Source organism: Agrobacterium tumefaciens, from assembly GCA_025559845.1.
In the GTDB taxonomy this organism is placed as follows: domain Bacteria; phylum Pseudomonadota; class Alphaproteobacteria; order Rhizobiales; family Rhizobiaceae; genus Agrobacterium.
Map to the genome: position 1 here is coordinate 1,823,981 of CP048469.1, position 55,327 is coordinate 1,879,307.

The window sequence follows — 55,327 nt, forward strand, 5'->3', positions numbered from 1 at the left end:
GATGCGGCAGATCTGCTCGACGCTATACTGTCGCGCCTCAAGGAATTGAGCATCCTTGGGGTTGATCGACATCGGATACGGCTTAAAGCCAGCCTCCAACACCGTCACCCCGCCGGCTTTTTCGGAGCCTGCGAATTGCGTCAGCGTCTCGGCGATCTGCTTGCGCTGATCAGCCTTTAGTATCTGGTCAGAGCTTACCAATAGCGACGAAAGCAAGCCGTTCTTGAACATCTTGCCAGCGACTTTCTCGCCAGCTAGGGCATTCCCAACAGTGTTGCGGACAACACCGATAGGCGACATTCCTCGGTCACAGCCAGGCAAGCGAACGCCACGGACGTGGAACATCTTGCCTTCTGGCACTCGGCGCTTCTTGCCGTCTTCCGTCACCTCGTAATAGCGATTGTTCCGACCGTCTTTTGACCGGCACACATCGACACTGAGGGGATGGAGAGGATTTAGCGCGACGAGCCGCTCGCCGTTCATTTTCTTCTCTGCGAAGAAGTTTCCGTCAAGAAGCAAGCACATCGCTGCCATCGACCAGAACTCTGGCGCAGTGTCGTCCATGTTCGGCATGTCGTGCAGAAGCTCGTAAAGCGGAGCATTCTTGTCGACTGTAACGCCGTCCTCGCCATAGACGATGCAAGGTAACGTGCCAGCCGCGTTCTGCACTAGATTGACGCACGCCCATACCGCATCAAGCGAAAGGGCACTCTCAATCGTGACTGTCTCCCCGGACGTGGTGCCGAGGCCGAAGAAGCCTCGCCAAAACTCGCCGTCGGTGAGCTTGATAGGCCTTCCGACCCATCTATCTAAAAAGCCCATCAGGCCTCACCACTAGGTTGCCGTCACCAGGTGACAGAAATGATATTGTTGACGAAGTCGTCTATGTTTCCACTCTCGCCACCCTCGTACGTCCCCGCCATCGCGGTCGCCATAGCAAGGGCAACGGCTCCGTCGATGCGGCGTTCGCGGTTGTGCTTGACCAGCTTTCGGTTGCCGGCAGGATCTGCCTTCACGGTGGCATTCATCATGCACATCGTCAGAACTGGGTGATCACCGTGAGCGAGATTGCCGTTGAGGATGACGCCCTCCAACTCGCGAAGAGCCGGAGACATAGACTGGAAGCCCTGCCCGAAAGGCTGGAATACTGCGTCTTCGCCTTCAAGTTGATCGTCGGTAAAGCCAGCCTTCTGCAGCCAAGGCTTCAGATGCCGAAAATTCCAACGGTCAAACGCGATTTTGCGGATGTCCATGTCTTCGAACTGGTCGCGCAGGTGATTGGCGACGAACTCGTAATCGACTGTTCTACCGGGTGCGGCCTCAAGATGGCCAGCGTCATGCCAGGTATCATAAGGCACGCGGTCGGCCTTGGCTTTCGCGCGTATCCCGTCGCCCGGCAACCAGAACGTCGGCCGCACATGCCAAATGGTCTTACCTTCCTGCTCTTTTGGCGCCATCAGCACCAGAGCAGTCAAGTCGCTCACCTCAGAAAGATCGAGCCCGCCAAAGACAGGGAGACCATCAAAGTCCACAACTCGAGCGTTGCACGCTCGCCAAATAGCCGGCGACACAAACGGAGCATTGGCATCGATCCTGCTGTTGAGGTGCAACCAGCGAAAACTGGCCTCTTCGGTTGGCATACGTGATGCACGGTCTGCGTCGTCGCGTACGGATGAAACTGACTTGAACACATTGAGTGCGGGGTTAGCGGCAGCCCAACAGTCCTCGTCCATCACATCGCAATCGACGGGAGCCGAATAAACATGGCTTACCGTTCTCGGCGTCTTTGACGCTTCCGCGTCATCAAGCCAACGGCTGAACAGGTCGTTATCTGTCGCGGCCTGGGTGGATATTCCGAAGATAATCGCTTCGTCGCCGTGAGCGCCCATCGACGTGACAATCGCCTCAACGAAATCATCGGTTGGACCCCGTATCTGCCCCAGCTCATCGAGAACGGCGACCCTCGGACTGCCGCCGTGAGCGCTTTTAGCCTCAGCGGAGCTCGCCTTGTAGGTCACGTTCTTTTTCAGCCCTACGATAGTCTTCCCAGAAGGGATAATCCGGTACAGGCCCTTAAGCTTGGGAGACAGCATCAGCATTTTACTGCTGTAGTTGTAGACTTCCGCAGCCTGTTCGCGCGACCTAGCACCCGACATAATTCGACTATTGAGTGACGCCTCCGGCCCAATAATGTGAGCCAGCGTCAAGCAAGCTATGAGGCCGGTCTTCCCATTCTTCCTGGCGATGGAGAGATATGCTCTGCCTGTACCCGCTGGGTTGTCGTAACAGGCAAGAATGAAACATTCCTGAAACGGTAGGAGAACAATCTGCTTGCCTACAAGTTTTCCCTCCGGCACGGCGAGCATTTCTGCAAATCTGCAGACCTTCTCCCCGCGAGTCAGTTCGTTTACAGGAAGGTTGCGCCAGTCTCTTCGACGAGGAACCGGGCCGCATTTGATGGCATCCAGCACGTTCTGCGGCCAACTCAAATCTTGGCCAATCATTCATCATCCTCTACGCTAGCAGTTCGTCGTCCACACTCGCACCCGCCTCGATATCTTTTGCTGCCTCTCGTCGCTTCGCGGCATCGCGTGCCTCACCCTGCACGGCTCGCGCATGCAGCGCCAGCGATCGGCGAAACGACAGAATGGAAGAAGCGTGCATCTGGACGATGGCCTTGCGCGGGTTCGCCAGCGGCGTCCCTTTCTCGCTGTATGCAACCGAACCTTCGGTGCGGAGCAGATCCTGCTCCCTCACAAGGTCGGCCATCGTGCGCGCCAGCATCGCGGCGATCTCAAGCTGATGCGCCGACCATTCGGCGCGGGCGTATTCAGCAATGACGTTCTTGAAAAAAGGTACGTCGCCGTCGTCGAGCGGCACGTTTTCAGGAAACTCAATCTCCTCGGCGGCCGCAGAGGCAATCCTCACGGCCTCAGCAACGCTGTCTACGCGGCTCTTCTTCTCAGACATGCGAAATCCCCTCGCGCACGCGCGCTTGCGCACGCGCTAGGCAAAAATCTGTGTTTGCACTTGCGTTGTGTTACCTCGGCGGTCCTTGGCCGGTCGGCCCTAGACTTCCGATGCCCCCCTACCCACCGACATCGACCGGATATCCGTCGACCCCAATCACCACCGCCTGCTGGCCTCGCTCAATGCGAGCCTTGAACGTGTCGTGGCATGGAGCGCATAGTGATTGCAGGTTACCTGGGTCGTAGAACAAAGCTTCATCGCCCTTATGTGGCTTGATGTGGTCACACACCGTAGCCTCGGTGACATCCTCAATGGCCAAGCAGAACCGACACAAAGGCTCGGCAGCAAGATGAGCCTCACGAAGTCGCGCCCATCGTGCTTTCTTGTAGAGACGACGGTAAAGTGCAGCTTCTGCTGAGCGGCCGTAGGGGTTGGGCATTGTGTTGCCTGTGAGTATGTGGCGGTGCGCAGCTGGAGTTGAACCAACATCGACGGTTTTGGAGACCGTTGCCTTACCGTTAGGCGATACGCCCTCAGAAAACAAAAGCGGCCCGCTCAACCAGCAAAGGGAACGGGCCGCACGATCACCATGCAAGCGGAGGAGTACGCGCATGGGATTGGTTGCGGAGGTGAGATTCGAACTCACGGCCTTCAGGTTATGAGCCTGTCGAGCTACCAGACTGCTCTACTCCACGTGATAGTTACCCAAAGCTCAGAGGCTGCAACAAGTGCAGCATGGCGATGGGTCCGACGCTTAGAGCGCTCGGAGCGTGGTGGGGTTCGCAACTACGTTGCGCCACCCCTTCACATTACTCTCTCCGAGATCGCGGAATTTAAACACGTCGCCCAAGTTTTTCTATTGTCGCCATTAGATTGTCATTTGCTGCAATAAGCGCTCGTTTCCCACCGCCGTTATATTTGGCGTACTTCGGTGACTGCCCTACAGCGACACCAACGTCCTGGTATGTCTGCGCTGTTTTCACCGCCTCCAATACAACCCTGTCTTCGTCCTTCAACTCATCGACCGCGTCGAACCATTCCTTGCGATCAGCCATCGCAGTAACGATGTCCTGCCACATCATGGATCCACCGCCAGCGCATGTGGTCTTTTGCATCCCCAGAAAGCTATCTGCGATCTTGGCCGAGCCACACGGTAGTCCATCAGGGCAGCGAGTGAATGTAACCTTGCTCATGTCGGTGTTGGCGTAAGCCTTGGCTAGCTCCGTTCGCGCCTCGTCTGCCGTCATTCTCACGCGCGGCCCTTTATGCTTCTTACCGGTAAGGTATCTGGCCTTCTTGGTGTCGAGCATGTCAGCGAAGTATTGGTTGCTTTCGGTGACCTCTTGCGGGTTGTCGTCTCCACCTAACGCAACATCCACCTTGTCGCGAGATCCTAGCAGTGAGCCTGCCGGCATCCTTGCAGCGTATTCCTCCACACCGCCATCAATGGTGAGGCGATAAGCCTTCTCAGTCTGGGTGCCGTCGCTGAACCGCAATTTACCGATCCGGACTATCTGCCCTGCTTCGTTGCGCTCAACCTCGCCTGTTGCCACGTTCTTCATGATCTCGGCCACCGATGGGGTAACCAGCCTTTTGCGATCGTGCTTCAGGTCTTCGATTTCATCCGGGTTGTTGTCATTCGCTGGAACGACAGACCAATTGGTCTGTAGCGGCTCAGGGTCGTGATCTGGCTCGGTCACGAAGCGGCGGACTGCCGCGAGCTGCTCTGCAAGTGATCCGTGTCTGGTCATATCGTCTCCCCTGTGGTGCTGACGCGTGGTAGGCGCCTCTACTGCTGCTTTGTGTTGTCGTTGTCGGCCAGCCAGCCTTTGACCAGTGTTACCGCCTTGCTGGCAGCTTCTGCTGTGGACGTGAACCGCACGACCTCAACTGGATGACCAAGTCTTGCGAGTGATGCATGTCGATCAACCTGAGCCGGAGACAGCCGACCTTTACCGACCTTGTTCTCGATCATCCGCAACACGCCGCCCTTGAGATAAATCCGCAGATCAGCTTCGCCTGGCGTCATGCCGGTTGCGATGGCGTCAGCTTGGGCGCGCGGTCCGCGCTTCGCGCTGTTCATGTCGCCTGCCAGCAGGAACTGGCGGCCGTACTCTGGGAGCGAACGCAGGGCTCTGACTTGGGCAGCCTGCCCTTCGCTTTCCTTGATCGGGGCGTCGACCACGGAGACCTTGCCCTTGGACGAAGTACGGATGACGACACGCTTGCCGTTGATGCGGGTTGTTTGCTGCATGCTGGCCTCCTCTGGTGGTGTGGTGTCGTGGTGGCGACACACATACTTTCAGCAAGAGGGTCGAAAACGGGTAGTCGAATTGTGAAATATTTTTTAGCCAAAAGAAAAGACCGGCGTTCAGCCGGCCTTTGGACTAGTGCTCGTCACCGCGATGCGGACATCGCTTCATCAGCTTTTTGATCGTGCGCCGATCTCCGCCGAAGCGATCCATGACCTCGACGGCCTTTGGCAGACTGACCGAGTATTCCTGTTGCAATTGCTCGACGGTGTATGGCTGCGTTTCATTGTCTGGCATTGCGGCCTCCTTCTGACCCGCAAATGCGACCACCCTGATTCGAGTTCCATTCAAAAGGCAGGTTGCATATCAACCGCCCTTATGCCCGCCGCCCGTTGCCCAGATAAATCATCTTGAGAACCGTGCGCGCGGCACACCGCCCTGCACGGTTGCACGTGTAGGGGTATATATTAAATATATACCCTACTAAACGTGCACTAACCGGGCAGCGCTGTGCAGGTGTCTCCGCCCGGATGTGCACAGTTACTGCACGGATAGAATTTTGGTATCCGTGCAAACTTTAACGCGAATTTTATGATGCTTCTTGGTTGTATTGCTGATTGTCGTTTGCGGCTTCGGTCTCGTACCAGAACTCGTGTAGATCGACGCCATCGAAGATGTTGAAGTTGTGGTGGATGAGCCAAGAAATCTGCTTAACGGTGAAATGCGGCGCAACGCCCTGGGCCGTCAGGCGCATTATCGTTTTTTGATATCGCCACTCGTCGATGGTCTTATCGCTCTTTTCAGAATTGCATTGTGCGCACGATGGCACGAGGTTTTCCAGCCTGTTCGAGCCGCCGCGTGACGAAGGAATCGCATGATCAATGTGGTACTTCTCGCCGAAATTCACCCCGCAATAATAGCAAAGACCACCCGTTTTTCTAAGCACGGCCTCCTGTACCATAGGTCTAACGGCGTGCCACGGCATAGTTGCGTAATTCATTAAGCCTCCCTCGGCCAATCTTTCGGCCGGTATCCCTCGTCATACGCAAGCATTAGCAGCGCGACGTGCGTTGGTATTTGGCGTGGGTTCTTTTCGCGCTCATAAGTGCTGACGGTGAGGGCAGTCGCGTATTGTAGAACCTGCGAAAGCTGGGCCTGCGTGAGGCCCAGTCTCTGTCGGATTGCTCGGAATTCGGCGTTGGTCATGCGGCTTTTAATTCTGCCTCTCGACGAAGGCGCTCCCTAACTGCACGGTCCTGTATCTCGATCTCACGGCTGCGGAGCAGAAAACGCTCGCAGAAGTCGCGGTCTTCTTGCGCCAGTGCGTAGGTGAAAAATGTGCCCTGTGACATGAATTTTGGATCGCGGACGATAGCGATCATATCGTCCGTGTAATCGTTGTTCCAAAACTCGTGGTCGGTGAGCGCCGGGCGTGCAGTTTCAGCCATCATGCGAGCCTTCTTGAGTGCTTCCATATGGGTGATATTCACGCTTAAGCCTCCTGCTTTCGTACAACGACGTAGCCCTGCGCCTCAAGGTGGGCGGCAACCATATCAGCGACAATTTTGTCAGTCGTGCACGTTTCGCTAACTATCAGACGGGCCGCGTTGTTTGTCAGGGCGGTCACAAAGTATGTCATTACTGTCTCCTCAGTGGTGTTGGTAAGTACGCATATAGGCTAATACGACTAGTAAGTCAATAAGCCTACAAAAGAAAAAGGGGCCGAAGCCCCTATTCTTGCTTGTACCGCCTTTTCACGCCGCCCTCACAAACACCGCCAGCTCCCGCCTGACCGGATCCCGCTCCTCCCGCTCGACCAGCGCACCTTCACGCATAAGGGCAGTCACAAGACTGGCCGCACGCTTGCGCTGCACGCTATCGTCCAAATCCAGCCCCACAGCGTACGCGACAGCGCCGCCTACCCAGTTCTTGGCCTTCGGTGACTTCTTGTAATCGGACGCGCTCACAGCCGCCAGAATGGACGCACGCTGGTCTCCTGTGAGGTCGCCTGCTACATCCTCGGCGCTCGGCCACTGCCATTCCGTCACCACCGGCGCAAAGTCCTGCGGCTGAGCAAGGCCGGTTCCGTTGCCAAGCGGCGTCGACACCAGATGACGCCACTCCGCCTTATGCGAAAGCGGCGTCAGGTTGGACTTTCCATAGGTCGTATAGAAGTAGCCGAATCGGTCACCTTCGCTAATTCCCGCATCCTTGGCTTGATCGGCCGACATCCGGTTAAGGACGCGGACGGAGCGCGCAGCACCGATCAGTGACACGGCCCCTCGAGCATCTTCAACTGTCGCCTCTCGGTCAGCCACCTTGCGCAGGTGGTGCACGATGTCGATCGAGCAGTTGGTATAGTCGGCGATCTGCGCCCAAAGCTTAGCCACCTTGTCGATCGCGCCGTTGTCGTTCTCATTGACGCCGTGCGTGGACACGAACGGGTCGACAATCATTACGTCGATGCCATTGCGCTCGATCTGCTCGACCACCGCCTCGACGATAGGCTGCTGAATACGCACACCAGCCTTCTTGTCTTCGATGGCGACGACAAGCTCTTGCTCGCGGCCGCTATCCAGAAAGAGATGCCCTTCAAGGTCGGCAGGCTTGAGCTTGTAATGTATGCACGCCGCCATGATGCGACGCTCCATTTCGTCGCGCGGATCTTCGGCGTTGAATATCCATGTGCGCAAACGCTTCGGCGGCTTGGTACCGAGCAGCGCCCTGCCCGATACCATCGCCATTGCTTCCGCTATGCTGGCAGACGTCTTGCCCAGACCGCCTGGCGACACCGTGACGGACACGTACTTGCGGATGAAGTGCGATCCGTAAGCGAACTCGCGGCGTGGCAGGGTCTTGGGGTCGATCCACTTGAACGCCGTTGCCGTGATTGGTGATTGCGTTTCTGGCGCGTTGTCGTTTGCGGGTTCCCCTGCGCCAGGGTGGCCGGCAAACTCCTGTTCGCGTTCCTCATCTTCCCGATCGGTAACATTAGCTTGGTTCTGCGGCACATCTTCCCGTACGGTAAGGTCGTCGTCTACGGCAGCAGACTGCTCACGCAACCTGCCTTTCTCAAGCCCACGCTGGATCATGCGCGTGATGTCCACCAAACGCGTGTTGTCGTGAGCCGGGAAGTCAGGTTCCGGAATGTGGCGTGGGTTTTGAATGCCAGCCTTCAGGCCATTCTCGATGGTCTTGCAGCAACGTGACCAGTCCCTTCCCCATCCACGTGCGACGTCTTGGAGCAATGCGCGCGCCTCTGCCTCGCTGAGCGCACCAGCGCCGACGATAGTGCCGATCGAGAATGCTGCGTCGTTGAGCGCGTTGTTGCGCGTGCCCATGGGAGCCCCAGCAAGGTCCGCCAGTTCTCGGTCCACGGCTGCATCCACGTAAGCGTTGTTCGTGGCCGCCGACAGACTGTACTGCGTATGGGCTGGCGCGGACTTCGGCAGCAGAAGGTCGAGCAGCCAAGCCGGCGCATCCGCAATCTCGCGCGTTTCCGTTTCCCACTTGTAGGAGCGCCCATTGGCCATCGTGCTGCCAGCGGCCAGGACGTAGCCGCCCTCGGACCGGATATCCACACCAGCACCAAGAGCGCCGCGGTTGCGCGTGCCCACGACGTACTTGAAGTAGATGTGCAGCCCGCCGTTCGGGCTCGTCACGCGCGCCGTGTCGGGCAACGGGCCGTGCTCGGCCTCCATCTCAGCCAGCCAGTCGAAGCCATTAGCGCCGCCCGGCTTGTTGTCGATGTCCAGCGCAAAGAAGCCCGTCTTTTCACCTGTTGGCAGACCAACGGCGGCGTCCGGCCAGTCCGACCACCATCTCTCGATTATGCGCGGAAAGCGCGTTGCGCCTTTGAATCCGTTCGGGGTTAAAGGTGTCTTTTCGCCTAACGTGACGATCTCGCCGGTTGCCTGGTCGACGTGCTCCTCGGCGTGCGATCGGCAGGGGAATACCGGAAGACCTTGGGCGACATAATGTTGTGCTAGTTCAAGCGGCGTTTGCGTCATGCTGCGTCCTTTTCAATGGCCGAGAAGTACCGATCCCAAAGCCAGTCATCCAGTTTCACCCACGTCTTGGCGAGCGATCGGCGCTGTGTCCGACGCCGTATGAGCCACAGCAGAAATCGTGGCCACGCTGGCATTGGTGGCTCCGTCTTACTGGTGCACCATGGGATACCCGATGACGTGGACTCAGGACGATTTAGTTGCGCGGCGATGATTGCGGCCCAAAGTGCTGGGTTCATTAGGCTGCTTCCTTGAATGTGATGATGTCGTTGGCAGGCATCAGTTTATGAATACGCTGACCGAGCCACACAAACTTGGGCACTGCCCAGCTGTTGCCTAAAGCCTTGCTTCTAGGTTGGTCTGCCGCAACCTGCCCGCGATATGGGATTTTCGTATAATTGTCAGGAAACCCTTGTAGGCGCTCATGTTCCAAGGGGGTTAGGTGCCGTACACCATACCCATCAACAACATACGTTTCTCGGTCATCGAGAGAACCCGGGCCTCGTGCTGTAAGACAAACCGACACGACCTCCGTTCGTTTCGGCGTAGGACGCCAAGCAGGGCCTTCTTGCTCAAATAATATTTTTGCGGCGGCGGTGGCATCTCCAAGACATCCAACAACGACGACACGACGACGTTGCTTGGCGCTTCCGAAAAACTGAGCGTCGAGAATTCTGTAGGCGAACCCATACCCGCACTCTGCCAGCCCCCCGAGGAAGGTTCCAAAATCCCGTCCTCCGTTAGAAGACAGGACACCGACAACGTTTTCCCAGACGATAAGCTTCGGCTTATATCGTCTAGCGATAGCGAGGTATGTGAGCATGAGGCTGTCTCTCGGGTCTTCAAGCCCCTTCCTAAGACCGCCGACGCTGAAAGACTGGCAGGGTGTTCCTCCGCAAAGAAGGTCAATTGCAAAGTCTGGCCATTCCTCATATTTGGTCATATCTCCAAGGTTCGGAACATCTGGGTAATGGTGCTTGAGTACGGCCGACGGGAATTTCTCGATCTCCGAGAAAGCCACAGCCTTCCAGCCAAGCGGGTGCCAAGCAACCGAGGCGGCCTCGATTCCTGAGCAGACAGACAGGAAGCGCAGGCCGGTGTGATTGTCATTTACCGCAATAGGCGGGTTCATTTTGATCTCCTCTATATGGTGTGGTCTTGCCTTGGTCCGGCAAACCAAATATTGTGGTTTCTGCAGATGCCGAATCGGTCACAACGCCCTCAGGAGGGGCGAACCCCATGGCTTATCTGCAAGTAGCCAACGAAATCGCTGGCATCCTTTCCTTCATAATTTTGGTCTACGTGACATGGCGCTAAAACGGCGCCTCACTCAGCGCCGCCCGCAGCCCCCGCGCACAACCCTCCCACGCAGCCTTGACCATCATGCGCTGCATGAGCTCGTCGAAGTGCGCCAGGTCCGTCACGCCATGCTCGGCGATGTATTCGCCGACGGCATCAACGCCGGCATCTAGGGCACGCAGCTCGTAGTCATCGAGCCGATCGATTTTCTTGTAATTATCGATGCCCACGGCGCACCTCCGGCAGATGTAGTGAGGGTCTTTGTCGCGGCTGCTGGCGTTCACGCCAATCCCGAAGGCGTGCATGCCGCAGACAAAGCAGGTGGTGGGGTTATGGTCGGCGTCGACCGTCGGCGTGTGCTGTCTTGGGGTGGTCGGGAGTTTGGTCATGCTGCCACCCCAAATAAATCAGCTGGACGATTGTCATTCGCGGGTACCGCAGATGAAACCACGCCCTTCTCCGAAGCGCCTATCGCCCACGCAATTCGAGCAGTTGCGATAGGCACGTATTCGTCCTCGCGCTCGCAGCCGATGAACTGGAAGCCCTCGAGAACAGCCGCCTTGCCCGTTGAGCCAGAGCCCATGAATGGATCTAGGACAATGCCGCCAGGTGGCGTAATGAGGCGGCAAAGCCACTGCATTAGCGTGGTGGGCTTTACGGTTGGGTGGGTGTTTGCACGGAGCGTCTTTCCACGCTGGTAGGCATTATCAGCAGCGACGGCCCGGCCGTCGCTCGTCGTCGCTTTTGTCGCGCTTTCCAGCCCCGCATCCCGGTCCGCACGGCTGGCCTTGGCGCAGTAGAAGAAGCGGGCTGCTGACTTGTCCAGCTCGATGCGTGGGGAGAAGCGCTCGCGCGCACCAAAGTCGCCGTAGATGCCCTTGCTTGGGCGCTCGCCGTGTTTCGGCCCAACATAGCCCTGCTGGCCCTTTGCGTCTGGGAACGCCGCCAACACCTCGTCGCTGCCGTCGTGGAGGATGTTAGCTGGCCAGCGTCCGACTACAGTAGACCTGCCGACGCTAACCTGCTTTGCACCTATACCATAAGCGCCTAGGCCCTTAGCCTCCGTGGAATCATTGCCGCCTTCTCGAGCTATTGCGTTGAGATTTTCCCCGCCCTTCAGGTCGTATGTTCGCTCCTCATCCCCAATCCTGCACCCATCCACGTTGATTGCCCCCACACCCCACTCGGCCAGGTTCGCGGCAACCGTCCCGCACAACGGCTTGCGAGCAAGGCAGATCGGCTCCCATGCAGGCTTGAGCGCCGTGCCCCATCCCTCCCAATCGCCATGCTGATTATGCGACTTCGGAAACCCCGACCCGTAGACCCAGCCCAACTGGTCGCGAATCTCAAAGCCCGCGTCCTCGATGGCGACAGCCATGCGGTGATAGGTCCGCGTGCCGGAGAACGCGACCACGTGGCCACCAGGCTTCAGAACACGCAGCACCTCGGCCCAGAACTCCTCGGAGAACGCGACTTCGCCAGTGTCCCACTGCTTACCCATGAAGCCGGCCGCACCACGCCCGTAAACGTCCTTAGCCGGCGCAGAGCCCGGCTTGCCAAATCGCTTCTGAATGGACACCAGCGCGTACGGCGGATCCGTCACAACGCTATCGATGGAATTATCGGCCAGTCCGCGCAGAACGTCGCGGCAGTCGGCCTGATGCAGCACGACTCTGCCGTCGTGCATCGCAATGCTCGTCATATTCTCTCCTCTTATGTGGTGTCCCCGCCGAAGCGGAAGCCGCGTTGGTGGCGCGGTGGGTGTCCAAAAAATGTATGCAGAAATTGGTCAGCGTTTGGCAGTGCCGCCGTAATCTGCGCCGATAGGACCATATAGGCTTATTGTCCACTCCGGCCCGTAGCTGTCAGCGCATGCTCGGACCAGGCTTTCTTCCTCGTACTCACCTGTTTCAGGGTCTTTTCCCATACCGTAGAGCGTCATGTTCTCGAGCGGTAGTTGGATTTCGCCGGTGTCGTCGTTGCGGGCCACGATGATGTAATGGCTACTGCTCATTGAGACTTTTCCTCCGAATTCCTGACGCCGCATTGCGAAGGCCAGCTGCGCTCGCGCCGTGATGGGTTGCTGCGACGGCGGCCTTCAAGTTGACGTGTGAACCGACGCGAATGTCGTTCGCAATCTCGCGGCAAGCCTTCTCCTGCTTGTCATGCCACTGCGCGGCCAACTCATAGCCGCGCGCCTTGTCTTCGCGCACCTTTGCATTCGCGGCGATGATGCGCGCAGCCTGAACAGCTAAGCTACCGTGGGCGATCATGTAGGTGGGTTTGGTCATGCGACCTTCCGATCTGGATTTGGCTTAGTCGCACTCCACCGGCCGTGCTCGGCCATCTCTTCGAAGGAGAGCCGAGCATCCAAGCATTTGTCGGTCCCCACATACTCCATTCGTCCGAATGAATTGAACTCAGAGGCGGTGACGAAACCACCGAGAACCAACTCCTTAATGGCCGACTCGGCGCGGTCGCTGAAAACGCTTTGAGCGCCAACGCCGCCAATTTTCAGTGAGTTCTTTTCCCCATTGGCGAAAAAACATGTCACCAATACGCGTGCATCCATTGAAATATCGGTCATCACGCCACCCTCACGCTGATAGTTTCACCCGCCTCGCCCATCCGAGCACCAGGAACATCTGTGCCAGCCTTGAGAAGTTCGGCAATCGCCTTCTTGTCCGGCGCGGTCGTGATCTTCACGACGTTGGATGGCAACAGCGCTTCGTCGATGATCTCAACCGATGCAGCCTTCTTGCCGATGGAGATGGTCGCCTCGGCCAACGGCACGCGCGGCACGCCAGCAGCCTTCAGCAACTTAAACATCAACCCCCGAAGCGCTTCCTTTCGCCGCTCGGCGCGAGACTTGCGCGCTTGAAGGTCGGAGATACGGCCAGCCACTGCTTTGGCCAGGCTGTCGGCGTCGCGCTCGCCGTTGACTAGGCGCGTGAGGACGGCGTGGAAGTTGGTCTCGCCTTCAAGCATGTCGGCGCGCAGTTCTTCGTCCGCTTCCAGTTCAGGATAGGCGGCGAGCATGTCGGCGAAAAGTGCTTCTAGGTTGGCAACGTCGGCGGGTAGGAAGTTGTCGTTAGCTGGTTTGGTCATGCTGAGACCTCCGGCTTTATAAGGCGTGGGTATGCATATGGGTGGGCGCATCCATCATCAGGGATGATGATGACGAAGTAGTCATCGCCGCTCGACGAGATGCCTGGCATGCCGCCGTTCTCCGCGATCACATGCTCACGCGTAATGGAGAAGACGTCGGCGGTAGGAAAGAAGCCACGGCCTTCGTATTTCCACTTGCCGCTTTCCTTGAAGTATAGGTAGGTGCAATCCTCTTGTCTGGTCATGCGGACACCTTCACGAAATCAACCGATTCCGAATAGTATCCGTTCGAAGTACCGTACCAGCGAATGTCGACGTGACCTTTAATCGTCGCAAGTTTGTAGAAGGTCCAAGTGAACGATTCATCGTATTCATTTGCCTTAGGAAGGTCAGCATTACTCACTTCCTCGGCAATGAGGATTGGATTGCCTACAAGGCCTTCCAAGTCACCCTCGACGTCTTCAATGTACACTGACTCGCAGCAATCCTGCTCGTGGTACATTTTGAATGTCTCGCCTGTATCGGTGACGAAAACTATCTCATCTGTTGATCTTCTGACTTCAGCAAGTGTTTTTCCAACAAGCGCGGAAAGGTCCACGCGGCTATCCCAGTAGCTCATACTAAATCTCCTCGATGTGGTGACGCCATTGGTGTGGCGTGGGTTTAAACGCTAAACCGCTTTTACAAATTTGTCAAGGTTTAGCTTGCTCAAAAAGGCACATCATCCCCCATCAACACCTGCCAATCTTCCTCATCACGGTTGTCATTCGCTGGCGACACACGATTGTCGTTGGCTGCGCCAACCACGTGGCCCACGACATCCCAATACTTCTGGCGTGGCTTCACCGTAATCTCCACCGTGTCGGCCAGTTCCGACTGCCGCTCAATCCACTCCAGCACTGTCTTGGGAAATGGCATCTTGCCGCCATGCGCGCGCCAGTAGCGGTCGGCCTTCGACTTCGGGAACCCGCTATGTTGCGGGCAAATCCACTCGTTGATCGCCGTCATGCCGACCATGTAGCTGACCTTCACCGACGGCGGCTTATCGCCCTTCCCTTCGTGGTAGTAGAAGCTGCGCGATGTGACGGTGCGGGGTTCTGGTGGAGCAACGCTTAGAACTGGGACATCAGCTGCCTGTGCAGTGATCTTCACCTCGTCGCTTGGTGGGAAGATGTAGCCGCAGCAATGGCATGTCATCCGAGAAATCGGAATCTGTTCTCCGCATCCCCAGTTCCCGTTTTCGTCAGTCACACCACCGGGCGTCTCTTGGGTAGGGCAAACCTTCTTAGGTTGATCTCCCTCCCCCTTTCCAGGCGCGCGCGGGCTGATCTGGTCGATAGGGCCGTGATAGGCAAGATTGCGACCGTGATCTGCTATGAGGCAATCATCTTTCCCGGGGCAGTTGCGCGTGCCTCGACCAAGGATCTGCACGAGCTTGCCGGGACTCTTCGTCGACAAGATTAGGCTGATGAAATCGACAAAAGGAAAGTTGGTGCCAGTTGTGATCATGCTGACCGAGCTGATTGCCCAGTATTTACCAGACCTAAACCCCTCGAATATTTCTTTCGTCTGGTGAGCGTTGTCGCTTGTCAGCACTGCGCATGTGCGGCCATGCCGCTGAATGGCGTCGGCAACATGATTAGCGTTCTCCTTGCTGGTGCTGAAGAAAAGGCCAGCTCTACGATCTGTCGATATCGCCATGTCTTCTGCGATTGCAGCCTCAATGATTTGCTCTGCGGCGGCAGACACCTGACCTGGAATGTACTCGCCTCCGCGCGTTCCAATCCCTTTCAGGTCGATTTTTGACGTCGTTTTCGTGCTGGTGAGGCGCGTTAGGAACCCCTTCTCAATGCACTCGCCAAGGCCGATTTCGTAGACTACGTCATCGAACAGCTTAAAGCGGATAGGCACGCCGGTCGCTTCATCTACGGTGTCATCATCGTCGAGGTCATCGGTCAACCGGCCCGAATCCATGCGGTAATCGGTGGCCGTGGTGCCGCACGTCCTGCTGTCGGGATTGTATTTGCGCACATCCTTGAAGAACTTGCCGTATTGCGTGTTGGCGTTGCGGCTGATGCCGTGGGCTTCATCAACGATCACAAGGTCGATATTGCCAAGCAACTCGACCTTATTCCACACAGACTGGATGCCGCAGAAAAGCACCTGCGCGCGAGCATCGCGGCGCTTCAGGCCAGCCGAATAGATACCGGCCGGTGCAAACGGCAGGAGACCTATGAACTCCTTGAAGTTCTGCTCCACGAGGCTTGCACTATGGGTAACATTGAGGATGCGCATGTCGGGGTAGTCTGACAGAAGTTCCTCAATAAGTTTGGCAATCACAAGGGCTTTGCCAGCACCTGTGGGCAGAACGATAAGGCCGTTGCCACCGCCATTACGCCAGTACTCGTACAGCGCGTCCAACGATTCACGCTGGTAATATCTGAGTTCAAGCATTCAAGCCGCCTCCCGAAGAAGCCCCTGCACCCGCGCACGCTCCCTCACGACGAGCTGACGCACGCGCTCCTTTCCAATGCCGTAGTCCTTACCGATCGCCTCAAGGGTTTCGCCCATCGCCACACGCAGAACCATCTTGCCGCCGCGACCGGCGAGCAATGTCAGGACGTGCGCAAGGTCTGTCCCATTCTCTTGCGAAGCGGCAACCGATCCGGGCACTTTCTCGAATGCCGAGATGCTGATGACGTCGGCGGATCGCGACTTCGTGGAGTTTTTCTTGATGTGCTCCTGAGCGGCGTTGCGCACGCAGAAAGACGCCCACGTCCAGAACGTTTCTGTTTTGCAATTGCGATGGCGCTTGAGCATCAACAGCATTGCCTGCTGAAACAACTCCTCTGCCGCATCATCATGCTTTGCGATTTTGCGCGCCAAGGCTCTGAGCGCCGGCTCGTAGGCCAGAAGTTTGCGATCGAACTCGGCCGATCGAGGATTGTTATCATTTGCGGCAACAGGGGTCATTGTGGCTCCTCTTGTGGTGGTTCAATCCGCGGTGATGGTGGCGCCTGGCGTAGGGGTGTTGTCGTTGGCGTGACTGAAATTTTGTCTTGGTCTGCCTCTCCTGCTCTGTGGGACGATTGGGCCCCCTACATGCTTCCACTGTCGACCTCGAACGATCATGCTAATTGCTGCGTCTGGAACACCGAAAGCAGCCGCAAGCGAAATGTTTGTTTCGCCGCGATACGCTCGCTCCCTAATCTCTATGACTTCGATTTCCTTGAGCTTCGCGGTGTTTACGCGTTCACCCCTCACGCTGCGTCCGTTCCGATGGCTGTCCTCTCCATTTTCCTTATGCGTGCCCCAGTACAGATTCGTGAAATGATTGTTGTCTTTGTCATCATCCCTGTGACACGAAAGCGGTCGATCCACAGGCGGGGCGCCGTGCCATGCCTCACAGACAAGCCTGTGCACCATCGCCCTCGATCTTTTCCCGTCTTCAAAGAGCGTAACTCGATGATGCCCATCCTTCGTGATTTCATGTTTTATAATCCTTCCCGGCAGAGACCATTTCTGTTTCCCCGGGGAGATACGAGTGATCACGCCGCTCTCTGATATCGAGTAACTCGGAAAACCGGGACAGATTTTAGTTTCCTCGATCACGCCGTCGCACCGTCTCTCCACATGCGACCGTCCGGCATTTGATATTCTATCCATTCTTCTTCCTCTGATGAATCGACCTGAACTCCACCAGGCACGAGAGCCGGGATCGTCAGATGGGTAGGACAGCCTTCCTTCTGCTCGTCGAACGAGATCGGCTTTGCCCATCGTGCGCAGGACCAATGACCGTCGCCGCCCATCTCCGGTGACGAGTGAATGCAGGACCGACAGGTGACGCGTGGCCATGCGTCCTCCTTGCAGACAGGCTTGTGCTTGCAGAAGGTGCATTCGAACCAGTCTGCGGCCTCATTGATGCGCGACGGCGGCTCTGGCGAATTGATGATGCGTTCTAGCCGCGCCAGCAGACGCAGACAGAACTCCGGATCGTATTCGATGCGCTCGGCGTAGAGAGTGTCGTCGTCCTTGCAGCTGACGAGATAGAGGCAGCGCGACAGACCAAAGGCATGCATTCCGAGCTGGCACTGTCCGTAGTGAAGCGGTTTCGCCTCCTTGCATCCCTTCTTAATGATCTCCTTCATGCCCTTGGCATTGCTGGATTTGAATTCGAGCAGGTGCTCTGTCTTCGGTGCCTCGACAACGCCCATGGCCTTGCCGTCGCACTTGCCTCGAACATGGCCCTGCACCAGCCTGATCTTGTCCTGCTGGCCGTAGACATCGACTCCAATGCGCTCGAGGTCTTCAACCAAGCGTGATTCCTCAAGATTGCCGGTTTCGAACAGACGCAGCTGGCGGCCGTGATGTTTTTCCAGTGGTGAGGCCCAGCGGAAGGCGTACCAAAGCGCACGGTCGCAGGGGTTGTTGGCCTCACCAACGGATATGCCGAGGCTATCCCATGACGAGGCTGCGGCTTCGTATGCGGCGTAGATCGCTCTGACCGTGCTGGATTCGGCGCGAGGTAATGGGGCCATTATGACCCCACCCCAGAAGCAAAGAGTGGTGTAGAAAAGAGAGCCGACGGATGACCGCGTTTGTCGCCAGACTGGATGTAAGTTGTCCATATCTCCTTGCCGCCGCGAGTGACGGGGTGAAGCTCTGCGACATCGAAGTGCTCGACCTCAAGCTCGTCGGCTTCAGGCTCAAAATCGTCACGATTGACCTTTTCCTCGACGAGACGCTCGGCGTCGTCGAGTGTTTCAGCCTCGACAACTTCGGTGCCTCTGCCTTGGTAGGTATAGCTCACCATGAAACGACCCATCACGACACCCGCAGCGGCATAAGGACACCGTCCCAGTTGTCATTCTCACCTGTGATCACCGCAGGAGACATGCCTTGCGACAGGGCAAACTTGACTTTACCGGCAGGTAGAGAAGACAACATGTCGCGCAGATATAGGCTATTCAGGCCATACTCGATCGGCTCCCCGCTGTAGTCGGCCGCGACTTCGTCGGCCGCCTCGCCTGCATCGGACCTTGCAGAGAACTGGATAGAGCCTGGCGCGATCGACAAACGGACACCCTTGCTCTTTTCGTTACTGACGGTCACGACACGATCGGCCGCGCGCATCATCTCGTCTCGGTCGACGGTGAAAACCTTGTCGTTCTGCGTCGGAATAACGCGCTCGTATTCTGGATAGACGAGGCCGATCAGCTTTGTGATTATCGACATGTCGTCGCCGACAACTCGCAGCTTTTCAGCGCTCACGCCGACAGTGACATTGCCCTTAGGAATGACCGTGACAGCCTTGTTCGGGATGATGATGTCTTCGAAATCTGACGCTTCACCACCAGAGATACGGGCCAAACGGTGACCATCGGTAGCCACAGCTACAAGTTTTCGATCAAGCGAACGCAACAGCACGCCATTGAGCATTTCTCGAATGTCGTTCGTTCCAGAGGCAAAGGAAACGGCGCCGAGTAAGCTGGAAAGGTCAGCCGTAAACTCCTCGCCATAATTATCATCCCCGAATGAAGGGAAGTCGCGCGCGTCGAGTGTCTTCAGCGAAAACCGGCTGCGCCCAGACTTCACGATAAGCTTGTCGCCATCAAGCGAGATGGAAACGTCAGTTGAGCCAGCCTTTTTGGCAATTTCGCCGAATAGCTTGGCTTCGACGCAAATGTCTCCTTCCGCCAATACATCGGCTTGCGCTCGCGCTTCTGCCAGGATGGTCAAGTCTGTCGCCATGACTGTAAGGACGCCATCCTTGGCCGTGAGCCGAAGGCTAGACAGTATTTCAATGATGTTTCTGCTTTCGACAACGCGGCTCACGGTCGAAATGACGCGAGCTAGTTCAGATCGACTGATCGTAAACTGCATATTCGTCTCCTCAATGTGTGGTGGTGCCTGCCGTGGTTAGCGGCAGGCTGGATGGTGTTAGGCTGCGAAAGAGAACGGCGACGGTTTCTTCGGCGGCTCGTAGCCGATCGGATAGCCGAGACCATCCTCGCCTTCATCGTACCGGCTCTCGTCGAACTGCTCGCCCTTCAACTCAGCGATCTTCTTGAGCAACCCGACCGCGCTGCCTGGCTGCTCTTCGTTGTCGTTTGCCACCCACGATTCCTTGCCCTCATCATCAACTGTAAGGGCGGATATGGCCGCATCAAGAGAGAAAGGCGTGCCTTCCGTGCCGAGAACGACTTTCTCGCCGTATGCGCCGCCGATCTGGTCTTTCAGCTCTTCCCACGTGTCGATCTTCACCTTACGGCCCGCCAACACAATTTTGAGCACGTCGCCCTTGCCGATCGTGTAACCGCGATCCTGATACTTGAGGACGCGTGTCGCTGACGCCAGCGGATAGCGTGTGCCAGGATGAAAGCGAAGGAAGCGCTGAGAGTTGTGCTTCAGGAAGTCGTCGTGGAATGAGAATTCGTCACTGTCGAAATCCAGCGCACCCATGACGACGGTAAAGTCGAACGCGTCGAAGATATCCTGCGCCGTCGGGAAAAAATCGAAGTGCATAAACTGAACTGGTGTTCCGCCATTGTCTGTGAACGTCACAGCACGCTTTGTCGTTGAGATGCACCAGAACCCGTTTTCGTAAGATTCAGCCACTGCATATTCGAAAGCCTCTCGGCTCTTGAAGTATACGTCGACGTCGTTGATGTCTCTATTGGTGAAGACGCTCGTAACAGCTCCGCCGGCCGCGAAAGCGCCGGGGATTGGGTAGCATTTCTCTGTGATCTTTCTGGCTTCCGCCTTGTAGTTCGTCATGCAAATCTCCTCAAACGTGGTGAAGTAGCGGGCCGCTGGTGAGGCAGCCCGCGTTGATGGTTACTTGCTGCCCCAAGGCCGACGCGTCGTGCCGGCGGACGCAGCGGCAGGCTTGTTGTCGTTGCTGGCGGTGGTGCGGCGGTTGTCATTGGCTGCGGCGGGCTGTGGCGCAGGCTGGTTGGCGTCGATAGCCGGGGCTGGGACGTTTCCTTCGTCGGGAAAGTAATAACGCCGAATTTCTGCACGAGCTGGATATTGGCCGTCTTTGGACGGCTTCCCAAGTCCGACCTTGGCGGTAAACGCGAGGAAATGAAGCTGTTCAGAATCTTCTACGCTGTCGACGGACATTGCGCGGCAAAGGCTAGCGAATTGTCTTTGCGCGATCTCCTGGACCTGGGGATTGTTGTGTTCAATGTTGAATTGGGTGAACAACTTGCGCCCTTTGTAGGGTTCTGGCTCAATCACTGTCATCGTGGTTTTCAGGACAGTACCAGTGCCAGCTTTGTTGGGCGCTACATCGCTCGCCTCGATCTCAAAGGAGTAGATTCCATTCGGAAGCTCCTCGTAGTCGCGTTGTTCTGTATCGTGATCCTGCGCATTGAACTTAGTTCCAAGATTAGCCATTCGTGGTCTCCTGTGGTGTGGTGTTTTTCTTGTTGTCATTGGTTGCGATCAACAAGCTTGGTTGGAATGGAGCATCCAGTTTTGCCCCTTTGCGTATGTTTTCCTTCGCCCACATTGGGCGCAGGTTTTCTAGCGCCCAACATCTCTTGAAATCGATGTCGTCTACTGTCTCATAGTTGAATGCAGACCGAGGGATCATGTGATCTACGTGCCATCTACCGTAGTTCTCCCACGTCATGCCTGGCAGGAAACGATCTTCCAGGTGCTCCTTCAATTGACTTGACGTGTACCCCAGAATTTCAAATGTCTTTCTGCCTGCCTTAGAACCTTTTGACAGGCCGCGATGGACGCCGACCTTAATGCTGTTCTCAAGCCTTCCCCTCGGCGTTGCCATTTTCTTTTCGAACTGTTTTCGCCGTTTCTTCTTCACTCTATCAGCGTTTGCCGCCTCCCATTCCCTTCCATAGTTTGGGTTATCTTCTCGAAATCTCTTGTTGCGCTTAGCTACTTTATCTGGGTTTTCACGCTGATAAGCCGCCGCTCTAGCTCGATGTTTTTCAGGGTCTTTTGCATATATCTCAGCGTGGTAGTTTGGATTTTCTTCTAGCCTCCGGCGGTACCGATCTTTAATTTTTTCGGCATTATCCAGTCTATAAGCTGCGTCTAATTCGCTCTTGCAGGCCTTGCACAAGCTAGAAAGACCATCTTTTCGTCCAGCGTGCTTGCTGAAGTTTTCGATAGGAAATACACCTTTGCACTTAGTGCAGCACTTTGTAGACAATCGTCACGCCGCCTCCTCTTCATCAGGCTCTTCGGTAACCTGCGCTGTGACGACATCAGGCTGTGGAGGGAAGTACGCGTTCAGCGCCGCGAAGCCCTGACCTTGCTTGTATTCGAGTACAGCTTTCGGGATCTGATACCGATTGCCAGCGATGAAGCCGGGCCGCTCTTGTACAGCGATGTTCACTTCGCCGCCGCCCTGCCCCCGTTTCGCGGTTTTCTTGAAGCCCAGATCCTCTTTGGCGATCGACACTCGCTGATGAAGGAAGCCGATTAGATCGGAGGCATCGCAGATTGCGCTGCCCGAATCGTCGCGAAGGTTGAGCATGTATCGCGGGTAGCTGTCGGTGGTGACGCCGGGTACTGTCTTGGCCTTCACGTGCGAGATGAGTACGACGTAGTATCCGGCCTTTTTCAGCTTCAGTAGAAGCTTGATGAATTCAAGCCAGATGGCGTGGGCTGCTGCGTAGCCCTTTCCGAATCCTGGCTCCTCGATGTCGGCCCATCCATTGCGGGCGCAGGCCTCTGCATTGATGAAGACCTCCATACCGTCCAGTGCGTCAAGCACGAATGTTCGGCGGTCATGCTCGGCTTCGAGCATGAAGCTGATCTGGTCGACAACATCTTCGTAGCTTTCGGAAACGCCGAACGATTTCATTGGCGCGCCGGCGCTCTGTCTCTCGCCCTCGCCGGTGCGGCAGTAGTAAGGCGCCGGCCATTCAGACGCCAGTGTTGTCTTCCCGAGCTTCGCGCCGCCGTAAATCGTGGTGATCGGCGGATCGGTATCGGAAGTGTCTTTCAATTCATCCCACGAAATAGCCATAAGGCCTCCTCAATGTGGTGTGGTGAAAATGATGGCTGCGATGTAGGCGGCCGCTGCAATGATGATGAGCCACCGCCAATTGCTGATCACCGCGCGAACAGACGGCAAAGCAGCCACCAGAACGCGCCTAGAACGGCGAACGCGACCAAAGCGAACGGGAACAGAGCGATGACCCCGATCGTCGCTGCTGCGCTCACACCGGCCAAAGCGGCACGTTTTAGGCCACGGCGAACGTACTTGCGCGGCGTCGGCGTGACAGGGACGTGGTCGAGCGGTGGTGCGATGAGGGATTCTGTGTACCACGGCGATTTGGAGTTGGTCATGGCAAGAGGCCCGTAACGTAAAGAACGCCGATCGATGGAAAGATTGCCAGCCAAGCGGCGAAGAGGATCACCGCCGCGAATGTCTGAAAACCTTCGATGAAGTTGAGCCAGAAGGCTGGCCAGTTTGTTGCGGGGCGGGTCATTCGGCTGACCGATTCGCATCGAGCTTAAAGGTAATGGACAGCACAGCCGCCAAGGTGGCGTGGTCGACGCTCCCAAGGACCAAGAAGACAGCGGATGCAACCGAGCAAACGATCGCCATTATGCTGCTGAAATTTCTCATAATAGTCTCCTCAATGTGTGGTGAAGTGCGGCTGGTGGTGGCCAGCCGCTTTTGGGTGTTAGGCTGCGAAAGCGTAGACGATGCGACGTGCCTGGTCTGTGGTAATCCCTGCTTGCGTCTCCAACGACGAAATCGCGTCAATCTTCAGACCCAGCGCCGCGAGGTTCTGCCACTTGTGGTCATGGACCGGCTTTGGCTCGTGGTGCGTCGTGGTCAGCGTGAACACGCCGAACTGCTTGCCTTTGTACTTCGCTGCCAGACGCTTGGCTTCCGTCTCGGCTGCACAGGTGGAAGCGTGGACGCGTGGCGTCGACGATGGCTTGGGTTGGCCGTTTTCGATGAGGGCGACGATCGCAGCGACAACGACCAGCTCGATCTCGTGCTCATAGAAGTCTGGACCATTCGTTCGCCAGAACGCCTTGGATGGATCCATTTCTTTCAGGACAAACTCGTTGCCGACTTTGGCGCCGTGACCTGATCCACCGGAGACAAATCCCCCCTTCACCACACGCACCCGATCACCAGCCTTGAATTTCGGCGTGGTGTTATCGTTGCTGGCCTTAGCGGCTGGCTCGTCGATCCATTCGGCGATGATGTCGTTGTCTTTCAGGCTCAACTTATCGTCTCGGTTCGACGATCGGCCGTCATCCGACCAAACTGCGCTGGCATAGTTGCTTCTGTCACCGAACACTGCGCAGCCCCCAGTGAGGAAGGCAGGACCGACCTTTCGACCGTCGCGCGTCTTATAGAACTTGCCAGCCTCGATTTTTAGGGTGGCTGGCTGTGCTGTGGGAGCGGTGGTGAGGATGGGTTCGAGCTCATCCGCTCGCCAAACTAGACCACCTGCGTTATCTCCTCCCCAAGTCTGCAGACCGTTGCCAACCTTGTAGGCCTCGTGGGTCACAGTAAACTCACGACCAATGGAGTTGGACTTATGTGAGAGTTCGGCCCGCACAACTCGCACCCGCTCACCGACGCGCGGCTGCCAGAGTTCGAAGCGACCGGAGGAATGCGAGGCATACCGAGAGTCACCATCCTTATCTACAAAATTGACGCCAGAAGCAGCGTGCGGCTTCGCTCTGAATACGTCGCCAACTTTGTATCCGCCATCTGGGCACGTTTCTTTCATCCGAATATACTCACCCATCACGCCGCTCCTTCCGTGTTTGCCTCGGGCGTAATCACGCGCCGTTTTGTGAAATCGACTTGAATGACGTTGGTGTCGTCATCCTCTTTGGCCGGTGGTGTCGCTTCCTCATCGTGTTCGATCTCGAAGCCGTGCCACCAGATCGTCGTCGCGCCGTCAGCAAGGCGCACCTGGTACTCGCTGCCCCAGTTGCGATCGCCGATGACGACGCCAGTGAGATGAGGGTTTTGTCTGTTGCGGACTTCGTCGCCGAAGTTGAAGAATTCGCAGTCGCAGGTCATGCCGCCACCTCGCGCAACGCGTAATCATTGACAGCCTGGCCAGCCTGCAGGTCGGCATCGTTGTCATTCGCCACGGTAAGAACACGCGGCACAGAGACCGGCATAAGGCCGGAGAGCGTGGAGCATCCGCCGTTGTGCGGAGCCATGCGGGTCATGCGTTCAGGGTTGTTGTCATTGGCCGGGATTACGGCGCGTGGCTTTGCCAGTCCGAATGTGCGCCGCAAACGCTGGTAAGCGGCCATTGGCTTGACGTTGTATCTGGCGGCAATATCTGCGACGCTCTCACCGTTTTCACGGCGCGCGTGCATATCCGCCAGCATTGTGCTGGTGATAAGCGTCATGTCATCTCCTCTTGTGGTGGCTACCTTGTGGTTGACAAAGCAGCAGGACTGTGAAACTAAACCTTTTTTACAAATTTGTCAAGGTTTCGACCTGGGTGGATGCATGCCTGAAATCAAATCCCGCCTGCTACTCGCGCTGCTCAAAGAGCAAAAGCAAAGAGCTGTGAAGGATCGCGCCGTCTACGAAGAACTAGGCGTGCGCCAACAGACATACAGCAGCTGGAAGGCTGGGGTGGTCCCTCGCCCGATGCACTACCCTGCACTTGCCGCCTTCCTTGGCGCATCCGAGGACGATGTTGCGGACATGGCCCGCGAAGCCTCTGAGGCTGTGACCGGCACGATAACGACGATCACGAGCGCCAGAGTTTACGGCCGCATGTCCGACCGAAAGGAAGGCAAGTTCAAGTTTGACGCGTTCAACGACGGCCGCAAGCGCATTCCCGAAGGACGCTATGCTGTTGTCGTCGACACGAAGGCAATGGAGCCGGTCTTCCACGTTGGCGTGAAAGCGTGGCTCGACCCTGCTCGCTGGCCTGCCGTTGGTGACGACGTGCTGGCGCATTCGGGCGGTTTTGCCTGGATAGGGCGATTCGACGGTATGAACGGCGGCGCAGTTCAACTCAGTCGATACGACGGATCGCAGGTCGAAGTGAAAAACGTTGAAGCCGTTCATGTGATCGTCCTTTCCGAGCGGGTGGTTTCGTAAAAAAAGTCGGCGCAGAAGGTTGGTAACCCAAAACGCCTATTGACAATTCCTACAAATTTGTGTAGAAATTCGCTTGTCCGCTGTGGTGGCGGATATGGAACGCGTGCTTTGATCCCGCCTTACGGCGAAGGTCTCCTCGGCGCGGTAGTACGGAGAAAGGGCGGAGTTACGGGTGGTGCCGGCTCATTACGCCCTTTTTCGTTTTCTGCTTTACGCATAACAACGCCGGCAGAGCTTCATGCTCCACCGGCGCTAAGTTTTCGAAGTCATTGTTTGCGGTCTTTCTCATCTGCGTCTCCCCTTCTGGCACTTTTGGTTATTGTTATCGCCAGGTGGTTTGGTCTGGCATCTTAAGGCGGCCCGGTCATTGGCCGCCATCTTCTTCTACGTTCCGGCGCACGCGGCGCCCATCTTCTTCTCACGATCGTCGCTTGGGTCGTCGATCGTCTTCTGTCAAAATCCTCAGTCATGCTCATTTCCTTTCATTTGCAGTTTCGTCTTTGGGTCTTTCGCCCTGTCGGCTTCTGTTTGGCCGCTGTTGATTTTGGTTCTACCGTTTTACCGGTTTAGTGTCAACGCTAAAACGGTTTTATTTTTCATTTTTTTTCCGTTATAGCGGTGCGCATGGCAAAGTTGAGCGACATTATAAGGTCTAAGCGCAAGGAAATGGGCTTAACGCAGAAGGCGTTCGGCAACCTTTTCGGTGCGCAACAGACAACCGTCTCCGATTGGGAGAAGGGCAAAATATCTATGATGCGCAACTGGCAGAAGCTTGCCGTGGCTCTTGGTCTGGGCGAATCGGAGTTTCTCGACCTTATGGCTGAGGCAACGACCGAGTCGGAAAAGACCGAGCGCATGATTCCCGCGTTGCGCCAAGCAACTGCCCCTGTCATTAATACCGGTAGTATCATTGCCGCTCCTAAACCGCCGTCCGGGGAGCGTGACGTGCCTGTTCTAGGCAGGTCGAAGGGAGGGTCGGACGGTGAGTTCGAGTTTAACGGGCAGATCATGGGCTGGGAATGGAGGCCGCCTCACCTGGCGGGCGTCGCCGAGGCATATGCATCTTATGTAGACGGCGAGAGTATGTATCCGCGTTACAAGCCAGGCGAGACGGTATGGACAAATCCGCCGAAGCCTATCGCCCGCGGCGACGATGTTATCGTGCAGCTGGCGCCGACCGAAGAGGACGGCGTTCCTCGCGGCTTCATCAAGGAGTTTGTGCGGTGGGAGCCGAGCTATCTGGTCGTCTGCCAGTTCAATCCCCCGATGGAAATCAAGTACCCGCGCGACGACGTTGTCTCGATCCACAAAATCGACTACGCACAGAAATAACGGTTTACCGTTTTAACGGTTGACGGCGCACCGGTATCGTTCTATATCTCCTCTTGTCACCAGCAAACCAAGCTGGCCACCACAAGAGGAGATACACCATGTACAGACCGCGTCCCGAAGAATTCGACGATATCGCTGTAGCTGCCGCATACGGCGCTGTTGCCCAGTCCGACGAGCCCATGAAGCGCCCGGACCACAAGGCCAAGAAGCACGGCAAACCAAAGACGAAATATGAATACATGCGCCGCTTCCCCAAGAAGCCGCGCAACGGCGAGGAAGTCGGCGGTGGCCATTTCGTATTCCGCCGCGGCGACAGCACTGGACGCATTCGTCCATGCATGTGGCCCTTCGAGCATCCTTCCTATGATTCCGCGCTGACCGAAGCCGCACGCCTGCACAAGGAGTATGGCGGCAAGTTCGATGTGTTCGCTCGCGTTGGTGGCGTGGAGGATGGAGAATGAGCAGCGTCGACCTGAATATGGCTCAATGCCTGCGCGACGTAAGCCGGTTCGGCTACAACGAAATCCATAACGTCTGCACCGGCGCCGTCACTACGGTCCCTTGGGGGATACTGGAATGGTTCGGCGTGGCCATTCTGTTGTCGATACCAATCACGATCACGCTTTTCTATGTGTGGCTAAACTACCCTAAGTGGGCTTGGCAGCGCCGCATGAGGCTGGAGGGTCGCCTATGACCACCATCACCATCAAGCGCCCGACGACAACCGTGCAGCAGATCATTCTGGCCGAGGCCGGCGCTATGATGAAGGACGTTGTCGGTTTTCTGGCAATCGCGACCTTCGTTGTTGCTGTGCTGATTTGGGTGTCGTGAGGGCGATTGAAGATGAGCGAACTGCGTAAGGTCTTTACAGACCCGAATTTCAGGCCAGTAAAGCAGCCATTGACCGAAACGTTCTGCGCCCTTTGCGAAAAGGACCTCAAGGACGGAAAGCCGAGGCGGTACATTTGCTACGAATTCGAAACGATGTCAGCGATCCATCCTGATGACTGGGAAAAGGCGCTTTATTCAGAGCCAGCCAATTTTTATTTCAAGGTTTTGCCAGTCGGCATGGATTGCGCAAGGCGCATCGGCCTCGAATTCACCAGTGCCACCCCCACCAAGTAACCACTACAGACAAGGGATAGGGAAATGCGAAACACATCGTACATCATTGGCTCAGCAGCCGCAGCCGCAGCGATGCTTCTCGCATCGTCCATGACGCCACTCACCCGAATGGTTCCGCCGCCCGAGCCTAAAACAACTCGGCGCTTCAAAGAGCCGGTCAACAGCGGCCCGGTCATTGACACCACGCCGGAGGGTAAACGCGCTAAGCGCCGTCGACTAACTCGTGAATTTGGTCGCGCCAAGCGCCTTTCATCCACACACTAACCACCGGCACCACCCACCACACCACAAGGAGACCGACATGAGAAGATTTCACGTTCTGTCCGCAGAGCAGTTCATCGCGCAAGGCACCAGCCCCGGCGCCATCCTTTCCATCGCGTCCACGCAGAAAGACCGAGCGCTACGCAGCCAGCTTGAAGACACGGCGCGCATCGTTGCGCTCGATACTGGCCTTCCGCTGCAAATCCCCGGCGCGGCGAGCGACAATCGTGTGCGTCGGCTGGCGCGTAATGGGGGGGCGGCGTGATGGGTGCTGCAAAAAAGTGGCCCGGTACTGAAGCCGAGACTAAATTCGCAGAGCACCTTGTTCGTGAATATGGAGCGCACTTTGTAACTGTTGTTCGATTCGGTGTCGGCGAGCTTCTTGGCGTTCGCGTGCCTGGCGGGACGTTCATCGTGAGCGAGCTTATGGATGCGGCCGCAAAGTGTGAGCCGTCCGACGGCAGGCCATGCAACATGGACGTCTTCGCTGCTGCGCTTCAGGACGATTGCGACGATCCATTCGACCGATGGGAAGCTATCGTTGAATGGCTGCACGGCGACTGGAGTGCGGCGCTTTCGTATCTTGAAGAGGGCACCATAGCCCGAATCGCGCCAGGATTTGATTGCAGCGTTGGAGGTGAAGCATGACAACCGACGCCATCCAGCCAGTTGCATGGCGTGTGTCCATGGGCACGACGGCAGACCACAACTATTGGCACTACTTCAGCAAGAAGCCGAAGGCCATCGATGATGGAGAAATCTGGGAGCCGCTTTATTCGGCTTCCACCCTCGAAAGCTTGCAGCGCGAGAACGAGGAATTGCGCAAGCGCGGCGACGGAGCGGCAAATATGGCAAGGCAGATGGCGTCAGATTGCAGCAACGCCCAAAAGAGCCTAGCTGAGTTGCGATCGGCTATTGGCCCAATAAATGCACTGCTGGCCCACCTTCTATCAATGAGCGTCTATCATATCTCCAATCCCCCTACTCCCGACTGGGAGTTTGTTCAGGTGTGCAACGGAGACCTGAGAAAGATGATCGAGCTTTCTGATGCCGCAGAGTACGCCCTCGCCAGCACAGGAGGCGAACACCATGCAGAGTGAAGTGCTTGCACGACTGAAAGCCATTATCGCAGATGCTGAGGCAGATATGGCGGAACATTTTTCAGACGCCAAAGAAACTGGCGAGCGCGCTGACTTGGCTGACGCCGAAGTTTGTTTGCTCGTAGATGATGCCAAGGCGATTGTAGCCGCCCTGTCCGCTGCGGAGCCTGTCGGCTGGCTACCTAAGCGAAAATGGGAGCAAATGACAGCCGCCGAACCTTGGCTGACCAATGTAATATACTCGGAAGATCAGTCAGAATTCTTCCCTTGCATCCCCATCTACGCCGCCCCTCACGCTCCACCCGCAGCCGTGAAAGCTTTGGAGTGGATCGTTGCGCATCCGGCAGAGAGTAATGCTGTGGTTTGGGATGTCGCAAAGAACGCCCTCTCCGCACAGGTGCTCGACGTGGCGGGGTGGCAGCTTGTGCCGAAAGAGCCGACGCAAGAGATGCTCGATGCATGCGGCCCTAAGCCCAAACATTGGGACGCTACGCCTAGTTCTAGGCGAGTGCGTGAAAGCGCGGATCGTATGCGGCGCGAAGATTATAAGACGATGCTTTCCGCAGCACCCGCAAAGCAGGAGGGGAAGTCTTGAGTGATCTGACCAAAGAGGAGTACTGCCGTCGATTTGTCGACTACATGACGCGGGAGGCTGGCTTTAGAACATTCGATAACGGCCATTCAGTCCGCTCCTACGCTGAAAACGCGGCTCCTGACTACTGGCAGAATTGCTTAGATAATTCTCCAGAAGAAGCCGCGGAGGCCGATATGGATTGCTGGGAGGAAAGCGAATGAGCGATATGCCCGACGATATCATGAAGGCAGCAGGAGCGGCCATACATGCACCAAATGCTGACATTCATGGGAATACGCTAAGGTACTTCTTGGATGAGCGATATGTCGACATGGCCACGATTGTCATTGCCCGAGCCATTCTTTCCGAGCGCGAACGTTCCAGCCAACTCCTATCCGAAGCAGAGAACCGCGAGAGGGAGGCTAGGGAGACGGCGCTGGAGGATGCTGCGGCCATTGCCGACAAAGAGGCAGCTTGGCGCGAAAGGCTATTCAAGGCCAACAAGCATACCGACAACGCCGCCAAATCAGCTCAGTCTCGGGTAATTGCAGATGCCATCCGCGCACTGAAATCGGAGGCCAACCATGTCACCAACCAATGACAACTCCCCTCGTCTCATCGGCAGAAGAGAAGCGGCTGCATACCTCGGCATAGGGCAGTCAACATTCTCTCTGTGGGTGTCGACCCATAAGATGCCTGCGGCGATCGCCGGCACGCGTAAGTGGGACAAGAGAGCGATTGACGCTAAGCTAGACGAGATAAGCGGTCTGCACGCAGCAAACGACAATGCAGAGGACGAATTCGAACGATGGGAGCGGGAACAGAATGCGCGAAAAGCTCAAAGGTCTAGCTAGGGTCAAAAAGCGACTCGCGAGCGGCAAGACCATCACATACTGCTACGCATGGCGCGGCGGCCCGCTTTTGAAGGACAAGGCGGGTCGTCCGCTGCAACCAGGCGATCCGTTGCTCATGCGGGCATTCGTGGAGGCTACGAAGGATCGCTTCGTCGACCAGACCGACAACATGCATCGGCTGATCACTGAATACAAATCATCCACAGATTTCACCGGCCTCTCTCCGAAGTCGCAGAAAGAATACAGCCGATATATAGACAAGGTTCGCGACGAGTTCGGCACGATGAGCTTGGTGGCTATTCAGGACAAGCGCGCCCGAGGCAAATTCAAGGAGTGGCGCGACGGAATGGCTGATAAGCCTCGTACCGCCGATTTCGCGTGGATGGTTCTTGCCCGTATCCTGTCGGTGGCAAAGGATCGTGGCCGGATCTCCATAAATCAGGCAGAGCGCGGCGGGCGCATCTACAGCGTCGATCGCAACGAAAACATCTGGACCGACGACACCTTGGCGAGCTTGTTCGCCGTTGCGTCCAAGGAAATCAAAGCTGCAGTCATCATGGCACTTTGGACCGGCCAGCGAAAAGGCGACATTCTCAAAGCGCCGTGGAGCGACTACGACGGCTCACACATAAAAGTGAAGCAGGGAAAGACAGGCGCACGCGTCAAAATACCTGCAGGAGTAGAGCTGCGCGAGCTGCTGGATGGCATGCCGAGGATATCCCCGACCATCCTCACCAATAAGCGAGACAAGCGACCCTGGACGTCCGACGGGTTCAACACCAGCTGGACTAAAGCAAAGATCAAGGCAGGTATCACTGATCTGACATTTCACGACCTGCGCGGCACAGCGGTTACGCGCCTAGCTATCGCAGGATGTTCGGTGGCGCAGATCGCTTCGATTACTGGGCACAGCCTAAAGGACGTCGAAGGCATTCTTGATGCCCACTATCTCGGAGGCAAAGCAGCGCTTGCCGAGGAGGCGATCAAGAAGCTAGAGGAGTATCAGGAGAAGATGAAATGAACCACGACGAAGAGATTTCTGCGGCAGGAGCGCTCGGTGAGCTGCTAACCTCCGCTATGCATCATGCCCATGAGACATCGAGATCCTACTTTTATTCTTGGGAGCGTGACGCTTGGCGGTGGCTGATTCGCTACTTGGAGCGGAACCCCGACGGGCCGACTGGCAACGATTGGGTGAAGACCTTCATCGCCTCCAACCGCGAGCAAATCCAAGCTGAAACGGGAAACATAAACTTTCAGCTTGCTGTCGAGCCCCAGCCAAATAAGAAGCCCGCTTGATGCGGGCTTTTTCTTTTCCAAGTTGCACAACGTGAATGCATCAAGAACAGATTTTGCAAACTGCCAGCAAAAACTGCAAACTGCGATATGCCAATTTGTCGCTAACTGCTTGAAAAGATTGGCGACCCCTGCAGGACTCGAACCTGCGACCTACTGCTTAGAAGGCAGTTGCTCTATCCAGTTGAGCTAAGGGGCCGAAACGCCGATTGAGTTCGGCGTCAAATAATCTTTAGTGCGTCCAGGGCTGCGTGCGGGTGAAGCGGAAGTTGTCCGTGTAGGACACGACCTTACGCGTCGCTTCCTTCGGCTGGATAACACGATATTCAATACCTTTACGCTGAGCGTAAGCTTCCGCCTGCTCCTGCGTTTCGAACGTCAGCTTGACCTGCTGGTTCATGTCAGACGTGGAGGTGTACCCCATGATCGGATCGATCTTGCGCGGAACCTCAGCGTCGAATTCCAGAACCCAGATATTCGTCTTCGCCTTGCCGGACTGCATGGCTGTTTTTGCAGGGCGATAGATCTTCGCAGACATTTCGAAACGACTCCGGTGAGACGACGGGCTTTTACCCTTGAACGACTATTGGCGTACAGGAACGACGTAACCAAATCGTGTCATGTACGATAAATCTGGAATGGACCGACTCCATGTGAGAGTCAAGCCGCCAGCGGCCATTCGATTCTGTTGGATGGCCCGCATTTGCACGATGGTTTCTGCTGACAATGAAACAATGTGGAAAAAGTCGATTTTTGTTGTTGCGGTATCGAGATGAACCGTGTATCTCCCCACCCATCGCTTCGGCGGAGTGTAGCGCAGTCTGGTAGCGCATCTGGTTTGGGACCAGAGGGTCGGGAGTTCGAATCTCTCCACTCCGACCATCAACATCTTGTTGATGTGATTGGCTTTTCCCAAAAATTCAAAAATTAGACTTGATGGCTCTTCACAAGAGCGATGTGGGAAATGCGTGCCGGTTTCACGGCTGCAGCAGTCGGCAGCACAGGCCGGTATCGTCACCTACCCTTCCGCGATCAGCAGGATCGACGCAGAGCAAAATCTCCACCTGAATTGCCGTAACGTCATGCGCCACGGCAATTCAAACAATGCTGGCAGGCAAAGCGTTTCGGGCAGGTTCACTGCCCGACAAATGTAAAGTAGCCGTAAGTAGCGGCGAAGAAGAGAACGATAGCAGCAATCGTCAGCGCCTTTTTGGCATTCGGCCCAAGCGGCTTGCGCGGCTGTTTCGGTGGCTTCGGCTTGCGGAACTGCACCACGTTGTCGTTCATTGTTTCATGTCCTGCGTATCATTTTTCAGAGGTCACCAGTCAAACCGGCTAAGGAAGTAAGCTCGTATGTCTGGCATGTTTCATTTTATCTATAAGCATCGACGACTGTAAGAAATATTACCAAGTTTTCACTTCCCCCTTTCGTCAAGCTGTGCCACTCCCCACAATCAGAGGAATAGAAACAGCAATATCCGAGACAGAAAGACGGCTGGAAACAATCCACCGTGGTATTTCGGGTTTTCCAGGTGATGAAAATGAGCGAAGCAGACGGTAACGGCTCGAACCCGAACAACAACCAGCCCGATTTGCGAGAGATTCTCGGCTCTGCACGGTCGGGCAAGAAAAAATCGCGCCGCTCGATCTACATCGTCGCCGGTCTTTTGCTGGTGGGTGCCGCAGGCGCCTATTATTATCGTTCCGCGACCGCTGGAGTTGCCTATAGCTACACGACAGAGGCTGCCAGACGCGGCGATCTTGCGGTAATCGTCACCTCCACCGGCTCCGTTCAGCCGACGGATCAGGTGGATATATCGAGCGAACTGTCAGGCACCGTGCGCAAGGTCAATGTCACCTATAACTCGCCCGTCAAGGCCGGCGACATCCTGGCCGAACTCGATACGAACAAACTTGAAGCCGACGTGCAGAGCGCCCGTGCCAAGCTTGCCTCCGCCAAGGCAAACGTGCTGAAGGCGCGCGCCGATCTCGGCTCCGCCAAGACATCGCTCGAACGGTTGAAATCTCTGGTGCAGAACCGGGTTTCCAGCCAGCAGGATCTCGATGCAGCCCAGTTCAGCCACGATGCGGCAGCCGCCACGCTCGAGGTCAACGAGGCGACCGTGCTTTCCGCCGAGGCGGATCTGAGACTGGCTGAAGTCAATCTCGGCAAGGCCAAGATCGTTTCGCCGATCGATGGCGTGATCCTGACGCGTGATGTCGATCCGGGTGCTACCGTCGCCTCCTCCCTCAACGCGCCCGTTCTGTTCACCATTGCCGGCGATCTGCGCCATATGGAATTGCAGGTATCCGTCGATGAGGCTGATGTCGGCAAGGTCGAGGCAAGACAGAAGGCCACATTCAATGTGGATGCCTATCCCGACCGCAGCTTCCCGGCAGAAATCGAAACCGTGCGTTTTGCCTCTGAAACGGTCACCAATGTCGTGACCTACAAGGGCATTCTGACGGTCGACAATGAGGAACTTCTGCTTCGCCCGGGTATGACGGCGACCGCAAACATCGTCGTTGAGGACGTGAAGGATGTGTTGCTGGTGCCGAACTCGGCGCTTCGCTATACCCCGCCGCGCGAATCCGCCTCCCGTGGCGGCGGCCTGATGAGCCTATTCCGCCCGCCCCGCATGGGTCGTCCGCAAAACCGCGGCGCCAGCGAGGCCGCGGCTGGAAAACGTACGGTCTGGGTGCTGCGCAACAACAACCCGGAATCGGTATCGATTGAAACCGGCTCGACCGATGGCCAGCACACTGTGGTAAAATCCGGCGAACTGAAGGCCGATGACCTGGTGATTACGGACGCATCTGCACGCAACAGCGGCTGACAGAGGAAAACGTCATGCAACAACCGCCGCTCATCGAATTCCGTGATGTCGTCAAGCAATACGGCCGTGGCGAAGCGACGATCCGCGCACTGGATGGCGTAAGCCTGTCGATCCACCAGCATGAATTCGTCGCGATCATGGGGCCGTCCGGTTCAGGTAAATCGACATCCATGAACATCATCGGCTGTCTCGATACACCTACGGCGGGCGAATATCTGTTTCAGGGTGTGCCAACCAGCGGCTTTGACAACGAACATCTGACGCTGCTGCGCCGCCATATGCTTGGTTTCGTCTTTCAGGGTTTCAACCTTCTGGCCCGCACTTCGGCGGTGGAAAATGTCGAACTGCCCCTCGTCTATCGTGGCATGAAGGCAGCCGAACGGCGTGAACGCGCCATGGAAGCGCTGGCACAGGTAGGGCTGAAAGGCCGTGAGGATCACACCACCCAGGAGCTTTCCGGTGGCCAGCAGCAGCGCGTGGCAATTGCCCGCGCCATCGTTACCCGCCCAGCTCTTCTTCTGGCCGACGAGCCGACCGGCAATCTCGACACAAAGACCAGCAACGAGATCATGGAACTGATCACCTCGCTCAACCGCGACAAAGGTATCACGGTGGTGATGGTGACGCATGAAGAAGACATTGCTGCCCACGCCAAGCGGCTATTGCGCTTCGTTGATGGCCATCTTGCCTCCGACAGCGCCGTGACGGAAAAGGAGACCACAGATGTTTCTTGAAACGTCCAGACTTGCGTTGCGCGCCATCAACCGCAACCTGCTGCGCTCTTTCCTGACCGTTCTTGGCGTCGTCATTGGCGTTGCCGCCGTTATCGCCATGGTGACGATCGGCAATGGCACGACGGCACAGGTAAAATCTGAACTGTCGCGCCTCGGCACCAACATGCTGTTCGTCCGCCCAGGCCAGTTTGGCCCCGGCCGCGCCAGCACCGAAGCCAAGCGCTTCGATGATCGCGATGTGGAAGCCATCAGAAACCAGATCAGTGGCGTGCGCGCCGTCGCGCCGCAAAACCGCAGCTCTGCGGCAACGGTCATTTTCGGCGGCAAGAACCACCAGACAAGCGTGATCGGCACGACAAACGATTACCTGATTGCTCAGGACTGGACGATTGCACGCGGGCGTGATTTCCAGCCGGCGGAAGATCGTGGCGGCCAGATCGGCTGCATCATCGGCGAAACAGTGCGACAGGAATTGTTCGGTGCGGAAAATCCCGTTGGCCAGACCATCCGGGTCAGCAACATTTCCTGCCCGGTCATCGGCCTTCTGGCGCGAAAAGGCCAATCCGGCCTGGGCGACGATCAGGATGACACCATCATCATGCCGCTCAAGATCCATCAGCGGCGCATCGGCGGCACGACAACCATTTCCTCGATCATGGTCTCGGCGCAGGACGGCGTTTCGACATCCAAGGTCCAGGCGGACCTGGAGCGCCTGCTGCGCGAACGTCGCCGCATCGGCATTGGCCGCGAAGACGACTTCTCCGTAAACGACATGACGCAGATCGCCTCTGCCATGACCGGAACGACAACGCTGCTGACAGGTCTTCTCGGCGCCGTCGCCGCCGTCAGTCTTCTGGTCGGTGGCATCGGCATCATGAACATCATGCTGGTGTCGGTCACGGAAAGAACCCGCGAAATCGGCATCCGGCTGGCGATTGGTGCGCTGGAAAAGCAGGTCCTCACGCAGTTTCTGGTAGAAGCCGTGATGCTGTCGGCCTTCGGTGGCATTGTCGGCATCTTGACCGGCCTTGGCCTTGCCTACGCCGTCGTCACCTTCCTCAACGTCCCCTTCGTCACCAGCCCGTCGATCATTGTCCTGGCTTTCGCCTTTTCGGCGGCGATCGGCGTGATTTTCGGCTATTTCCCGGCACGACGCGCCGCAAGCCTGAGCCCGATCGAAGCCTTGCGGCACGAATGAACCTGGCATTTGATGCGGTGTCTGTTTTGGAAAGGGACGCGTATTTCCGCATTCCGACCTTGCCCTCGCCTCTCGCGATCGAGGACTTGATAGAACTCTGATCAAGCCAGGAACGACAATGTGCGGTTTAAGCAGCGCTGCAGCCTGAATCAAAAAGCGCCGTCAGAGCGGCGCTTTTTTTAAACACAATGGCTGAAACGATCAGACGCTTGCAGCAGCCTCGCGCTGTTTTGCCAGAGCTGCCAGATCGGCAGGCTTCAATTCGACCGATTCACCGCAGCCGCAGGCCGAGGTCTGATTGGGGTTGTTGAAGGTGAAGCCGGAGCGCATTTTCGTGATTTCGAAATCCATCTGCGTTCCCAGAAGATAAAGCACGGCTGATGGCTGTATCCAGACTCTGGCGCCATCGAATTCGATCAGATCGTCCTTCGCATCCGGCTCGGTCACGAGGTCGATGGTATATTCCATACCGGCGCAACCACCCTTTTTGATGCCGACGCGCACGCCTTTGGCGTCTGGACCGGAATTTTCGGTGATTGCTTTGACACGCGAGGCGGCAGCCTGCGTCATGGTCATAACTGCAAAGCCCATGGGCTCATTCTCCTTCAACAATCGAGTTCAAGGCTCGATGCTCGATGGATTCGAATTTAATCGTAGCTGAAGGCATCATCAAGGGACGATGCCTGTCAAAATTGGCAAGCGGCTCAATACCAGCCGACAGCGACCTGCGCTTCTTCCGACATGCGGTCGGGTGTCCACGGCGGATCAAAGGTCATTTCAACCGAAACGCCCGACACGCCTTCAACGGCGCCGACCGCATTTTCCACCCAACCGGGCATTTCGCCGGCGACCGGACAACCAGGCGCCGTCAGCGTCATGACGATCTTCACCATCCGGTCGTCTTCAATGTCGATCTTGTAAACAAGGCCGAGTTCGAAGATATCAGCCGGAATTTCCGGATCGTACACGGTTTTGAGCGCCGCAATCACGTCGTCGCTGAGGCGCGCCAACTCGTCTGGCGGAATGGTCGAGACCTTTTCCGCAACTTCAGGCGCATCCAGTTTTTTTTCAGTGGCTTCGGCAGTCATGATCCTGATCCTCGATCCTGATCTCAGGCAAAAAATTTGCGTGCATATTCGAGAGCATCCGCCAAAGCGTCCACCTCTGCGCGCGTGTTGTAAAGTCCGAACGACGCCCGGCATGTGGAGGTCACACCGAAGCGTTTCAAGAGCGGCATGGCGCAATGTGTGCCAGCACGTACTGCAACACCACGACGGTCGATCACCATCGACACGTCATGGGCGTGGATTCCTTCGAGTTCGAAGGAGAAGATACCGCCCTTGCCCGGCGCATTGCCGATGATCCGCAGCGAATTGATCGACTGCAGCCGTTCAGTGGCATAGGCGGCCAGATCGGCCTCATGCGCGGCAATCGCAGCGCGACCGATACCATCCATGTAATCCAGCGCGTAACCAAGGCCGATCGCCTGGACGATCGGTGGCGTACCCGCTTCGAAACGGTGCGGCGGATCGTTATAGGTGATCGTGTCCTCGGACACGTCGAGGATCATTTCCCCACCACCCTGGAACGGCCGCATCTCCTTCAGGCGGTCGGCCTTGCCGTAAAGCACGCCGATGCCCGATGGGCCGTAAAGCTTGTGGCCGGTCATCACATACCAGTCGCAATCGATATCGCGCACATCGACAGGCATATGCACAGCGCCCTGGCTGCCATCAACCAGAACCGGAATGCCACGCTCATGCGCAATGCGGCAGATTTCCTTCACCGGAACGACCGTGCCGAGCGCATTCGACATGTGGGTGATGGCAACAAGCTTGGTGCGCTCAGTCAGGCTCTTTTCAAAAGCCTCGATATGAAATGCACCATCGTCGTCCACCGGCACCCAGACCAGCTTGGCGCCCTGCCGTTCGCGAATGAAATGCCACGGCACGATGTTGGAGTGATGCTCCATGATCGAGATGACGATCTCGTCGCCCTCGCCGATCTTCGGCATGCCGTAACCGTAGGCAACCGTATTGATCGCCTCGGTCGAGGATTTGGTGAACACGATCTCGTCCACCGAACCGGCATTCAGGAAACGTCGCACCTTTTCGCGCGACGCCTCATAAGCATCGGTTGCCGCATTGGAAAGAAAATGCAGGCCGCGGTGGACGTTCGCGTACTCGTTTGCATAGGCATGCGAAACGGCATCGATGACCACCTGCGGCTTTTGTGCGGACGCGCCGTTGTCCAGATAGACCAGCGGCTTGCCATAGACCTCGCGCGAAAGGATCGGAAAATCCTTCCGCACGGCTTCAACGTCATAAGGGGCCGCTACGACGGCGCGTTCGCTATCAGGCATGATGTTCCAGCCAGCCGGAAATGATCTCTTCCAGCGCCTCTACCAGATTTTCTTCTTCCAGTTCCTCGACGATCTCGGCCACGAAAGCGTTGACGAGCATTGCCCGTGCCTTCGCCTTCGGCACGCCACGCGCCATCAGGTAATAGAGGTGGTTGTCGCTGATGTCGGCAACCGTCGCACCGTGGCCGCACTGAACGTCGTCCGCGAAGATTTCAAGTTCCGGCTTGGCCGAGAACTCGCCATCGTCAGACATCAGCAGCGTGTTGCACGACATCTTGGCATCGGTCTTCTGGGCATCGGGCGCAACCCGGATCATGCCCTGGAAGATGCCCTTCGCCCGGTCGAAGACGACGTTGCGGAAGATTTCCGTCGAGGTCGTGTTCGGCACGTTGTGGCCGAGAACCATGGTCACATCGGTGTGCGTTTCGCCGCCCAGCAGGTTGACACCACGAACGGTGAGATCCGTGCCCTCGCCTTCAACATCGATGCGCAGTTCCTGGCGTACCAGTTTGCCGCCGGCATTGATGATGAAGAGGCGAAGCTTGGCTTCGGCACCCAGCTTGATGCGGAGCTGGCCAAGATGGATATCGGCTGCACCCTGCTGCTGCAGAATGATCCAGGTTGCTTCCGCACCATCGTCGACAACGATGTCGCTGACGGACGAAACGAAAGCCGCACCATCAGTCACCGACAGGTGACGTTCGATGATCGTTGCCTTGGAACCCTTACCGAAACGGACCGGGAAACGGCTGTGCACCTGGCCAGCGCCGTGAACGGCCTGCAATTCGATCGGCTTTTCGATGTCGGCTTCCGCCGGAATATCGAGCGTCAGACCGTCGCGGACGAAGCTGCCGTTGATACGGCCGATTGCGTCATCCTTGCTGGCTTCGGCAAGACCGGCCGCAGCCGAACCGTCCAGCAGGTTGTTGGCAAAGCTCGAAACCGTCACGCCCTCGATCTTGCCGAGCGCCGATGCGCCATGCAGCACATAGGCAACGGAAGAGCCGGCAACGGCAGGAGACTGCTTTTCGATCACGGGTGCCGGCGCATCCTCGGGGATAGCGCGCAGCAGGCTTTTCAGATCGGTATAGTGCCATGCCTCGATACGACGGGTCGGAAGACCACCGGTCTTCAGATCGTCAAACAGCACGTCACGGGCGGCAACCACCGCACCATCGCCCGGCAATTCGCTGAACTTGGCGGTATAGGCATCGACCAGCGCGCTTTCAGCGGGTGTCAGCCGGTTGGTAGCTTGAATGTTCATGGACATCACCTCCTGGCCTCTTGATTAGGCCGCTTCACCGATGATGTCGGCGTAACCGTTGTTTTCCAGCTCGAGCGCCAGTTCCTTGTCGCCAGACCGGATGATCTTGCCCTTGTAGAGAACATGAACGCTGTCCGGAACGATGTAGTCGAGCAGGCGCTGGTAGTGGGTGATGACGATGGTTGCGCGGTCCGGAGACTTCAGCGCGTTAACGCCATCGGCAACGATCTTCAGCGCGTCGATGTCGAGACCGCTATCGGTTTCGTCGAGAACGCAAAGCTTCGGCTCCAGAAGCGCCATCTGCAGGATTTCGGCGCGCTTCTTTTCACCGCCAGAGAAGCCGACGTTGAGCGGACGCTTCAGCATGTCCATGTCGATCTTCAGATCGCCGGCAGCTTCCTTCACCTTCTTGATGAAGTCAGGCGTCGTCAGTTCGGCTTCGCCGCGTGCCTTGCGCTGCTCATTCATGGCAACCTTGAGGAACTGCATGGTGGCAACGCCGGGGATTTCGACCGGGTACTGGAAGGCCAGGAAGATACCCTTGGCAGCGCGCTCTGCAGCGTCCAGTTCGAGAATGCTTTCGCCGTTATACAGGATGTCACCGGACGTGACTTCATAGTCTTCGCGGCCCGACAGGATGTAGGAGAGCGTCGACTTGCCCGAACCGTTCGGGCCCATGATGGCGGCAACTTCGCCAGCGGCAACCTTCAGGTTCAGACCCTTGATGATCTCGGTTTCGGTGTCGGCGATCTTTGCGTGCAGGTCGATGATTTCAAGCATGGTTTTTTCCTAGAATAGTGTGATCGATTGGTGCGCGAAAACCGCGCACTCAGGGTCGTGTCCGTCTGAAGATCAGCCTACCGAGCCTTCGAGCGAGATGCCGATCAGCTTCTGCGCTTCAACGGCGAATTCCATCGGCAGCTCCTGAATGACTTCCTTGACGAAGCCGTTGACGATCAGGGCGATCGCTGCTTCCTCAGGAATACCGCGCTGCAGGCAGTAAAAGAGCTGGTCCTCGGAAATCTTCGAGGTGGTCGCTTCGTGCTCGAAATGCGCAGAAGAGTTCTTCGCCTCGATGTAGGGCACGGTGTGGGCGCCACACTTGTCGCCGATCAGCAAGCTGTCGCACTGCGTGAAGTTACGCGTGTTGGTCGCCTTGCGGTGCGCCGAAACCTGACCGCGATAGACGTTTTCCGAGAAACCGGCAGCAATACCCTTGGCGATGATGCGGCTCGACGTGTTCTTGCCGAGGTGGATCATCTTGGTGCCGCTGTCGATCTGCTGATGACCGTTGGAAACGGCGATCGAGTAGAACTCGCCACGGCTGTCGTCGCCGCGCAGGATGCAGGACGGGTACTTCCAGGTGATGGCAGAACCGGTTTCAACCTGTGTCCAGGAAATCTTCGAACGGTTGCCGCGGCAATCGCCACGCTTGGTCACGAAGTTATAGATGCCGCCCTTGCCTTCCTTGTCGCCCGGATACCAGTTCTGGACGGTGGAGTACTTGATTTCGGCATCATCGAGCGCCACGAGTTCGACCACGGCGGCGTGAAGCTGGTTCTCGTCGCGCTGCGGTGCGGTGCAGCCTTCCAGATAGGAAACGTAGGCGCCTTCTTCACAGATGATGAGCGTGCGCTCGAACTGACCGGTGTTCTTCTCGTTGATACGGAAGTACGTGGAAAGCTCCATCGGGCAGCGAACGCCCTTCGGCACGAATACGAAGGAACCGTCGGTGAAGACCGCCGAGTTCAGCGTCGCATAGAAGTTGTCCGTCGTCGGAACGACCGAGCCGAGATACTTCTTCACCAGCTCCGGATATTCGCGGATCGCTTCGGAGATCGACATGAAGATCACGCCGGCCTTCGCCAGTTCCGCCTTGAAGGTGGTCACAACCGACACGCTGTCGAACACGGCATCAACCGCGACCGGGCGCTTTTCAACGCCGGCGAGGATTTCCTGTTCCTTCAGCGGAATGCCGAGCTTTTCGTAGACCTTCAGCAGCTCCGGATCGACTTCATCCAGCGACTTCGGGCCGGGAGCGGACTTCGGGGCGGCATAATAATAGAGATCGTCGAAATCGATCTTCGGATAGCTGACGCGAGCCCATGTCGGCTCTTCCATTGTCAGCCAGCGCTTGTACGCCTCAAGGCGCCATTCCAGCATCCATTCCGGCTCCTGCTTTTTCGCAGAAATGAACCGGATTACCTCTTCTGAAAGGCCTTTCGGGGCCTTGTCGACTTCGATCTGAGTTTCGAAGCCGTATTTATACTGGTCCACATCGATCTGGCGGACCTGATCGATCGTTTCCTGAACCGCAGCCATGTCGTTCTCCAATCTCGCCGGAGCAAAGGTCCGGTGGCTTGTCAACGTATCAAGGCGGAAAGCCGCCTTCATCCATCTTCGGGCAAATTATTCCGGGCCATGCAGGCGGACGGAACTCTTCACCCATGTAGGTGCGGGATGGCGTTTTTCACACATCCCGGCAAGCGGAAATTTGATATTCCGCAATTCTTTACCGCGCTTTCACGCCGCCTGTCCGGCCGGCTTGCGCCGCCCGGCTATTTTTCCGAACGCCGCAAGCGTGCGCTCGATATCGTTTTGCGTCGTCGCATGGCCGAGCGAAATTCTCAGCGCGCCGAGCTTGGGGTCATGCCCCATCGCCGTCAGGACATGGCTTTCGCCAACTTTTCCGGACGAGCAGGCCGATCCGGCCGAAAGGGCGATACCTTCAATGTCGAAGGCGATCTGCCCCGTTTCCGCTTTCAGTCCCGGAAGCGTGAAAAAGGTGGTATTGCAAACCCGCGCCCCACTCTCGCCGTGGATCACCACGTCGGCGGCAGCAACGCGCATACCGGACTCAAGCGCCGTCCGCAGATCGGATAGACGCAGCGTTTCCGCTTCCAGATTTTTGACCGCATCGGCAGCAGCCGCACCGAACCCAAGAATCGACAGCGTATTTTCAGTGCCTGAACGATGACCTTTTTCCTGCCCGCCGCCATGGATCAGTGGCCGAGGCATCATCACTTCACCGCGCGACACCAGGGCACCTGCCCCCTTCGGCCCGCCAAGCTTGTGGGACGAGAGAATGAGGAAGTCCGCATCCAGTGCTGCAATATCAAGCGGCATGCGCCCTGCGGCCTGAACCGCATCGACAACCATCAACCCGCCCGCGGCATGCACAAGCCTTGCAGCCTCAACAACGGGCTGAACGATGCCGGTCTCGTTGTTCACCAGCATGCAGGCAACCATCGGCAGGCCGGACGACGCATCATGTCCGGGCAACAGGGTCTCAAGCGCGGCAAGGTCGAGAACACCGGATGCCGTAACGGGAACTTCCGTAACGTTATCCTTGCTGAACCGGCCGCCTTCACGAACCGCAGGGTGTTCGATGGCGGAAACATAGAGGTGGCCCATCCGCAATGGAGCGCGACCCATCTTGAAATCCGGTGTCAAAACCAGATTGGCCGCTTCGGTCGCACCGCTGGTAAACGTCACATTCGGCGCTTGCGCGCCAGCAAGGGCGGCAACCTCGCGGCGAGCAGCCTCAACGGCCGCGCGCGCAGCGCGCCCTTCCCTGTGAACAGACGAAGGATTACCAGACATATCAAGAGCTTCGACAAGCACGTCCCGCACGGCAGGCCGCAACGGCGCCGTGGCGTTCCAGTCCATATATGTGCGAGTCAAAACCGTCATGACGGAACAGCTTCCGCTAATCTTCCATGCGCCGAAACGCATTTTCCTTGAAATTTCAGTTGTGCTTGCCTTATGACACGAGCCGAGTGCTTTAGCACACACAAAGTTTCGAATTGTTCTAAACTGCGTTCTAGAAAAGCTGACAGACTTCGTCAAGTCTTATCGCCAGAAGATCGCCGCCAGGAACAAAAAAACACGACCGGAGTACCAATGCCCGAAGTCATCTTTAACGGCCCGGCGGGTCGCCTCGAAGGCCGTTATCAGCCCTCCAAGGAAAAGAGCGCACCGATCGCGATCATTCTGCACCCGCACCCACAGTTCGGCGGCACGATGAACAACCAGATCGTCTACCAGCTCTTCTATCTTTTCCAGAAGCGCGGCTTCACGACGCTCCGTTTCAACTTCCGCTCCATCGGCCGCAGCCAGGGCGAGTTCGACCATGGCGCCGGTGAACTGTCCGACGCGGCATCCGCGCTCGACTGGGTGCAGAGCCTGCATCCGGACAGCAAGAGCTGTTGGGTCGCCGGTTACTCCTTCGGCGCGTGGATCGGCATGCAGCTTCTGATGCGCCGTCCGGAAATCGAAGGTTTCATGTCGATTGCACCGCAGCCGAACACCTACGACTTCTCGTTCCTCGCCCCCTGCCCGTCGTCCGGCCTCATCATCAACGGTGATTCCGACAAGGTCGCACCGGAGAAGGACGTCAATGGTCTGGTTGAAAAGCTGAAGACCCAGAAGGGTATTCTGATCACGCACCGGACCGTTCCCGGCGCCAACCACTTCTTCAATGGCAAGGTGGATGAGCTGATGGGCGAGTGCGAGGATTACCTCGACCGTCGCTTGAACGGCGAACTGGTGCCGGAACCGGCTGCCAAGCGTATCCGCTGATAATAAACCAGTTACACTCAAAACCGCCGGTCATCCCGGCGGTTTTTGTTTGGGCTGATCTGGCCGGGCCGCCGCCCGTCACGGCATGTTTTCAGGCAGGCTCACGCCGTCGCCAGAACACCGCCGGTGACAGGCTCTGCCACGCCTGTCGTGCCTGGATAGGTCAGCGGCAATCCCTTCAGAGACCGAACCGCAAGGTAGGCCCAGGCTTCAGCCTCCATCGCCCCACCATCGAAACCGGCATCCTCCGCCGCGATGACCTTGGCATCCTTTTCGGCGGCCTGCGCGGCGAACTCTGCCATGATAACAGGATTGAGACGGCCACCACCACAGACCACATAGGTTTTGGCCGCTTCCGGAAGATAGCTGGCGGACTTGAGAATAGCCGTACCGGTCAGGTGCGCCAGCGTGCGCGCGCCATCACCCAGCGAAACCTCGCCCTTCTGCGGCGGCAGGAAATCGCTGCGGTCGAGCGAGCGGCGAATATTGGCCGAAAAGAACGGGCTTTCCATGTAGCGGGTCACGAGCGGAGGCACGACCTTTCCGCTTGCGGCAACCTTGCCGCCCTTGTCGAAGGTCTTTCCGGTATGCGCCTCGATCCACTGGTCGATCAACATGTTGCCCGGCCCACTGTCGAAGGCCGCAAGCCGCCCATTGTCGCCAATGAAAGTGAGATTGGAAATGCCGCCGATGTTGACGAAGACGGCTGGCGTTGCAAAACCCTTGGGCAGATTGGCCGCAAGTGCGGCGTGATAGGCGGGAATAAGCGGCGCGCCCTGCCCGCCATGCACCATGTCGTTGGCGCGCATGTCATAGACGACGTCGATCCCGGTTTCTTCGGCCAACAGCGGACCGTCACCGATCTGCACCGTCAGCGCCTCATTCGGCCGATGCAGCACGGTCTGCCCGTGAAAACCGATCACATCGATCTGGTCTGCCTGAAGCTTGTGGCGATGCAGGAAGGATTTGACCGCCGCCGCATGAGCAAGCGTCAGCTTGCGTTCGGCATCGCCAAGATCCTCGGGGCGTTCGCGACGTTCGCGGATTGACTTGGCGGTCACCAGTGCTTTTTGCCAGATGGCGCGCAAATGCGGATCATAGGGAAAATAGCCACTCGGTCCATGCCGCACGATGCTTTCGCCATCCGTGTGCAAAAGCGCAATATCGATGCCGTCCATCGATGTTCCGCTCATAAGGCCGATCGCCGTTTTTACGTCACCCACGCGTCATTCTCCCGTCCGAAGGAATCATCATTGTACGATTCGCCATTATTCATGGCCGAAACGGGTGCACTTTTCAAAAAACAATGATAAATCCGCCGCGTTCATTGGCTCCCAATGACGACAAAGATCCAATCAGAAAGAAAAAGGTCATGTCCAGGTTCAAGTCCGATTTCCTCCGCACGCTCGACGAGCGCGGCTTCATTCACCAGATCTCCGATGAGGCAGGTCTCGACGAACTGTTCGCCAAGGAAACTGTGACTGCCTATATTGGCTATGACCCGACGGCATCCAGTTTGCACGTCGGCCACCTGACCCAGATCATGATGCTGCACTGGCTGCAGCAGACCGGCCACCAGCCGATCTCCCTGATGGGCGGCGGCACCGGCATGGTCGGCGATCCCTCCTTCAAGGAAGAAGCTCGCAAGCTGATGACGATCGACATGATCGAGGACAACATTACCTCGCTCAAGCACGTCTTCGCCAACTACCTCGATTACGATCGCAAGCCGAACCCGGCGCTGATGATCAACAACGCAGACTGGCTGCGTGGTCTGAACTACCTCGAATTCCTGCGCGACGTCGGCCGCCATTTCTCGGTCAACCGCATGCTGTCCTTCGACAGCGTGAAGACGCGCCTTGACCGCGAACAGTCGCTGTCCTTCCTCGAGTTCAACTACATGATCCTGCAGGCCTACGACTTCGTTGAGCTGAACCAGCGCGTCGGTTGCCGCCTGCAGATGGGTGGTTCCGACCAGTGGGGCAATATCATCAACGGTATCGACCTTGGTCACCGTATGGGTACGCCGCAGCTTTACGCGCTGACCTCGCCTCTGCTGACCACGTCTTCCGGCGCGAAGATGGGCAAGTCGGCCTCCGGTGCGGTCTGGCTCAATAAGGACCTGTTGCCGGTCTACGACTTCTGGCAGTACTGGCGTAACACCGAAGACGCCGACGTAGTCCGTTTCGCAAAACTCTTCACCACGCTGCCGATGGACGAGATCGCCCGCCTTGCAGCACTCGGTGGTTCGGAAATCAACGAAGCGAAGAAGATCCTCGCAACGGAAGTCACCGCGATCCTGCATGGCCGCGCTGCTGCCGAAGAAGCTGCGGAGACCGCACGCAAGACCTTCGAAGAAGGTGCACTTGCGGAAAACCTGCCGTCCATCGAGGTTCCGGCAGCCGAACTCGAATCCGGCGTTGGTCTGCTATCGCTGATCGTCCGCGCTGGCTTGGCGGGATCGAATGGCGAAGCTCGCCGCCATGTTCAGGGCGGTGCCGTCAGAATCAACGACAAGGCTATGGCCGATGAGCGCCAGACGATCGGTTCCGGCGAGATCACCGCCGATGGCGTCATCAAGCTTTCGGTCGGCAAGAAAAAGCACGTTCTCGTTCGCCCGGCATAAGCCGCGCAAAACGACATCAAAAAATGAGGGCCGCGAAAGCGGCCCTTTTTATTGGAACTCGAAGATCTGCCGGAAGACGCCCGGCGCAATCAGCGACAGAGGATTGATCGTTAGCGTTGGCTGGTTCGCCTGCCCTGAAAGCTTGAAGGTGATGCCGAGCAGACCACGGTCACGGCCATTGCCGAGGAAGATACCGATGAACGGTAACTCGCCGAACAGACGGTTCAGGCCATAAGCCGGCATGAAAGTGCCGGTCATTTCCATCCTGCCGCTCTGGTCTTTCAACAGGCCCTGGAAGGTCGCACCGATCTGTTCGCCTCGCACCACACCATTTTCGACAGCAATCGAGCCGTTGACGTAGACAATCCGCGCAAAACCGCGCTGGAACTTTTCCGAGCTTACATCGATGTTGCGGCGAACGGCCGTGTTGAGGCTGCGCCCGTCCTCACCTGTCGGCGTCGCGACGATATCCTGCAGCTTGGCCTCGTTGACGACGGAGAAATTGCGAAGGTCGAGCGAACCGCTCCAGGACGTACCGTTGCTGGTCGTCAGCGCCAGATTGACGAGGCCGCCACGCAGACGCGTATAAAGATCGGCAAAGCGGGCAAGCGAACCGGCATCGCTGCTTGTCAGCGTGATGGTGCCTGATGACGCCTTGTTGGTGGTCTGCGCCACGACGGCCTGGCCATTGCCCGTTACACCGCGAAAATCGACCGAGCGTATCTGGCCTTCGCGCAGATTGACGTCCGCATTGACGTTGGAGAGAACCTCGTTGTTGAACCCGTAGACCTTGTCGATCTGCGCCTTTATGGCGAGTGAGGGTTGCGAACGTGGCGTGCCATCCCCGGTGCCCGCGGGATTGCGCAATTTGGAAATCAGGGGCCGAAGGTCGATCGATTTTCCGTTTGCGGTGATGATGTAACTGTTCTTGGATGCAACGACAGAAACAGCATAATCGTCGGAAGACGATAGTTTCAGCCGGTCCAGATCTGCGGAAATCAGACCGTTCTTGTTGAAGGCAATATTGCCGGCCGCACCAAAGCCGTCACCATCGAGCGAAAAGTCATTGATGTTCGTACGGCCATCGACCGTCTCCATCGAAAACTCCGCGCTGGCGGGGATACCGATCCCCTTGCTCCAGCCGATGCCCGGCAGGATGATCGATGCTCGGGTGAGATCGAGCTTGACCTCCTGATGCTTGGGATCGGCCCCGCTGACCTCCAGCGTCGTGGTGCCGCCGAGAACCGTCGTCAGCTCCGGCGCAAGTTTCGCCACCTGATTTTCGTTCAGAGACGCCTTGAGGGCAAGCTGACGGGGAACGTTGCCATTCTTGCGCACGGGTTCCGTCAGCGCGATGTCCATCGGCACGTCATCGATCCGGCCTTTGCCCTGCAGCACGAGCTGCTGGTCGTTCAGCGTCATCGTGCCGTCAACCGCCGTCACGCTGCGACCGGCAAAGGGCCGCGCCAGTGCCAGCCCCTTGAGGTTCAGCTCCGCCGACCAGACCGGTGGTGGCGGGGCCTGACTGCTCAGCAACCCGACCACGAGCTTTGCGTGGGCTTTGACGTCACCGGTAAAATCTTCCGGTTTGAACTCGGTATCCTTGAGCGCATTGATCGGGTGAAAGGTCGCGAGCTCCGCCACCGCATCCGCAGCCCCGGCAATGTTCAGGTCGAGATTGGCAAGCAGCGGCTTCTCATAGACCGAATCGATCGAAAAACGGCTGTTTTCCAGCGTCAGGGAACGGTTGGACGGGAAGTAGGACGTCGCCCGCGAAATATCGACATCGATCTCTTCGCCGGAAAGCTGGAAATGGGCACTGGCATCCCGCAACGGCGGAATGTTGCCTGTGGTGTTTAACCGCGTATCGGCAATATCGAAGCGGATCTGCATTTCGCTTTTGCCGAGAATCAGCGGGCAACCGGGACCGCACATGCGTCCCTGCGGAATGAACACCGCGATCGAACCATTGGTGACGGTCCCGCCGAACAGGTTCGATACCACCCAGTCACGCGGCTTGTGCGCCATCCAGAACGGCCAGAGCTGCTTGACCGCCGTTGCCTCCATTTTCGGGATCTGGCCGCCGAAGCTGATTTCAGGTGAGCCCTGTTCTCCAAAACGGATCTTGAGCGACCCCGCCATGTCACCGAGCGGAGAGCTGACATAGAGCGAGGAGATATCCAGTTGCCTTGTCGCAGCCGTGAACTGCCCGTCAGCTTTCAGATTGAAAGGAACCGGCGGCTCGCCGGAAGCCTCTGCCGACGCCACGGCATTGTCGATCCTCAAGGCAAGACCGAAACCCTCGTCCGTGTCCTTGATCTCTCCGGCAATCGGAAGGATCGTTCGACCGAACTCGAGCCGCGAATTGTCGATCGCCAGCGACGTGTTGGCAAAGTCGTACCGCGCATTGATCGTGCCGCCGGAGACCGGCTGGGCTTCCCCGGCGATCAGCAACGTACCGTTGCCCACGCCCAGAGAAACGGAAAGCTGCGGCTCACGCCCCTCTCCACCGCGATGGGCGGCGATATTCACACCCGCCTTGACGTTCAGGCCTTCGTGCAGGCTGCCTTGCGGATCGTATTTCTCAAGCAGCGGCCCGACATCGAAACCATCGAGACGGGCCTGAAAACCTTCGATGACCCCACCGGTCCCCGATGTCTTGAGTGACAGGCTGGCAACCTCGTTGTTGAAGATCGCTTCGCCATCGATGGTGTAACCACCCTCCGCATCCGGCGAGAGAGCCAGCTCCTGCAACTGGATCGTCCGTAACTTGCCCTCGTTGCTGGGGGGCAAATGCACAGAGACATCCGAAATGGTGATCTGCTCCGTGCCGCTGACCCGGAATGCCTGTGCAAAATTATCGAGCTGCGCGAATGCCGATTGCAAGGCATCCGGGATCGCATCGATCTTGATCTTGGTGGGATCAAAGCCATTGCCCTTGGGCAGAAGCGCTGTATCGAGTTCCATCCCGTCAGCTTCAAGGCTCTGCACGGAAACACGGCCGGCAAGAAGCGCCAGCGGATCGAGCGCCATACCAATGGCACGCGCCCGGCTCATGTGCTGGCCGGAGGCCTGATCGATGATATCGACGTCACGCGCCACAAGTGCCAGCCGCAACCCGGTTGAAAAGCGAATGGCCGAAGAGCCGATGCGGGCGCTGTAATGGGGACCAAGCGCCTTTTCCAGCGCCTGCTGCGCCTGTGCCGACAAGGTTTTGTCGATGGAGCCGGTCTCTACCGACAGGATGATGCCGCCAATCGACAGGAAAGCGAGAACGAAAAGGGCCGTAAATATCTTCGTGAAGGTGCGCAGCATCGAACGCGGCGCCGGGCAATGCACGATGATCGGATCTTCGGCCTTTGCCGAAGGAAGATCGTGCAGCCGAACGATATCGCGCTTGCCGAACGTGACCCTTTCACCCCGTATTTCCGCCATACGCCCGTGTCTGCTCCCGGAAAGCTTTTGTTTCGCCGCAATACTGGACGACGCTTCGTTTCGCTATATACCGAATCTGGTGAGTTTCACTCAACATCCCGGTGAAAGAAAGGTGGATTATGACAGATACGACGATCGGCAGCCCAGCTCCTGACTTCACTCTACCGCGCAATGGCGGCGGAACGGTGACACTGACCGACCTCAAGGGCAAGGCAGTCGTACTTTACTTCTACCCGAAGGACGATACGTCCGGCTGCACGGCTGAAGCCATCGATTTCAGCGCGCTCGGCGCACAGTTCGAGGCAGCCAATACGGTTGTGATTGGCATCTCGCCCGATTCTGTCAAAAGCCACGACAAATTCGCGGCAAAACACTCGCTGACCGTGATGCTGGCGGCAGACGAAGAAAAGACCGTCGCCGAAGCCTACGGCGTCTGGAAGGAAAAAAGCATGTACGGCAAGAAATACATGGGCGTCGAGCGCACGACCTTTCTCGTCGCACCCGACGGCACCATTGCCGAAATCTGGAACAAGGTGAAGGTTGCCGGACACGCCGAGGCTGTTCTGGACGCTGCCAAAAAGCTCTGACATCGCTGTCGGTGTGCCTGACACGACGGGCGACGTGCGCGCCCGCCACTTACCGCTTATACTATGCCTGCCGGAGCGGTCCGGCAGGCAGTCTCCGACATCTGGCCATTGACGGTTTCAGCACGCACCAGAAGGCAGCCACATGTAATCTCGCCTTTGCGGAAGCCGACCTCACGCCCTCCTCACACCGATCCCTGACAGCCATCCGCCACAGCTGAAACGCTGATCTGTCAAGCATTCCCGGCTCCATGGCAAAACTTCGTTAACCTTAACGAAATATGATTTTCTCTGGCACACGGACAGGCTGGAGAGAGATTTTGGCTCAGACGGCAGAACAACCGGGGTTCGGAAAGAAGCGTAAGCAGCACGTCCTGATTCTGGCAAGCGGCGACAGGGTAAGGCATCTGACGATACGCCCCTGGATGACTGCCCTCGCCGTTTCCGTGGCTGGCGCGTTGTCGCTCGCCTATCTGGGTGCAACGTCCTACCTTATTCTCAGAGACGATCTGATCGGCGCGACAATGGCGCGGCAGACACGCATGCAGCACGATTATGAAGACCGGATTGCGGCCTTGCGCGCGCAGGTGGACCGCGTCACATCACGCCAATTGCTCGATCAGCAAGTTGTTGAAAGAAAAGTCGAAAAGCTTCTTGATCAGCAGACCGCCCTCACCTCCCGACATGGGCGCATGAGCGAGTTGATGGAGCGTACCGAAAATGCCGGCATAACACCTGCTGCAACTCCCTCGGCCTTCTCGAACGCACTTCTTCCGGAGAAAAGCGCCGACAAGGGGCGCGGCGTTTCCGCCATCGAAAAGCTGATGCAGCCCGACAAGGCACCCAAATCCGAAAAGCAGGTGTTTTACGCGCCGGGTAGCGGCGAGACACCTTCCGACCGCGCCGACCGGATTTTCTCCAAAGTCACGCTGTCGTTGAAAGACATCGAACGCCAGCAGATATCGCGAATCGCTGAACTCACCGCCGACGCCGAAAACAAGGCGACAGCGATGCAGGACATCATTCGCCAGGCAGGCTTGAAAATTGACGAAGCCGGAAACCAGGATGTTGGTGGCCCCTATGCCGCCCCGCAACCGGCTGAAAACGACCCGTTCAATGTCTCGCTTGCCAGCCTGGACAACGCCCTCAACCGGCTCGATCTCGTCAAGGAAACCGCAACCGGCATGCCGTTTGGCAACCCCGCTCCCGGCCGCACCATCACCAGCCGCTTCGGCAACCGTCTCGATCCCTTTCTCGGTCGGCCAGCCTTGCATACGGGCATCGACTTTCGTGCCGAGACCGGCGCCAACGTCAAGGCAACCGGCGCGGGTACCGTCACAATCGCTGAAAACTCGGGCGGTTACGGCAATATGGTCGAGATCGATCACGGTCAGGGCGTATCCACCCGCTTCGGTCACCTGTCCGCCATTCTGGTCAAGCCCGGCGACAAGATCGACACCGGCGACGTGATCGGCCGCGCCGGCAGCACAGGCCGTTCCACCGGCCCGCACATCCACTACGAAGTTCGCCGCAATGACGCGCCAGTCGATCCGATGCGCTTTCTTGTTGCCGGATCGGAGCTGAAAACATATCTCAAATAAGAGTAGCGATTTTATCGCGGATTTTTCTCTTGTTTTAGACAATCTCCGGAAAATTGCTTGAAAGCGCATGTAGCTTGGCCTGCATGACGTCTTTAAAGCACAATCACCCGTTGTTTCCTTGACTTTCAGGCGTTTTAGGCATATCCCCGCGCCACAGTCTTGCAGGCGCTTTCGCCGCATGCGGGCGTTCTTATTGAACCAGAACGGAAAAAGTTCTTCCTTTGACAACATTCTCTGATCTTGGCCTGAGCCAAAAAGTTCTTTCCGCTATTGCAGATGCCGGCTACACAACGCCGACGCCCATTCAGGCGGGCGCTATTCCGCCTGCGCTGGAAAGACGCGATATCTGTGGCATCGCACAGACCGGAACGGGGAAAACGGCTTCCTTCGTTCTGCCGATGCTCACCCTTCTGGAGAAGGGCCGCGCACGCGCCAGAATGCCGCGCACGCTGATTCTCGAGCCGACGCGCGAACTCGCAGCGCAGGTTGCCGAAAACTTCGAAAAATACGGCAAGAATCACAAGCTGAACGTCGCGCTGCTGATCGGCGGCGTCTCCTTCGAAGAGCAGGACCGCAAGCTTGAGCGTGGCGCAGACGTGTTGATCTGCACCCCCGGCCGCCTTCTCGACCATTGCGAGCGCGGCAAGCTTCTGATGACCGGTGTCGAAATTCTCGTCATCGATGAAGCCGACCGCATGCTGGACATGGGCTTCATTCCGGACATCGAGCGCATTGCGAAGATGATTCCATTCACCCGCCAGACGCTGTTCTTCTCGGCAACCATGCCGCCGGAGATCCAGAAGCTTGCGGACCGCTTCCTGCAGAACCCGGCCCGTGTCGAAGTAGCCAAGCCTTCTTCGACGGCGAAAACGGTTGCCCAGCGCATCGTTGCTGCGCACAACAAGGATTACGAGAAGCGCGCCATGCTGCGCGACCTGATCCGTGCCGAAGAACAGGAACTGAAGAACGCCATCATCTTCTGCAACCGCAAGAAGGATGTCTCCGATCTGTTCCGCTCGCTTGACCGGCACGGTTTCTCGGTCGGCGCTCTGCATGGTGACATGGATCAGCGTACGCGCATGACCATGCTGCAGAACTTCAAGGACGGAAACCTGAAACTGCTCGTCGCGTCCGATGTCGCGGCACGCGGTCTGGATATTCCTGACGTCAGCCACGTCTTCAACTTCGACATTCCGATCCATTCGGAAGACTACGTTCACCGCATCGGCCGTACCGGCCGCGCTGGACGGTCGGGTAAGGCCTTTACCATCGTCACGAAAAGCGACACGAAGTATCTCGATGCCATCGAAAAACTGATCGGCGAAAACATCGAGTGGCTGAACGGCGATCTTTCCGCCCTGCCCGCTCCCATGGAAAGCCATGACAATGGTGGACGTCGCGGCAACAAGGAACGTGGCGGCAAGGGTCGCGACAAAAACCGTCGTGACAACACGCAGCAGAACGAAACAATCAACAAGGGCGCACAATCCGCAACGGAAGCGGATGTCGCGGTTCACGGAGAAGACAAAGTGAAGGCAGAACGCAAAGCGGAAAAAGCGCCCCGTCATTCCGATCGCCGCAGCCCTGGCCACGCCAACGACGACAACCGCGACCGTCGCCGTCATTACCGTGACCACGACGATGGCCCGACACCGGTTGGCTTCGGCGACGACATTCCGGCATTCATGCTGATCGTGGCAAACGCCAAGAGCTGATCTGCCGGAAGGGCAAACGATGACCTCTCCAGGCAAACCGGGCCTCGATTTTCCTGGCGTCGGCGCTGGTCTCGTTATTCTGCGCGATGAAAAACTGCTGCTTTGCCGGCGCGTAAAGGCGCCGGAA

Annotated in this window: 66 protein-coding genes and 4 tRNA genes (2 of these 70 cut by a window edge); 24 read left to right on the forward strand and 46 right to left on the reverse strand. The window is 57.3% G+C overall.

Annotated elements, in window-relative coordinates; all coding sequences use genetic code 11:
- The 35 genes from FY156_09265 to FY156_09435 form a co-directional block, all read right to left on the reverse strand.
- Nucleotides 1-822 carry the 5' portion of a phage portal protein gene (locus FY156_09265; protein ID UXS01643.1) on the reverse strand. 408 nt of this gene lie to the left of the window's left edge, so the window shows 822 of its 1,230 coding nt (coding positions 1-822); its start codon is at nt 820-822; its stop codon lies off the left edge, out of view.
- 23 nt (nt 823-845) lie between these two features.
- Nucleotides 846-2,504 carry a terminase large subunit gene (locus tag FY156_09270; protein ID UXS01644.1) on the reverse strand — a complete coding sequence of 553 codons (1,659 nt, stop codon included), beginning with the start codon at nt 2,502-2,504 and terminating at the stop codon, nt 846-848.
- A 10-nt stretch (nt 2,505-2,514) separates the two neighbouring features.
- Complete coding sequence (locus tag FY156_09275) at nt 2,515-2,970, reverse strand: terminase small subunit (protein UXS01645.1); 456 nt, start codon at nt 2,968-2,970, stop codon at nt 2,515-2,517.
- Nucleotides 2,971-3,088: 118 nt separating this feature from the next.
- Entirely contained in the window at nt 3,089-3,409 is a 321-nt protein-coding gene (locus FY156_09280) for an HNH endonuclease (protein ID UXS01646.1), read from the reverse strand.
- A 19-nt stretch (nt 3,410-3,428) separates the two neighbouring features.
- Nucleotides 3,429-3,503: transfer RNA gene (locus tag FY156_09285), tRNA-Trp, on the reverse strand.
- Nucleotides 3,504-3,588: 85 nt separating this feature from the next.
- A tRNA-Met gene (locus FY156_09290) sits at nt 3,589-3,665 on the reverse strand.
- A gap of 138 nt (nt 3,666-3,803) precedes the next feature.
- The gene (locus tag FY156_09295; GenBank protein ID UXS01647.1) at nt 3,804-4,721 is read right to left on the reverse strand and encodes a hypothetical protein; all 918 of its coding nucleotides are present in this window, start codon (nt 4,719-4,721) and stop codon (nt 3,804-3,806) included.
- Nucleotides 4,722-4,759: 38 nt separating this feature from the next.
- Nucleotides 4,760-5,224: a VRR-NUC domain-containing protein gene (locus FY156_09300; GenBank protein ID UXS01648.1), complete on the reverse strand. Its 465-nt coding sequence runs from the start codon at nt 5,222-5,224 to the stop codon at nt 4,760-4,762.
- Nucleotides 5,225-5,811: 587 nt separating this feature from the next.
- A complete protein-coding gene (locus tag FY156_09305) occupies nt 5,812-6,222 on the reverse strand; it encodes an HNH endonuclease (GenBank protein UXS01649.1) in 411 nt (136 codons plus the stop codon).
- 202 nt (nt 6,223-6,424) lie between these two features.
- A complete protein-coding gene (locus tag FY156_09310) occupies nt 6,425-6,712 on the reverse strand; it encodes a hypothetical protein (GenBank protein ID UXS01650.1) in 288 nt (95 codons plus the stop codon).
- 264 nt (nt 6,713-6,976) lie between these two features.
- Nucleotides 6,977-9,232, reverse strand: a complete 2,256-nt coding sequence (locus FY156_09315; protein UXS01651.1) for an AAA family ATPase — start codon at nt 9,230-9,232, stop codon at nt 6,977-6,979.
- Nucleotides 9,233-9,467: 235 nt separating this feature from the next.
- Nucleotides 9,468-10,322 carry a DNA (cytosine-5-)-methyltransferase gene (gene dcm / locus FY156_09320; GenBank protein UXS03099.1) on the reverse strand — a complete coding sequence of 285 codons (855 nt, stop codon included), beginning with the start codon at nt 10,320-10,322 and terminating at the stop codon, nt 9,468-9,470.
- Between the two features lie 220 nt (nt 10,323-10,542).
- Nucleotides 10,543-10,917, reverse strand: coding sequence for a hypothetical protein (locus FY156_09325; protein UXS01652.1), 375 nt, complete (start codon nt 10,915-10,917; stop codon nt 10,543-10,545).
- The gene (locus FY156_09330) at nt 10,914-12,197 is read right to left on the reverse strand and encodes a site-specific DNA-methyltransferase (GenBank protein UXS03100.1); all 1,284 of its coding nucleotides are present in this window, start codon (nt 12,195-12,197) and stop codon (nt 10,914-10,916) included. The genes FY156_09325 and FY156_09330 overlap by 4 nt, the downstream gene beginning before the upstream one ends.
- 120 nt (nt 12,198-12,317) lie before the next feature.
- Nucleotides 12,318-12,542: a hypothetical protein gene (locus tag FY156_09335; protein ID UXS01653.1), complete on the reverse strand. Its 225-nt coding sequence runs from the start codon at nt 12,540-12,542 to the stop codon at nt 12,318-12,320.
- Nucleotides 12,532-12,819, reverse strand: a complete 288-nt coding sequence (locus FY156_09340; protein ID UXS01654.1) for a hypothetical protein — start codon at nt 12,817-12,819, stop codon at nt 12,532-12,534. The genes FY156_09335 and FY156_09340 overlap by 11 nt, the downstream gene beginning before the upstream one ends.
- Nucleotides 12,816-13,115, reverse strand: coding sequence for a hypothetical protein (locus tag FY156_09345; GenBank protein UXS01655.1), 300 nt, complete (start codon nt 13,113-13,115; stop codon nt 12,816-12,818). Before FY156_09345 ends, FY156_09340 begins: the two co-directional genes overlap by 4 nt.
- Nucleotides 13,115-13,636: a hypothetical protein gene (locus FY156_09350; protein ID UXS01656.1), complete on the reverse strand. Its 522-nt coding sequence runs from the start codon at nt 13,634-13,636 to the stop codon at nt 13,115-13,117. The genes FY156_09345 and FY156_09350 overlap by 1 nt, the downstream gene beginning before the upstream one ends.
- Nucleotides 13,633-13,881: a hypothetical protein gene (locus FY156_09355; protein UXS01657.1), complete on the reverse strand. Its 249-nt coding sequence runs from the start codon at nt 13,879-13,881 to the stop codon at nt 13,633-13,635. Before FY156_09355 ends, FY156_09350 begins: the two co-directional genes overlap by 4 nt.
- Nucleotides 13,878-14,255 (reverse strand): hypothetical protein, encoded by a 378-nt coding sequence (locus tag FY156_09360; GenBank protein ID UXS01658.1) that lies wholly within the window; start codon nt 14,253-14,255, stop codon nt 13,878-13,880. The genes FY156_09355 and FY156_09360 overlap by 4 nt, the downstream gene beginning before the upstream one ends.
- A gap of 89 nt (nt 14,256-14,344) precedes the next feature.
- Nucleotides 14,345-16,090, reverse strand: coding sequence for a DEAD/DEAH box helicase family protein (locus tag FY156_09365; GenBank protein ID UXS01659.1), 1,746 nt, complete (start codon nt 16,088-16,090; stop codon nt 14,345-14,347).
- The gene (locus FY156_09370; protein UXS01660.1) at nt 16,091-16,609 is read right to left on the reverse strand and encodes a sigma-70 family RNA polymerase sigma factor; all 519 of its coding nucleotides are present in this window, start codon (nt 16,607-16,609) and stop codon (nt 16,091-16,093) included. It lies immediately after the preceding gene.
- A 21-nt stretch (nt 16,610-16,630) separates the two neighbouring features.
- On the reverse strand, nt 16,631-17,248 hold the full coding sequence (locus FY156_09375) for an HNH endonuclease (GenBank protein UXS01661.1): 618 nt from the start codon (nt 17,246-17,248) through the stop codon (nt 16,631-16,633).
- A complete protein-coding gene (locus tag FY156_09380) occupies nt 17,245-18,174 on the reverse strand; it encodes an oxidoreductase (protein UXS01662.1) in 930 nt (309 codons plus the stop codon). Before FY156_09380 ends, FY156_09375 begins: the two co-directional genes overlap by 4 nt.
- On the reverse strand, nt 18,174-18,449 hold the full coding sequence (locus FY156_09385) for a hypothetical protein (protein UXS01663.1): 276 nt from the start codon (nt 18,447-18,449) through the stop codon (nt 18,174-18,176). Before FY156_09385 ends, FY156_09380 begins: the two co-directional genes overlap by 1 nt.
- 11 nt (nt 18,450-18,460) lie before the next feature.
- The gene (gene dnaN / locus FY156_09390; GenBank protein UXS01664.1) at nt 18,461-19,519 is read right to left on the reverse strand and encodes a DNA polymerase III subunit beta; all 1,059 of its coding nucleotides are present in this window, start codon (nt 19,517-19,519) and stop codon (nt 18,461-18,463) included.
- A 57-nt stretch (nt 19,520-19,576) separates the two neighbouring features.
- On the reverse strand, nt 19,577-20,413 hold the full coding sequence (locus tag FY156_09395) for a hypothetical protein (GenBank protein UXS01665.1): 837 nt from the start codon (nt 20,411-20,413) through the stop codon (nt 19,577-19,579).
- 60 nt (nt 20,414-20,473) lie between these two features.
- Nucleotides 20,474-21,037, reverse strand: coding sequence for a DUF669 domain-containing protein (locus FY156_09400; GenBank protein ID UXS01666.1), 564 nt, complete (start codon nt 21,035-21,037; stop codon nt 20,474-20,476).
- A complete protein-coding gene (locus FY156_09405) occupies nt 21,030-21,728 on the reverse strand; it encodes a hypothetical protein (GenBank protein UXS01667.1) in 699 nt (232 codons plus the stop codon). The genes FY156_09400 and FY156_09405 overlap by 8 nt, the downstream gene beginning before the upstream one ends.
- Before the next feature lie 93 nt (nt 21,729-21,821).
- Complete coding sequence (locus tag FY156_09410; protein UXS01668.1) at nt 21,822-22,640, reverse strand: AAA family ATPase; 819 nt, start codon at nt 22,638-22,640, stop codon at nt 21,822-21,824.
- A gap of 86 nt (nt 22,641-22,726) precedes the next feature.
- Complete coding sequence (locus FY156_09415) at nt 22,727-22,963, reverse strand: hypothetical protein (GenBank protein ID UXS01669.1); 237 nt, start codon at nt 22,961-22,963, stop codon at nt 22,727-22,729.
- Entirely contained in the window at nt 22,960-23,106 is a 147-nt protein-coding gene (locus FY156_09420; GenBank protein UXS01670.1) for a hypothetical protein, read from the reverse strand. The genes FY156_09415 and FY156_09420 overlap by 4 nt, the downstream gene beginning before the upstream one ends.
- A 198-nt stretch (nt 23,107-23,304) precedes the next feature.
- Nucleotides 23,305-24,393: a hypothetical protein gene (locus FY156_09425; GenBank protein UXR99981.1), complete on the reverse strand. Its 1,089-nt coding sequence runs from the start codon at nt 24,391-24,393 to the stop codon at nt 23,305-23,307.
- The gene (locus FY156_09430) at nt 24,393-24,674 is read right to left on the reverse strand and encodes a hypothetical protein (protein ID UXS01671.1); all 282 of its coding nucleotides are present in this window, start codon (nt 24,672-24,674) and stop codon (nt 24,393-24,395) included. The genes FY156_09425 and FY156_09430 overlap by 1 nt, the downstream gene beginning before the upstream one ends.
- Nucleotides 24,671-25,015, reverse strand: a complete 345-nt coding sequence (locus FY156_09435; protein UXS01672.1) for a hypothetical protein — start codon at nt 25,013-25,015, stop codon at nt 24,671-24,673. Before FY156_09435 ends, FY156_09430 begins: the two co-directional genes overlap by 4 nt.
- Before the next feature lie 103 nt (nt 25,016-25,118).
- Here FY156_09435 and FY156_09440 point away from each other — a divergent pair, with 103 nt between their 5' ends.
- From FY156_09440 to FY156_09505, 14 genes are all read left to right on the forward strand, one after another.
- Complete coding sequence (locus tag FY156_09440; protein UXS01673.1) at nt 25,119-25,721, forward strand: hypothetical protein; 603 nt, start codon at nt 25,119-25,121, stop codon at nt 25,719-25,721.
- 624 nt (nt 25,722-26,345) lie between these two features.
- Nucleotides 26,346-27,053: a helix-turn-helix transcriptional regulator gene (locus tag FY156_09445; GenBank protein ID UXS01674.1), complete on the forward strand. Its 708-nt coding sequence runs from the start codon at nt 26,346-26,348 to the stop codon at nt 27,051-27,053.
- Nucleotides 27,054-27,151: 98 nt separating this feature from the next.
- On the forward strand, nt 27,152-27,514 hold the full coding sequence (locus tag FY156_09450; protein ID UXS01675.1) for a hypothetical protein: 363 nt from the start codon (nt 27,152-27,154) through the stop codon (nt 27,512-27,514).
- Nucleotides 27,511-27,747: a hypothetical protein gene (locus FY156_09455; GenBank protein ID UXS01676.1), complete on the forward strand. Its 237-nt coding sequence runs from the start codon at nt 27,511-27,513 to the stop codon at nt 27,745-27,747. Before FY156_09450 ends, FY156_09455 begins: the two co-directional genes overlap by 4 nt.
- Before the next feature lie 149 nt (nt 27,748-27,896).
- On the forward strand, nt 27,897-28,178 hold the full coding sequence (locus FY156_09460) for a hypothetical protein (protein ID UXS01677.1): 282 nt from the start codon (nt 27,897-27,899) through the stop codon (nt 28,176-28,178).
- A 24-nt stretch (nt 28,179-28,202) separates the two neighbouring features.
- A complete protein-coding gene (locus FY156_09465; GenBank protein ID UXS01678.1) occupies nt 28,203-28,442 on the forward strand; it encodes a hypothetical protein in 240 nt (79 codons plus the stop codon).
- Nucleotides 28,443-28,479: 37 nt separating this feature from the next.
- Nucleotides 28,480-28,704 carry a hypothetical protein gene (locus FY156_09470; protein UXS01679.1) on the forward strand — a complete coding sequence of 75 codons (225 nt, stop codon included), beginning with the start codon at nt 28,480-28,482 and terminating at the stop codon, nt 28,702-28,704.
- Entirely contained in the window at nt 28,704-29,087 is a 384-nt protein-coding gene (locus FY156_09475; protein UXS01680.1) for a hypothetical protein, read from the forward strand. Before FY156_09470 ends, FY156_09475 begins: the two co-directional genes overlap by 1 nt.
- Entirely contained in the window at nt 29,084-29,539 is a 456-nt protein-coding gene (locus FY156_09480; GenBank protein ID UXS01681.1) for a hypothetical protein, read from the forward strand. The genes FY156_09475 and FY156_09480 overlap by 4 nt, the downstream gene beginning before the upstream one ends.
- Nucleotides 29,529-30,134: a hypothetical protein gene (locus FY156_09485; protein ID UXS01682.1), complete on the forward strand. Its 606-nt coding sequence runs from the start codon at nt 29,529-29,531 to the stop codon at nt 30,132-30,134. The genes FY156_09480 and FY156_09485 overlap by 11 nt, the downstream gene beginning before the upstream one ends.
- Nucleotides 30,131-30,334 carry a hypothetical protein gene (locus FY156_09490; protein ID UXS01683.1) on the forward strand — a complete coding sequence of 68 codons (204 nt, stop codon included), beginning with the start codon at nt 30,131-30,133 and terminating at the stop codon, nt 30,332-30,334. Before FY156_09485 ends, FY156_09490 begins: the two co-directional genes overlap by 4 nt.
- Nucleotides 30,331-30,714 (forward strand): hypothetical protein, encoded by a 384-nt coding sequence (locus FY156_09495; GenBank protein ID UXS01684.1) that lies wholly within the window; start codon nt 30,331-30,333, stop codon nt 30,712-30,714. Before FY156_09490 ends, FY156_09495 begins: the two co-directional genes overlap by 4 nt.
- A gap of 224 nt (nt 30,715-30,938) precedes the next feature.
- Nucleotides 30,939-31,988, forward strand: coding sequence for a tyrosine-type recombinase/integrase (locus tag FY156_09500; protein UXS01685.1), 1,050 nt, complete (start codon nt 30,939-30,941; stop codon nt 31,986-31,988).
- A complete protein-coding gene (locus FY156_09505; protein UXS01686.1) occupies nt 31,985-32,266 on the forward strand; it encodes a hypothetical protein in 282 nt (93 codons plus the stop codon). The genes FY156_09500 and FY156_09505 overlap by 4 nt, the downstream gene beginning before the upstream one ends.
- A gap of 119 nt (nt 32,267-32,385) precedes the next feature.
- Here FY156_09505 and FY156_09510 read toward each other — a convergent pair.
- Nucleotides 32,386-32,462 (reverse strand) — tRNA-Arg (locus FY156_09510).
- Nucleotides 32,463-32,495: 33 nt separating this feature from the next.
- Nucleotides 32,496-32,801: an ETC complex I subunit gene (locus FY156_09515; GenBank protein ID UXS01687.1), complete on the reverse strand. Its 306-nt coding sequence runs from the start codon at nt 32,799-32,801 to the stop codon at nt 32,496-32,498.
- Between the two features lie 267 nt (nt 32,802-33,068).
- Between FY156_09515 and FY156_09520 the strand changes: the two genes are divergently transcribed.
- The 4 genes from FY156_09520 (at nt 33,069) to FY156_09535 (ending at nt 37,032) form a co-directional block, all read left to right on the forward strand.
- A tRNA-Pro gene (locus FY156_09520) sits at nt 33,069-33,145 on the forward strand.
- Nucleotides 33,146-33,804: 659 nt separating this feature from the next.
- Entirely contained in the window at nt 33,805-35,100 is a 1,296-nt protein-coding gene (locus tag FY156_09525) for an efflux RND transporter periplasmic adaptor subunit (protein UXS01688.1), read from the forward strand.
- Between the two features lie 14 nt (nt 35,101-35,114).
- Nucleotides 35,115-35,834 carry an ABC transporter ATP-binding protein gene (locus FY156_09530; protein ID UXS01689.1) on the forward strand — a complete coding sequence of 240 codons (720 nt, stop codon included), beginning with the start codon at nt 35,115-35,117 and terminating at the stop codon, nt 35,832-35,834.
- A complete protein-coding gene (locus FY156_09535) occupies nt 35,824-37,032 on the forward strand; it encodes an FtsX-like permease family protein (protein UXS01690.1) in 1,209 nt (402 codons plus the stop codon). The genes FY156_09530 and FY156_09535 overlap by 11 nt, the downstream gene beginning before the upstream one ends.
- Before the next feature lie 201 nt (nt 37,033-37,233).
- Here FY156_09535 and sufA read toward each other — a convergent pair whose 3' ends face one another.
- The 7 genes from sufA to FY156_09570 all read right to left on the reverse strand — a co-directional run bounded on the left by sufA (nt 37,234) and on the right by FY156_09570 (nt 44,351).
- Entirely contained in the window at nt 37,234-37,623 is a 390-nt protein-coding gene (gene sufA, locus FY156_09540) for a Fe-S cluster assembly scaffold SufA (protein ID UXS01691.1), read from the reverse strand.
- A 113-nt stretch (nt 37,624-37,736) separates the two neighbouring features.
- Nucleotides 37,737-38,120, reverse strand: a complete 384-nt coding sequence (locus tag FY156_09545; GenBank protein ID UXS01692.1) for an SUF system Fe-S cluster assembly protein — start codon at nt 38,118-38,120, stop codon at nt 37,737-37,739.
- Nucleotides 38,121-38,143: 23 nt separating this feature from the next.
- Nucleotides 38,144-39,394: a cysteine desulfurase gene (locus tag FY156_09550; GenBank protein UXS01693.1), complete on the reverse strand. Its 1,251-nt coding sequence runs from the start codon at nt 39,392-39,394 to the stop codon at nt 38,144-38,146.
- Nucleotides 39,387-40,658: a Fe-S cluster assembly protein SufD gene (sufD, locus tag FY156_09555; GenBank protein ID UXS01694.1), complete on the reverse strand. Its 1,272-nt coding sequence runs from the start codon at nt 40,656-40,658 to the stop codon at nt 39,387-39,389. The genes FY156_09550 and sufD overlap by 8 nt, the downstream gene beginning before the upstream one ends.
- A 24-nt stretch (nt 40,659-40,682) precedes the next feature.
- Nucleotides 40,683-41,438 (reverse strand): Fe-S cluster assembly ATPase SufC, encoded by a 756-nt coding sequence (gene sufC, locus FY156_09560; GenBank protein ID UXS01695.1) that lies wholly within the window; start codon nt 41,436-41,438, stop codon nt 40,683-40,685.
- Nucleotides 41,439-41,510: 72 nt separating this feature from the next.
- A complete protein-coding gene (sufB, locus tag FY156_09565) occupies nt 41,511-42,980 on the reverse strand; it encodes a Fe-S cluster assembly protein SufB (GenBank protein ID UXS01696.1) in 1,470 nt (489 codons plus the stop codon).
- Nucleotides 42,981-43,181: 201 nt separating this feature from the next.
- The gene (locus tag FY156_09570; GenBank protein ID UXS01697.1) at nt 43,182-44,351 is read right to left on the reverse strand and encodes a cysteine desulfurase; all 1,170 of its coding nucleotides are present in this window, start codon (nt 44,349-44,351) and stop codon (nt 43,182-43,184) included.
- Between the two features lie 210 nt (nt 44,352-44,561).
- Between FY156_09570 and FY156_09575 the strand changes: the two genes are divergently transcribed.
- Nucleotides 44,562-45,239: an alpha/beta hydrolase gene (locus FY156_09575; protein UXS01698.1), complete on the forward strand. Its 678-nt coding sequence runs from the start codon at nt 44,562-44,564 to the stop codon at nt 45,237-45,239.
- A 101-nt stretch (nt 45,240-45,340) separates the two neighbouring features.
- On the opposite strand, the gene FY156_09580 is transcribed toward FY156_09575, so the two are convergent.
- Nucleotides 45,341-46,462, reverse strand: a complete 1,122-nt coding sequence (locus FY156_09580) for an anhydro-N-acetylmuramic acid kinase (protein UXS01699.1) — start codon at nt 46,460-46,462, stop codon at nt 45,341-45,343.
- Between the two features lie 149 nt (nt 46,463-46,611).
- Here FY156_09580 and FY156_09585 point away from each other — a divergent pair, with 149 nt between their 5' ends.
- Nucleotides 46,612-47,865 carry a tyrosine--tRNA ligase gene (locus FY156_09585; protein ID UXS01700.1) on the forward strand — a complete coding sequence of 418 codons (1,254 nt, stop codon included), beginning with the start codon at nt 46,612-46,614 and terminating at the stop codon, nt 47,863-47,865.
- A gap of 48 nt (nt 47,866-47,913) precedes the next feature.
- Here the strand turns inward: FY156_09585 and FY156_09590 are convergent, their stop codons facing one another.
- On the reverse strand, nt 47,914-51,300 hold the full coding sequence (locus FY156_09590; protein UXS01701.1) for a hypothetical protein: 3,387 nt from the start codon (nt 51,298-51,300) through the stop codon (nt 47,914-47,916).
- A gap of 119 nt (nt 51,301-51,419) precedes the next feature.
- On the opposite strand from FY156_09590, the gene bcp reads away from it, so the two are divergent.
- From bcp to FY156_09610, 4 genes are all read left to right on the forward strand, one after another.
- Nucleotides 51,420-51,887 (forward strand): thioredoxin-dependent thiol peroxidase, encoded by a 468-nt coding sequence (bcp, locus tag FY156_09595; GenBank protein UXS01702.1) that lies wholly within the window; start codon nt 51,420-51,422, stop codon nt 51,885-51,887.
- A gap of 317 nt (nt 51,888-52,204) precedes the next feature.
- Nucleotides 52,205-53,485, forward strand: coding sequence for a M23 family metallopeptidase (locus tag FY156_09600; GenBank protein ID UXS01703.1), 1,281 nt, complete (start codon nt 52,205-52,207; stop codon nt 53,483-53,485).
- Between the two features lie 221 nt (nt 53,486-53,706).
- A complete protein-coding gene (locus tag FY156_09605) occupies nt 53,707-55,200 on the forward strand; it encodes a DEAD/DEAH box helicase (protein ID UXS01704.1) in 1,494 nt (497 codons plus the stop codon).
- A gap of 19 nt (nt 55,201-55,219) precedes the next feature.
- A protein-coding gene (locus FY156_09610) for an NUDIX domain-containing protein (protein ID UXS01705.1) crosses the window boundary here: on the forward strand, nt 55,220-55,327 show its 5' end (the start). 333 nt of this gene lie beyond the right edge of the window; only the first 108 of its 441 coding nucleotides appear in the window; it begins with the start codon at nt 55,220-55,222; the stop codon falls past the right edge of the window.

Excerpts from the sequence above, each read along its gene's own strand:
- FY156_09270 (UXS01644.1), bottom strand. The coding sequence starts at position 2,504 with ATGATTGGCCAAGATTTGAGTTGGCCGCAGAACGTGCTGGATGCCATC.
- FY156_09275 (UXS01645.1), bottom strand. The coding sequence starts at position 2,970 with ATGTCTGAGAAGAAGAGCCGCGTAGACAGCGTTGCTGAGGCCGTGAGG.
- FY156_09280 (UXS01646.1), bottom strand. The coding sequence starts at position 3,409 with ATGCCCAACCCCTACGGCCGCTCAGCAGAAGCTGCACTTTACCGTCGT.
- FY156_09295 (UXS01647.1), bottom strand. The coding sequence starts at position 4,721 with ATGACCAGACACGGATCACTTGCAGAGCAGCTCGCGGCAGTCCGCCGC.
- FY156_09300 (UXS01648.1), bottom strand. The coding sequence starts at position 5,224 with ATGCAGCAAACAACCCGCATCAACGGCAAGCGTGTCGTCATCCGTACT.
- FY156_09305 (UXS01649.1), bottom strand. The coding sequence starts at position 6,222 with ATGAATTACGCAACTATGCCGTGGCACGCCGTTAGACCTATGGTACAG.
- FY156_09315 (UXS01651.1), bottom strand. The coding sequence starts at position 9,232 with ATGACGCAAACGCCGCTTGAACTAGCACAACATTATGTCGCCCAAGGT.
- FY156_09325 (UXS01652.1), bottom strand. The coding sequence starts at position 10,917 with ATGACCAAACTCCCGACCACCCCAAGACAGCACACGCCGACGGTCGAC.
- FY156_09335 (UXS01653.1), bottom strand. The coding sequence starts at position 12,542 with ATGAGCAGTAGCCATTACATCATCGTGGCCCGCAACGACGACACCGGC.
- FY156_09340 (UXS01654.1), bottom strand. The coding sequence starts at position 12,819 with ATGACCAAACCCACCTACATGATCGCCCACGGTAGCTTAGCTGTTCAG.
- FY156_09345 (UXS01655.1), bottom strand. The coding sequence starts at position 13,115 with ATGACCGATATTTCAATGGATGCACGCGTATTGGTGACATGTTTTTTC.
- FY156_09350 (UXS01656.1), bottom strand. The coding sequence starts at position 13,636 with ATGACCAAACCAGCTAACGACAACTTCCTACCCGCCGACGTTGCCAAC.
- FY156_09355 (UXS01657.1), bottom strand. The coding sequence starts at position 13,881 with ATGACCAGACAAGAGGATTGCACCTACCTATACTTCAAGGAAAGCGGC.
- FY156_09360 (UXS01658.1), bottom strand. The coding sequence starts at position 14,255 with ATGAGCTACTGGGATAGCCGCGTGGACCTTTCCGCGCTTGTTGGAAAA.
- FY156_09365 (UXS01659.1), bottom strand. The coding sequence starts at position 16,090 with ATGCTTGAACTCAGATATTACCAGCGTGAATCGTTGGACGCGCTGTAC.
- FY156_09370 (UXS01660.1), bottom strand. The coding sequence starts at position 16,609 with ATGACCCCTGTTGCCGCAAATGATAACAATCCTCGATCGGCCGAGTTC.
- FY156_09380 (UXS01662.1), bottom strand. The coding sequence starts at position 18,174 with ATGGCCCCATTACCTCGCGCCGAATCCAGCACGGTCAGAGCGATCTAC.
- FY156_09385 (UXS01663.1), bottom strand. The coding sequence starts at position 18,449 with ATGGTGAGCTATACCTACCAAGGCAGAGGCACCGAAGTTGTCGAGGCT.
- dnaN (UXS01664.1), bottom strand. The coding sequence starts at position 19,519 with ATGCAGTTTACGATCAGTCGATCTGAACTAGCTCGCGTCATTTCGACC.
- FY156_09395 (UXS01665.1), bottom strand. The coding sequence starts at position 20,413 with ATGACGAACTACAAGGCGGAAGCCAGAAAGATCACAGAGAAATGCTAC.
- FY156_09400 (UXS01666.1), bottom strand. The coding sequence starts at position 21,037 with ATGGCTAATCTTGGAACTAAGTTCAATGCGCAGGATCACGATACAGAA.
- FY156_09410 (UXS01668.1), bottom strand. The coding sequence starts at position 22,640 with ATGGCTATTTCGTGGGATGAATTGAAAGACACTTCCGATACCGATCCG.
- FY156_09415 (UXS01669.1), bottom strand. The coding sequence starts at position 22,963 with ATGACCAACTCCAAATCGCCGTGGTACACAGAATCCCTCATCGCACCA.
- FY156_09420 (UXS01670.1), bottom strand. The coding sequence starts at position 23,106 with ATGACCCGCCCCGCAACAAACTGGCCAGCCTTCTGGCTCAACTTCATC.
- FY156_09425 (UXR99981.1), bottom strand. The coding sequence starts at position 24,393 with ATGGGTGAGTATATTCGGATGAAAGAAACGTGCCCAGATGGCGGATAC.
- FY156_09430 (UXS01671.1), bottom strand. The coding sequence starts at position 24,674 with ATGACCTGCGACTGCGAATTCTTCAACTTCGGCGACGAAGTCCGCAAC.
- FY156_09435 (UXS01672.1), bottom strand. The coding sequence starts at position 25,015 with ATGACGCTTATCACCAGCACAATGCTGGCGGATATGCACGCGCGCCGT.
- FY156_09440 (UXS01673.1), top strand. The coding sequence starts at position 25,119 with ATGCCTGAAATCAAATCCCGCCTGCTACTCGCGCTGCTCAAAGAGCAA.
- FY156_09445 (UXS01674.1), top strand. The coding sequence starts at position 26,346 with ATGGCAAAGTTGAGCGACATTATAAGGTCTAAGCGCAAGGAAATGGGC.
- FY156_09450 (UXS01675.1), top strand. The coding sequence starts at position 27,152 with ATGTACAGACCGCGTCCCGAAGAATTCGACGATATCGCTGTAGCTGCC.
- FY156_09455 (UXS01676.1), top strand. The coding sequence starts at position 27,511 with ATGAGCAGCGTCGACCTGAATATGGCTCAATGCCTGCGCGACGTAAGC.
- FY156_09460 (UXS01677.1), top strand. The coding sequence starts at position 27,897 with ATGAGCGAACTGCGTAAGGTCTTTACAGACCCGAATTTCAGGCCAGTA.
- FY156_09465 (UXS01678.1), top strand. The coding sequence starts at position 28,203 with ATGCGAAACACATCGTACATCATTGGCTCAGCAGCCGCAGCCGCAGCG.
- FY156_09470 (UXS01679.1), top strand. The coding sequence starts at position 28,480 with ATGAGAAGATTTCACGTTCTGTCCGCAGAGCAGTTCATCGCGCAAGGC.
- FY156_09475 (UXS01680.1), top strand. The coding sequence starts at position 28,704 with ATGGGTGCTGCAAAAAAGTGGCCCGGTACTGAAGCCGAGACTAAATTC.
- FY156_09480 (UXS01681.1), top strand. The coding sequence starts at position 29,084 with ATGACAACCGACGCCATCCAGCCAGTTGCATGGCGTGTGTCCATGGGC.
- FY156_09485 (UXS01682.1), top strand. The coding sequence starts at position 29,529 with ATGCAGAGTGAAGTGCTTGCACGACTGAAAGCCATTATCGCAGATGCT.
- FY156_09495 (UXS01684.1), top strand. The coding sequence starts at position 30,331 with ATGAGCGATATGCCCGACGATATCATGAAGGCAGCAGGAGCGGCCATA.
- FY156_09500 (UXS01685.1), top strand. The coding sequence starts at position 30,939 with ATGCGCGAAAAGCTCAAAGGTCTAGCTAGGGTCAAAAAGCGACTCGCG.
- FY156_09505 (UXS01686.1), top strand. The coding sequence starts at position 31,985 with ATGAACCACGACGAAGAGATTTCTGCGGCAGGAGCGCTCGGTGAGCTG.
- FY156_09515 (UXS01687.1), bottom strand. The coding sequence starts at position 32,801 with ATGTCTGCGAAGATCTATCGCCCTGCAAAAACAGCCATGCAGTCCGGC.
- FY156_09525 (UXS01688.1), top strand. The coding sequence starts at position 33,805 with ATGAGCGAAGCAGACGGTAACGGCTCGAACCCGAACAACAACCAGCCC.
- FY156_09530 (UXS01689.1), top strand. The coding sequence starts at position 35,115 with ATGCAACAACCGCCGCTCATCGAATTCCGTGATGTCGTCAAGCAATAC.
- FY156_09535 (UXS01690.1), top strand. The coding sequence starts at position 35,824 with ATGTTTCTTGAAACGTCCAGACTTGCGTTGCGCGCCATCAACCGCAAC.
- sufA (UXS01691.1), bottom strand. The coding sequence starts at position 37,623 with ATGGGCTTTGCAGTTATGACCATGACGCAGGCTGCCGCCTCGCGTGTC.
- FY156_09545 (UXS01692.1), bottom strand. The coding sequence starts at position 38,120 with ATGACTGCCGAAGCCACTGAAAAAAAACTGGATGCGCCTGAAGTTGCG.
- FY156_09550 (UXS01693.1), bottom strand. The coding sequence starts at position 39,394 with ATGCCTGATAGCGAACGCGCCGTCGTAGCGGCCCCTTATGACGTTGAA.
- sufD (UXS01694.1), bottom strand. The coding sequence starts at position 40,658 with ATGAACATTCAAGCTACCAACCGGCTGACACCCGCTGAAAGCGCGCTG.
- sufC (UXS01695.1), bottom strand. The coding sequence starts at position 41,438 with ATGCTTGAAATCATCGACCTGCACGCAAAGATCGCCGACACCGAAACC.
- sufB (UXS01696.1), bottom strand. The coding sequence starts at position 42,980 with ATGGCTGCGGTTCAGGAAACGATCGATCAGGTCCGCCAGATCGATGTG.
- FY156_09570 (UXS01697.1), bottom strand. The coding sequence starts at position 44,351 with ATGACGGTTTTGACTCGCACATATATGGACTGGAACGCCACGGCGCCG.
- FY156_09575 (UXS01698.1), top strand. The coding sequence starts at position 44,562 with ATGCCCGAAGTCATCTTTAACGGCCCGGCGGGTCGCCTCGAAGGCCGT.
- FY156_09585 (UXS01700.1), top strand. The coding sequence starts at position 46,612 with ATGTCCAGGTTCAAGTCCGATTTCCTCCGCACGCTCGACGAGCGCGGC.
- FY156_09590 (UXS01701.1), bottom strand. The coding sequence starts at position 51,300 with ATGGCGGAAATACGGGGTGAAAGGGTCACGTTCGGCAAGCGCGATATC.
- bcp (UXS01702.1), top strand. The coding sequence starts at position 51,420 with ATGACAGATACGACGATCGGCAGCCCAGCTCCTGACTTCACTCTACCG.